Genomic DNA, 57671 nt, shown 5'->3' on the forward strand with positions numbered 1-57671 from the left:
GCGCCCAGATCGCATCCTCCGCCGCCGCCTCCCGAAAGTACACCTCGAGCGCAGCCAGCTTCTCGCCGGTCCGCGTCGTCCGATCCAGCCGCTGATACAACTCGGCCAGCCGAATCACGACACCACCTCATTCAAACCACCTTCGCCCTTGGCTTCGATCTCATCCCCGCCCTCCCCGACATACCGAGTATCGATCGAAAAAGCCTCCTTCCCGATCCCCCGAAGATAGCGCTCCAGCGAGCCTGTCGATCCATGCGTGAGACCGATCCGCCGCGCACCGGTCTCCTCGAAAGTCCTGAGCAAACCCGGCCAGTCAGCGTGATCCGAGATCACAAACCCGCGGTCCAGCCCCTCTCGACGCCGACGACCACGCACCCGCATCCACCCCGAAGCAGCCGCCGCCGAAACAGGTGCCAACCGCTTGACCCAAGCCGTGCCCAGAGCCGAAGGCGGGGCTAGCACCAACCCACACCCCTTGAGTTGCTTCGCACTGTCCGGACTCACCTTCACCCACTCAGGCAGCTTCACGCCAGCTTCCCGATACACACGACACAACGGATCAACCGCCCCATGCACACCAATCGGACCGATGCACGCGTCCACCGACGCCAGCACCCGCTGCGCCTTACCCAGCGAGTAAACCGACAACACCGCCGTCCGCCCCATCTCTCGACAGGCTCGCCACCACGCATTGACCTCATCAAACTCAAGCCGAGCATCAGGCCACCGGTAGATCGGCAACCCAAAGGTGCACTCGGAGATCAACACGTCACAAGTCACGACCTCAAACGGCGCGCACGTCGGATCAGGATCACGCTTGTAATCTCCCGTCACCACCCACACCTCATCACGATGCTCGACCCGCACCTGGGCTGACCCCAGCAAATGCCCCGCCGGATGCAGCGAAACCCGTACAGGCCCAAAATCAATCGGCTCGCCATAGTCCACCGTTCGTAGCCTGATCTCGCGCCCGAGTCGGTGCCGCAGGATCGGCGCTGACGCCTCGGTCGCGATATATAGCCCCGACCCGCGACGAGCGTGATCGCTGTGCCCGTGCGTGATAACCGCTGTCTCCACCCCGCGCCACGGATCTATCGTGAGACCACCCGCAGCGCACGTCAGCCCGCTCCCGTCCCGCACGACCAGATCATCTCGCTTCACACCAGGCACATGAGGATGCTACGCGAACAAACCCTGTCAGCGGTAAAGTCACACCAAACCCAGCGAGACCATCCCCATGACCGTACTAGCCACCGGACTACTCCACGCCCAGACCCTCGACGGACGAGGCGGGCTCTGCGAAGTCACCGCCCCCGCCCTCGACGCATGGACACCCGCCAACGGGCCACTCTGGGCCCACTTCGACCGCAGAGCCGAAGACGCCGTGACGTGGATGAGCCACAGCAGCGGGCTCGACCCCATCATCGTCGAAGCCCTCCTCGCCGAAGACACCCGACCACGCGTCATCAGCACACCCACGGGAGCCGCCGTCATCCTCCGAGGCGTCAACCTCAACCCCGGTGCCCAACCCGATGACATGATCTCACTCCGTATGTGGATCGACCCCGACCGCATCCTCACCATGCGTTTCCCCAAACTCGCCGCCGTCAACGATGTCCGCAATCGACTCCTCGAAGGGATCGGCCCAACCTCCAACGCCGGTGTCCTCGCCGCTCTTGCGATCGGCCTCGCCCAACGCATGGGACCGGTCGTCAGCAACGTCCGTGACCTCCTCGATGACTTCGAGGAACGCGCCCTCGATGGCGAGATCGAGAGCGTCCTCAAAGACCTCGGACCCGTGCGACGCCAGACCATCACCCTCAAACGCTACCTGGCGCCCCAACAAGAATCGCTCGAAACACTGATCGAAGCCCCCTACCCCTGGCTCAACGACGACATCCGCCTCCGCCTCAATGAGGCCCTCGACCTCACCACCCGATTCCTCGAGGACCTCGAAACACTCCGTGAACGCTGCATCTACATCCAGGAAGAGGCCATGGCCCTCCAAGCCCAGCGGCTCAACGCCACCATGTACCTTCTCTCCATCGTCTCTGCCGTCTTCCTGCCCCTGAGCTTCCTCACAGGCATCCTCGGCATGAACGTCGCCGGCATGCCCGGCACCGTCACCGAATGGGCCTTCCTGGCCGTCGTCGGCCTCATGGTCGCCCTCGCCGTCGCCGAACTCCTGCTGCTCCGACTCTGGGGCGTCATCGCATTTCGTCCCAAGACATAACCCGCAGACTAAGCCAGGTGTTTATGTTGTCTATCCAGCACATGCCGACCTAAAGTAAGCGACCAACCAGAGGAGTCATCCATGTCATCCACAAGTCAGTGCCCGGTAATGAGCATAATTCACCAACACACCGCCGCTGGAGCGTTCTCAAACGCTGATTGGTGGCCCAATCAGCTCAACCTCCAGATCCTCCACCAGCACTCCCCGCTGTCCAACCCCATGGACAAGGACTTCGACTACGCTAAGGAGTTCCAGAGCCTTGACCTTGATGCCCTCAAGAAGGACATCATGACACTGATGACCACGTCCCAGGACTGGTGGCCCGCCGACTACGGCCACTACGGCCCCTTCTTCATCCGCATGGCCTGGCACAGCGCTGGCACCTACCGCGTCGCCGACGGCCGTGGCGGAGCCGGCTCCGGTACCCTCCGATTCGCCCCCCTCAACAGTTGGCCTGACAACGTCAACCTCGATAAAGCCCGACGCCTGCTCTGGCCCATCAAGCAGAAGTACGGCCGCAAAATCTCCTGGGCCGACCTCATGATCCTCACCGGCAACTGTGCCATCGAGTCCATGGGACTCAAGACGTTCGGCTTCGCCGGCGGGCGCGAGGACCTCTGGGAACCCGAAGGCGACACCTACTGGGGCCCCGAGAGCGAGTGGCTTGGCGATGAACGCTACACCGGCGAACGAGACCTCCAGAATCCCCTCGGTGCCGTCCAGATGGGCCTGATCTACGTCAACCCCGAAGGCCCCAACGGCACCCCCGACCCGCTCGCCTCCGCCAAAGACATCCGCGAAACCTTTGCTCGCATGGCGATGAACGATGAGGAAACCGTCGCCCTCATCGCCGGCGGACACACCTTCGGCAAAGCCCACGGAGCAGCCGACCCGGGCCAATATATCGGGGCAGAACCCGAAGCCGCCGGACTCGAAGAGCAAGGTCTCGGCTGGAAAAACTCCTTCGGCACCGGCAACGCCGCAGACACGATCACCAGCGGACTCGAAGGTGCATGGACCACCAACCCCGCCCAATGGGACAACAACTACTTCGACAACCTCTTCGGCTACGAATGGGAGCAAGTCAAAAGCCCCGCAGGCGCAACCCAATGGGCGCCCAAAAGCGGGGCCGGAGCCAACACCGTCCCCGATGCCCACGACCCCGCCAAAAAACACGCCCCCATGATGTTCACCACCGACATCGCACTCAAAGTGGACCCGATCTACGCACCCATCTCCAAACGCTTCCACGAGCAACCGGACCAGTTCGCACAAGCCTTCGCCAAGGCCTGGTACAAGCTCACCCACCGCGACATGGGCCCGCCTTCACGATGCCTCGGCCCTTGGGTTCCATCCCCGCAGCTCTGGCAGGACCCCATCCCCGAACTCGATCACGACCTGATCAACCAACAGGACATCGAAGACCTCAAAACTAAACTCATGGCTTCTGGCTTGTCGATCGCTCAGCTGATCACAACCGCATGGGCATCCGCAGCCACCTTCCGCCACACCGACAAGCGAGGCGGGGCCAATGGCGCACGAATCCGCCTGGCCCCACAAAAAGACTGGGAAGTCAACCAGCCAGATGAGTTGGCCAAGGCGCTCCAGAAGATCGAGGAAATCCAAAAGAGCTTCAACGCCGCCCAATCCGGCAACAAGAAAGTCTCGATAGCCGATCTGATCGTCCTGGGCGGATGTGCCGCCATCGAAGCCGCCGCCAAGGCCGCAGGTCACGAAGCTAAGGTTCCCTTCTCGCCCGGACGAACCGACGCAACCCAGGACCAAACCGATGTCGACTCCTTCGCTGTCTTGGAGCCGACCACCGATGGCTTCCGCAACCACCTCGGCAAAGACAACAGCACCCCCGCAGAACAACACCTGCTGGATCGTGCCCACCTGCTGTCACTGACTGCCCCGGAAATGACCGTTCTCGTCGGCGGGTTGCGCGCCCTCAACGCCAACGCCGCTCAATCCAAGCTCGGCGTCTTCACCAACCGACCCGAAACCCTCACCAACGACTTCTTCATCAACCTGCTCGACAACGACACGAAGTGGGAAAAATCCACTAAATGCGATCACTTCTTCGAGGGAACCGATCGCAAGACCGGCGAGATGAAATGGATGGGAACCGCCGTCGATCTGGTGTTCGGCTCCAACTCACAGCTCCGAGCCATCGCCGAAGTCTACGGATGCCAGGATTCGCAGCAGCCCTTCATCCGCGACTTCATCGCCGCCTGGAACAAAGTCATGAATCTGGACCGCTTCGACCTTAAGTAGTCAATCCAGAGCCTGAACAAAAATAAGCCTCACAGTCATCAAAAAAAAGCCGCTGGAAATACCAGCGGCTTTTTTTGATGACAAGACTCTCACAGATCAATCTGAAAAAGCCTCGCCAAAATCAATGGAGCCGGGGGGATTCGAACCCCCGTGCCGAGACAGTCGACGAGTAGCCTCTACGCGTGTAGTCGGTTCTTTAAGTCTCGGTCCCTTGGCGGCAAGCGACAGCCTCCGCAGAACCCAGCCTCGAAAGATTTAACCCGCGTGCCCCGAGACATGACACGCAAGCGATCCAGCTGATCATTCACCCTAAACCAGCCACTGGCGAGCTGGCATCAGGATGTTGCTGCGATTAGGCAGCGAGACGGGCCGGCGCGAAGCCGATCCGACCGACGATGTTATCGTTGGCATTTATGGTTTTGTACGTGGTTTAACGAGGCCAACGTACACCTCGACGCGCCACCACAAGTCTTCCCTGTCCGGTCGATACCGGTCGGCCCCGTTGTCAAAGAACAACTCAACAGTCTACCTGTCGGCATATCCACCGTCAAGCTTAATGGCAGGGATTTGTTCGGATTCACAGGCTCAAGCGTGACCTGCCCGCTGATCTTGCCTAGGCTCTATGCGATCAACATACTCACGGATTATCAGGAGCAACCGACATGGCTCTCCCACCAGAAGTCGATATCGAAGCCTTGGATATTCACGATAGCGACCGCTCAACCAGAGGCGGACCACCTCCCTGGATCGTTATGGCGATCATCGCTGGCGTATTTCTGGTAGCAGCCAGTCTGCTCGCCATTCTCTGGCTCGGAGGGGCCTTCACCGCAGCATGAGCCCAAAAAACAACCCACCTCGTAGGTGGGTTGCAACGGAAATCAAGTTACACAACTCAGCTCAACGCCGACGCAGCACGCCCAGCCCGAGCAAGGCCAGCCCACCAGCCAGAGCACCGGGAGCTGGAGCAATCGGTGCCGCGCTCGGAAGATCCGCAGCGACCACCACATCATCCAGGAGGAAGTTCATCCGGGGAGCACCCTGAGGATTCGGGTTGTAGCCCGCAATCAACAAGATCCGGTCAAATGCCATATCCGACTGGAAGCCCCAGAACGCGCCACCAGCCGTAGGCGTAATCGTGCCCACCATCGTGGTCTTGTTCATCAAAACGGCGACGCCAAGGTTGCCGCTACCACCAGCCTCGCTCCAGTCCGCACCGAAGCCATAAGCCGACGATTCCAGCACGATCAAGGTCTGAAGCCGACCTTCACCACCCGCGTATGCGGTCGGGAGGTCCATAAACGTCGAAACTCGGTCGCTCACAGCCACATCACCCGAGCCTGTATCCACGAAGGACAGCCCCGAATAGCTCGACTGATACGAAGCAATCACGCTCGACGTAAACGACGTCACAAGGTCACCAGGCGTAGCACTGTCGAAAGTCTCGGTCTGAACCAACAGATTCCCGAGACTCGCAGCCGCTTCCCAGCCAGCCTTGTCGTCGTTGTACTGCGTGACATTCGCCGCATGAACCGCCGTGGCGGTCAGCAGCGTAGCCGTCACACAGATTAATCCCTTCCAATCGTTCATCTGATCTCCACTCCCGTGGTTGTTGCCTGCGCACCACCCATAATGAAGTCCCCGCAGGCGAGAGGACTTGTATAAGTATGGCCGATGATGACGATAATGCAAGTAATCTCGTCTGAAACTCTACCCTTTTTAACATTAATGAAAAAACAATCGTGGCCGCTAAGCCACGATTGTTCATAAACTCAATATAAAAAACGACTTATATCAGATCGCGGCCGCTTCGGCCTTCAGCGTGCGCCCCACCGCCTTCAAATCCTCACACGCCTCCTTCACACGATTGGCCATCGCCACCTCACCGGCCTTGAGATAGCTCCGGGGGTCGTAGAACTTCTTGTTCCCAACCTCGCCGTCGATCTTCAGCACCGCGTCGTAGTTCTTGATGATGTGATCAGCCACCGCTCGTGTGAAGGCGTACTGGCAATCCGTATCCACGTTCATCTTGACCACGCCATAGTTCAGCGTCTCATGGATCTCACTCTTCGCCGAACCCGACCCGCCGTGGAACACCAGCCAGAACTTCGCATCAGCTCCAAACTTCGCCTTGATCGCGTCCTGACCCTTCTTGAGGAGGTCCGGCCGCAGCTTCACCGCACCCGGCTTGTACGCGCCATGCACGTTCCCGAACGTCGCCGCAAACATGTACTTGCCATCGACCTCGCCCATCTTCTCATAGACGTAGCACATGTCCTCAGGCGTCGTGTACAGCTTGTCCGCAGGCGTATCCTCACTACCCGATGCGCCATCCTCCTCACCACCCACAACCCCAGCCTCCACCTCAATCATCTGTCCGATCTTCGCCATCCGCTTGAAGATCGGCACCGACAACGCCATGTTCTCCTCAAGCGGCAAACCCGACGCATCCAGCATGTGGCTCTGATAAAGCGGCAACCTGCCCTCCGCCACACGCCGCTCGCTCTCCTCAATCAACGGGATCATGAAATCGTCCACGTTCTTAGGCGGGCAGTGGTCCGTGTGGATCGCCACATTGATATCCAGCTTCGCCGCGGCTCGATGAATATGTTCCGCGATCGAAATCGCCCCCAGAACCATGTCACCAATCGCCGTACCCGATGCAAACTTACCGCCACCGGTCGAGACCTGGATGATCCCATCCGACTTCAGGTCAGCAAACGCTCGCAGCGCCGCGTTCGCCGTGATCTCACTCGTCACATTGATCGCCGGATAGGCGAAGTGGTTGTCGTAGGCATTCTCGAGCATCTTGCAATAGGTCGCGTAATCAGCCACGGGCATGGTCAGGTCTCCTCAAGGAAGGAACGTCAATCTCAGGCGGTCTCGACACCCTCAAACCATCCGAGGGCTCGGATCAGCGATCAAAGGATCGCCATGTCTTATATCTTAGCAGGCCAGCATCATCGTAGCAAAGCCGCACCATCGGTAAGCTACGCGCCATGCCCAAGCACTCCAGCCCATCACGACCCGCCCATATCCCCAAGCCAAGCCTCTCGGTCCCCCGGGGCTTCCGCTTCGCTGGCGTCACCGCCGGCATCAAACCCTCCGGCAAGCCCGACCTCGCCCTCATCGTCTCCGACCGCCCCGCCGCGGCCGCCGGCGTCTTCACCAAAAACCGCTTCTGCGGTGCCCCCGTCACCGTCACCAAAAAACACATTCGCTCCGGCTCAGCCCGAGCCATCATTATCAACTCGGGCAACGCCAACGTCGCCACCGGCGATCAGGGACTTGCCGATGCCAAGGCCATGGCTGCACGAGTCGCCCAACAACTCGACTGCAGACAAACCGATGTACTGGTTGCCTCCACAGGTGTGATCGGCCACCCACTCCCCATGGACAAAATCACCGCTGGCATAGACCACGCCTGTTCCAAACTCCTCGCAGGGAGCGCCGCCGCCAAACGCGCTGCCGAAGGCATCCTCACCACCGACACCCGCATCAAAACCGCTGCCACCTCCGCCGACGCGATCAACCGAAAACTCGGACTGACCATCGACAGCGACCGCTTCACCCTCGCAGGAATCGTCAAAGGCTCCGCCATGGTCGCCCCCAACATGGCCACGATGCTGGGTTTCCTGATGACTGACGCCGCCATCGATCCCAAGCTCCTACAGGCTCTGCTGACCGAAGCCATCGACCAGACCTTCAATCGCATCTCCGTCGATTCCGACACCTCCACCTCCGACATGGTCCTGATCCTCGCCAACGGTGCCTCAGGTATGGACACCATCCGCAACAGAGCCTCCACCGGCTACACCGAGTTCCGCGAGGCCCTCATCAGCACCTGCAACTCACTCTGCCATCAGATGCTCTGGGATGCCGAAGGCGTCACCCGCGTCTTCCAAGTCATCATCGAAGGAGCCAAGTCCACCGCAGAAGCCGACCTCATTGGCCGCACCATCGTTGATTCACCCCTTGTCAAAGCCGCTGTCCATGGCGGAGACGCCAACTGGGGGCGGCTCGCCATGGCCATCGGCAAGTCCGGCGCAGCCATCAAACAAGAGCAGGTTTCCATCACCATCGTCGCGCCCAGTGGGCCCATCAATCTTCTCACCAACGGTCAGCCCAACGAACTCAATGCAGCCCAACGCAAACGCATCGACAAGCTCATGCTCAAGCCCGAAATCACGTTCCACATCAGCCTCACGCGCGGAAAAGCCTCCGCCACCTGGCGCGGGACCGACCTCTCCGCTGAATACGTGCGCCTCAACGCCGACTACACCACATGACCACTCCACCCAAGCCCCCCTTCCGCATCGGCGTCGACACGGGCGGGACCTTCACCGACCTCATCCTCACCGACCAACACGGCACCATCCGTGCCACCCACAAACTCCTCTCCACACCCGATGACCCCGCCCGCGCCGTCCTCGAAGGCATCCGCGCCCTGCTCGCCAGCCTCGAACAATCGGTTGAGGCGCTGAGTGGCGTCGTACACGGCTCCACTGTCGCGACCAACGCCCTGCTCGAAGGCAACACCGCCCGCGCCACCCTGGTCACCACCCAAGGCTTCGAAGACCTCCTGCTCATCGCCCGCCAGAACCGCCCCGCCCTCTACGACCTGGTCCCGCAAAAACCAAGCCCTGTCATCACCCGCGACCTCACCCTTGGCGTATCCCAGCGCACCGCCTGCGACGGCCAGACCATCACACCCCTCAAACCCGAAGCCGCTGCCGAACTGATCGACCAACTCCGCCAGCTCAAACCCGAAGCCATCGCCATCAGCCTCCTGCACAGCTATGCCAACCCGGATGACGAACGCTCCCTCGCCGACGCCATCAACACCGCTTTCAACCACACCATCCACCTCACCGTCTCCCACCAACTGCTACCCGAACTCCGCGAGTACGAGCGCACCGCCACCTGCGCCATCAACGCCGCCGTCGCCCCGCGCATGAACGGCTACGTCAAACGACTCGCCGAAACCCTTGGCGACGACCGCCTCACCATCATGGCCTCTCACGCCGGAACCCTCTCAGTTGACGAAGTCGCCGACCAGCCCGTCCGCACCATCCTCTCCGGCCCCGCAGGCGGAGCCCTCGGTGCCCTCGCCGTTGCCAAGGCCCTCGACCATCCGCGCATCATCACCTTCGACATGGGCGGAACCTCCACCGACGTCGCCCTCCTCGACACCGCCGTCACCCTCACCACCGAAGGCACCGCCGCCGACATGCCCGTCCGACTCCCCATGGTCGACCTCCACACCGTCGGCGCGGGAGGCGGGTCCATCGCATGGATCGACCCCGGCGGAGCCCTCCGCGTCGGACCCAAATCCTGCGGCGCCGACCCCGGCCCCGCCTGCTACGGCCGCCAGCCCCGCGACAACCCCCAACCCTCCGTCACCGACGCCCACGCCGTCCTCGGCAACCTCCACCCCGACACCCGACTCGCAGGCTCCATGCCCCTCGACCTCGATGCCGCCAACCACGCCGTCGATCACCTCGCAAAGCAACTCAAACTCACACGCCAGCAAACCGCCGAAGGCATCCTCACCATCGCCGAGTCCACCATGGCCCGCGCCATCCGCAAGGTCTCCCTCGAACGCGGACACGACCCCCGCGAGTACGCCATGGTCAGCTTCGGCGGCGCAGGCGGACTCCACGCCTGCCGACTCGCCCAGGCCCTCGGCATCACCACCATCATCGCCCCCGCCCACGCCGGACTGCTCTCCGCCGTCGGCATGCTCACCGCACCCCGGAGCCTCACCTTCTCAACTTCGATCATCCACCGCCTCAGCAACCACGAAACATCCACCGCCCGCCAACCCAACCAATGGCCAGCCTCACTCTTCCCCCAAGCCTTCGATCACCTCAACACCCTCGCCTCCGCGTGGTTCAGCAAACACCGAATCCCCGAGAACCAGCAGCAGACCCGCATCCAGGTCGACCTCCGCTACACCGGTCAATCCTTCGAAATCACCACCGACATCCACCAGGACGACCCCGTCGCCATCTTCGAGCGCGAACACACCCGACTCTACGGCTACACCCCCGATGACCGCCCCATCGAAGTCGTCACCCTCCGCCTCCTCGCCACCACCGAGGATCACCCCCTGATCTTCCCGCCTTCGGACCCACACACGCCAAACACCGAACTCATCGGGCCAGCCACCCTCCGCGATCGCTCCTCAACCCTGCTGATCCGCCAAGGATGGAAAGCCACCACCACCCCCGAGGGCCACACCCTCCTCCAACCCGCAGGAGCCCTCGCATGACCACCGACTTCGGACCCATCGAGATCGAGGTCTACAAACACCTCCTCGCCTCCGTCGCAGAAGAAATGGGCGTCCGCCTCATGCGCTCCGCCTACTCACCCAACATCAAAGAGCGCCGCGACTACTCCTGCGCCCTCTTCGACAGCGACGCCAATCTCATCGCTCAGGCCGCCCACATCCCCGTTCACCTCGGATCCGCCGCCGCCTCAGTACAGGCTGTGATCAACACCTTCCCGCCCAACAACATGAAGCCCGATGACCGCTTCATCCTTAACGACCCTTACGCTGGCGGGACCCACCTCCCCGACATCACCGCTGTCGCCCCGGTCATCCTCCCCGGCGACACCCAACCCTCCTTTTACGTCGCCAACCGCGCCCACCACGCCGACGTAGGCGGAACACGCCCCGGCTCCCTCCCGCTCTCCCGATCCATCGACGAGGAAGGCGTCCGCTTCGGACCCGCACGCTTCGACAACGATTTCATCAACAGTTTCTCCGCCCAGACCCGCACCCCCGACGAACGCCGCGGCGACCTGTTCGCCCAAGCCGCCGCCCTCCAACTCGGCATCGAACGCATGGCAAGCCTCTGCAACACCCATGGCCGCGACCGCATCACCCAGGCTGGCGCAGCCCTTATCAACTACACCGATCGCGTCATCCGCACCGTCATCGCCAACCTCCCCGATGGCACCTACACCTTCGAGGACGCCCTCGATGACGATGTCGTCTCAGGCACTAACTCGCCCGTCTGGATCCGCCTGACCCTCACGATCTCCGGCGAAACAGCAACACTCGACTTCACCCAAACCGACGACCAGATGGCTGGCCCGCTCAACGCTGTGCGCGCGATCACCCTCGCCGCATGCCAGTACGCCTTGAGATGCCTCGGCCCTGCCGACCTCCCCGACAACGCCGGCGTCCTCGAACCCCTCAACATCCTCACACGACCCGGCTCAGTGGTCGATGCCCAGCACCCCGCCGCCGTAGCGGGCGGAAACGTCGAAACCTCGCAGCGCATCGTCGACACCCTCTTCGGCGCACTCGCCCAGGCCACCCCCGACAGCATCCCCGCCGCCTCCGCTGGCTCGATGACCAACCTCACCATGGGTGGACACGACCCCCGCCGCGGCGGTCAAGCCTTCACCTACTACGAAACCATCGCAGGCGGAGCCGGTGCCGGAAAGGGACGAAACGGCGCTGATTGCGTCCAGACCCACATGACCAACACCCTTAACACCCCCGCAGAAGCCTTCGAACACGCCTACTTCGTGCGCACCGACGCCGTGGCCATCCGCAACAACTCCGGCGGGTCCGGACAGTTCACAGGCGGCAACGGGATGATCCGCCGCTACCACTTCCTCGCACCCACCGAAGTCACCCTCCTCGCCGAACGCCACCGCCGTCCACCCTACGGGTTAGCCGGCGGTCAACCGGGGGCCGCAGGAGCCGCACACCTCATCCACACGGACGGCCGGATCGAACACCTAGGCGGGCGATTCGAACGAACCTTCACCGCCGGGGAAACCCTCGAAATCCAAACCCCTGGTGGCGGAGGATGGGGCCCCGCTCCGGCTTAGGTAAGCTAGAGACAACTTGGCTCCGTAGCCCAACTGGCAGAGGCAATCGACTTAAAATCGATCCAGTGCGGGTTCGAATCCCGCCGGAGCTATTCGCCTCACCGCACCCCAAAACTGCCGGGTATTCCCCTAACCCCCATCGAGGGCGTGATTTCCATTCCTGCGAGCCAGATTACCCACCTTCTCATCCCTGCTCCATGCGTGTAATTCCTGATGGCGCAAGCAGTTTGAAAGACCATAATACCTTGACAGAGGGTATTTCACAGGTATCTTATGTAAGTATTAGGGCTTGGCACAAGCCTGATTGCGATTCACAGGCTAGTCGCCACGACATCACTGCTGGAGTCTGAAGAAGAAGATTACACCACTGTATACGAGCCATCCCACTGTCCGGAATGACTCCGTTTCACGAGTTTCTTGGTTATCCCAGTTCCAACCCACTAAGGAGGTTTGAGAGATGAAGACACGTAACTTGGTTCTTGCCGCTATTGGCATGACGGTCGCCGGTGCGACCACCGCACAGGCCATCGATTTCGTTGAAATTGGTCGCCTTAACGTCGCTGCCCTGCAGGACGTCACCGGTCGCCCGATCGCCCAGCCCTCATCCGTCGGCTACTCCGGCGGGATCCTCTACATCGGTGAGTTCGGCACAGGCGGTCAGGTCGTCCGCATCGACAATCCCCTCGGCGCTGCCGCCGTCACCAACATCTTCGGCACCCCCGCCGTCCACGCTGGCGGCTACGACAGTATCGATGCCAACTTCGATTACGTCGCCGCCGTCTCCGGCACCGACGACAACGCTGGCACCGATGACCTCCTCGAGGTTCACACCATCGGTGGCGTCCCCACCCTCCAGCTCAACTCGGATGCTGGCCTCGCTGTCCCCAGCAACTACGGCGCTGCTGGCCGTGGCTTCACCGGCGTTGCCCTCGATCCCGGCTTCAACGGCCAGGGCCCTGCCGCGGTCTCCAGCGTGGTCTTCGCGCAGCGTCAGCGCATCGCCAACGATGTCAACGGCGGAGCCCTGCTCTCCGGTGACCCCGGCGTCGCCGAATACCGCAACGAAGCCGCCACCACCGGCGGTCGCGATGTCGCCTACGACGACCTCACGGGCGATCACTACTTGCTCACCATCGAGGGCCTCGCCAAGATGACCCGCGATGGTGCCCAGTCCTTCGTCCAGTACCCCAACCCTCCCTTCAACACGCAGGGCTGGTACACCCAGGCAACCTTGCCCGTGACCTTCTTCGGTAGCGCCGACTTCTTCGGCCCGCAGAACCTCGAGTTCGTCAACGGTGCCGGCAGCGAGGGCGTTCCGCTCGATCTGCTCCTCGTCAATAACCCCCGTATCGCCGCGACGGCGGGCGTCGCTCTGGTCGACATCGTCCAGGCCTACCTCGCCGACACCCAGCTCGACCCAGGGACCAACAAGACAACGGGCGCCAACGGCGCGAACCTGACCTCGGTCAACTGGCTTGCTCCTGACGGCACCTCGCCATTCGCTCAGGCCGCCCAGACCTTCGTTGATTTCAACGTCAACCCCTTCGATGCCATCGTCTACGACTTTGCGTATGACATCGAAACCGACATCCTGGCCGTATCCGACCTCGGCTCGGGCTATGTCTACTTCTTCGCGGTTCCCGAGCCCGCCTCGGCCGCCCTGCTCGGCCTCGGTGGCCTGGCCGCTCTCCGTCGTCGTGCGTAATCCGACGACCTGATTCAGCCCCTACACGACGCCCGGCTTTACCGCCGGGCGTCGTCTTTTATATGGCCCGTCCGCCATCCATGCGTAGACTTTAGAGCACGTCATGGTGCCGCCTGGGAGGACCTGTCCGTGAGTCGTTGCCGTCAAATCCCCATCGGGATCGCCTGCCTTCTCAGCCCTCTACTGATGGGCTCTGCCGCGCTCGCATCCGGCTTCACCGATGTCACATTCAACACCGGCATCTTCTACCTGCAGCGCAACGTCCTAGCCTTCCCCGATACCTCCGATGAGATCCGCCGACAGACCGGCGGGGCGGCCGCAGGCGATATCAACGCCGACGGCTACCCCGATGTCGTCGTCTCTCGCTACGGCGACACCCCTCTGATCTACCTCAACGATCGAGACGGCACCTTCACCAATGCCACCGCTTCAGTCTTCGGCGGAGCCACTCTGCCGACAAAGCTCAACGGCCTGGCCTTCGGCGATATCGACCACGATGGCGACCTCGACCTCTACGCCACCGCCGTCGAAGACACGCGCTACTACCTCTACCTCAACGATGGCGCAGGCCACTTCACCGAAGCCGCCGTCGCACGCGGGGCCGCCGTCGAAAAGCCCGACCTCCACTACGGCACCTCTGTCGCTTTCGGCGACTACGACCGCGACGGCTGGCTCGACCTTCACACCAACGAGTGGCGATGGGGGTTCCTCAACACCTCCAACGCCGATCACAACAGCCGACTCTTGCGCAACACCGGCGGCGGATTCTTTCAGGACACCACCGTGGCAGCAGGTGTTGAACACAACCCCAACACCCCACAGGCCACCGGCTGGGCCTCACGCTTGACCGACCTCGACGCCGACGGCTACCCCGACCTCGTCCAGGCCAACGACTTCAGCTCCAGCAAGACCTTCTGGAACAACGCCGACGGAACCTTCACCGACGGAACCAACGACGCCGGCTTCAACAAGGGCTTTTCCGAGATGGGCATGGCCGTCGGCGACTACGATAACGATGGCGACCTCGATGTCTACATCACCAACATCGACACCGCAGGGACCGTCGGCGTCGGCAACATGCTCTATCGCAACGATGGCAACCGAGTTTTCACCGAAGTCCGCATCCCCGCTGGCGTCAAAGCCGGCGGATGGGGCTGGGGCACCGCTTTCCTCGACCACGACCACGATGGCGACCTCGACCTCATCGCCACCAACGGCCAATCAGGTCGACCGATCGATACGACCAAGTTCTTCGACAACGATGGTGATGGCACCTTCACCGAAGTCGGCGCGTCCGTAGGCGTCACCGACAACGGCTCGGGCAAGGGCATGCTCACGTTCGACTACGACCGTGATGGCGATCTCGACGTTCTCATCGTCAACAACGCCGGCGCGCCGACGATCTATCAGAACAACGCCGAGAGTGACCCCACGGCGGGTCACTACCTCCAGTTCGACCTCCGGGGCGTGATCTCTAACCGCTTCGGCGTCGGGGCCTGGGTCACCGTCACCCCCGATCTCAACGACCCCGACACTGCCTACCTCCGCGAGATCGATGGCGGGAGCAACTTCCTCGCTCAGTCCGAGATGCTCGCACACTTCGGCGTCGGCGACTTGACCCAGGTCGATCGTGTCGAGGTCCGCTGGCCCAGCGGGCTCATCCAGACCTTCGACAACCTCCCCACCAACCAGCGCCTCGTCGTCGAAGAGAACTGGCTCATCGGTGACGTGAACCTCGACGGCCTCGTCGATGCCTCTGACATCGACGACCTCGCCGCCGCGTTGGACCTCGGCGACCCCGCTCTCCGTTACGGCATGGTGGACGGCAACCCCGCCGCTGATTCCTCGGACCTCACGCACCTGATCGAATCGATCCTCGGCACCGTCGCCGGCGACGCCAACCTCGACCAGCGTGTCGATCTGATCGACCTCTCTGCCCTCGCCGGGAACTTCGGTCTGGCAGGCGGCTGGGCCGAAGGTGATTTCAACACCGACGGCACCATCGACCTCATCGACCTCTCCCTCCTCGCCGGAAGCTTCGGCTTCGACGCAACCGCGGTTCCCGAGCCGGGAACCGTTTTGATTCTCGTCGGAAGCGGGCTGTGCGCATTATCGCGGCGACGCCGACAGTTTTAGTTCCATCAGCTCGATTTGATCGTATTATGTTAGGGTATGGATCAGGCGTACTGTCGGTATCTGTATCTGGATATCAATGGCTACTTCGCTTCGGTGGAGCAGCAGTTGCGGCCGGAGCTGCGCGGGAAGCCGGTGGCGGTGGTTCCGGTGGATACGGACTCAACGTGTTGTATTGCGAGCAGTTACGAGGCTAAGGCGTTTGGGGTGAAGACGGGGACGCCGGTGCCTGAGGCTCGGCGGCTGTGTCCGGGGGTCCGGTTCGTGCTGGCACGGCATGAGCGGTATGTGCGGATGCATCATCAGATCATCGCGGCGATGGAGCGTTGCGTGCATGTGGATGAGGTGTGTTCGATTGATGAGATGTGCGCTCGGCTGATGAGCAACGAGCGGTCGGCGGAGCGGGCGCTGGAGATTGCGCGAGCTGTTAAGGGCGCAATTGCTGTTGATGCAGGTCTTTATGTGAAGTGTTCGGTGGGGGTGGGTCCGAACCAGTGGCTGGCGAAGGTGGCGACGGACCTGCAGAAGCCGGACGGGCTGGTGGTGCTGACGCCTGAGGATGTTCCTAAGCGTTTGTTTTGTCTGGCGTTAGATGATTTACCGGGTATTGGTCGTCGGATGCATGCGCGGCTGGGTCGGGTGGGGGTGACGACGGTGGAGCAGTTGTGCGGGCTGAGTGAGTCGGCGCTGCAGACGATCTGGGGGAGTCGTGTTCTGGGGTCGCAGTGGTATCTGCAACTCCGGGGTGAGCAGGTGGATATGACGCCTACGCGGCGTCGGACGGTGGGTCATTCGCACGTGTTGTCGCCTGAGTACCGGACGCGGGAGGGGGCGTTGCGGGTGATGGTGCACATGATTCATAAAGCGGGTCGGCGGATGCGTCGTCTGGGGTATCACGCGGGGCGGATGCACCTGGGGATGCGGTATGTGGATGGGTCGCGGTGGGTTCGAGATATGCGGCTACCGGATGTGTCGGACACGGTGACGCTGGTGCGGATGTGCTCGGCGGCGTGGCCGGGGGTGGTGTCAGCGGTGCCGTTGAAGGTGTCGGTGACGCTGATGGATCTCACGCTGGATCAAGGGGTTAGCGGTGCGTTGTTCGGTGAGCAGCGGGCGATGGGCCGGATCGCGGAGGCGATGGACCGGATCGAGCGGCGGTTCGGGAACAACGCGGTTTTTCCGGGTGCGATGCTGGGGGCGTTGGACAGTGCGCCGACGCGGATCTCGTTTACGCAGATCCCGGAACTCATCGACTGCGACCCCCCCACCCCCCCACCCCGCACTCCCCCGCGGCGGGGCCTTCCGGGCGTCTGAGGAAGGGGTGATTTCGTGTCGAAACCGGCGGGAAAGCGGTCGTCCTCGTCAATCAAACGTGACCGATGGGGGTTGAATGTCAATGGTTTGTGCGCACGGCCCTGCTTCGCCAAGGCTTCGCAGGGTTATTCTTATGTTGCGCTCTGTAGGCAGCCTACGGCTGACCACAGGCACCCGACGGAATCATCCGGGTTGTCCAGGTTCTCGATTCATGCTGGGCGATGGCTCGGGTGGCCCGGGCTGATGGTGGGGGTGCGGGGGCTCGTTTGGGAGCATGAAAAAAACCCGCCTTGGGGGCGGGTTTTTGTGGGGAGTGGAGCAGAGGGGGCTCGAACCCCTGACCTTCGCCATGCCATGGCGACGCTCTCCCAACTGAGCTACTGCCCCGAGTTGTGGTCCGGCGTGGGCCGGGTGGATGAGTATATCGACCGGGGTGTCATCGGCAAGAGAGCGGGTGGGGGTGAAGGGGCGGGTTCTCGGTCGGTGGGTTGGGGGTGGGGTCAGAGGAAGGGTGGAGGGATGGGGAGAGGTGAAAGCAGGGGTGGGGCGAGGGATACTGGCTGCTGGGGGGTGGGTTGTGTCGGTTGTTGTGCTAGGATTAGGGATCACACGACTGGAGGATCAAGGTTTGTCGCTACAGGACCGTATACGAGACTTTTTTTACGCGGATCAGACGGTGCGCACGATCAGTGAGCGGTTGGGAGGGGCCCAGCGGCGGCGGGATGCTCAGAAGAAGAAGCTGGAGCGTCTGGCGGTGCAGGAGTCGGAGTTGGGGGATCAGTCGCGGAAGCAGCAGGCGACGGTGACGGGTCTGGAGAAGGAGGTGGCGGAGATTGATGAGCGGGTGGAGAAGCATCGTGCTGCGATGAACACGGTGACGAACAACAAAGAGTATTCGGCGTTGTTGGTGGAGATGAACACGCTGAAGATTGAGAAGAACAAGCTCGAAGAGCAGATCATCAAGGATATGGAGCAGGCTGAGGAGTTGAAGACTCAGCACGCGACGCTGGCGGAGCAGCTTGAGAATCAGAAGAAGCTGGTGGAGCGAGCGGAGGAAGATGTGGTTGAGGCGCGAGCGGAGGTGGGTGACAAGCTGGATGAGGCGCAGGCAGAGCGTGACAAGGCGGCGGCGGATGTTCCGCCTGATGTGATCACGGCTTTTGAGCGGCTTAGTGAGGCATACGACGGTGAGGCGGTGTGTGCGGTTGAGGAGCAGGATCGTCGTCGTAAGGAGTACACGTGTGGGGGTTGTTACATGTCGCTGCCGGTTGAGATGGTGAACTCGTTGATCATGCGTCGTGACGAGGTGCTTACGTGTCCGAGCTGCCGTCGGATTTTGTATATCAAGGAGACGTTGAAGGAGGCGATCGGCGGCGCGAAGAGCGGCTGATCCTTTCTGATGCGAGCGACGTTGCAGACGGATGGCGGGTCGCGGGGCAATCCCGGGCTTGCGGGCGCGGGCGTGGTGCTGATGGATGATGACGGGACGGCGTTGGGGGAGGCGGGTTATTTTCTGGGGCGGTGCACGAATAATGTGGCGGAGTATCGGGGTCTGATTCGCGGTCTGGAGCTGGCGCGGTCGGTGGGTGTGACGGACTTGCTGATCCGGTTGGACTCGGAGTTGATCGTCAAGCAGTTGCGGGGTGAGTATCGGGTGAAGTCGGCTGATCTCAAGCCGTTGTTCGCTGAGGCTAAGGGTGTGCTTGGGGGGTTTTCGGCGTGGCGGGTTGAGCATGTGCGGCGGGAGGGGAATCGTCGGGCGGATGAGTTGGCGAATCTGGCGATGGATGCTGGGCGGGATGTGGTGGCGTATTCGCCTTTGGCGGGTGGGAAGCCGGAGGGGATGGTGTTGGAGCGGAAGGACGAATCAGAGAGGGAGGAACGGGGTCGGTTAGTGGAGGGAGCATCGTGTCGGCATGGGCAGGCGGGTGGGGTGTGGTTTGGTGTGGGGCCGAGGGTTGAGGCAGGGTGGTGTGTGGAGGGGTTGGCGGCGTTGTTGGCGGCGCGGGGGCGGGGTGAGCGGGAAGGGGTTTGTGGGCGGTGTGGTGGGCGAGTTTGTCGGGAGGGGTAATGGTTTAGTGGGCACGGCTTCGGCTTGACCCCAGGCACCCGTCGTGGGCACACTTTGTCTGCGCTGCGCGGTGACAAAGTGTGGCACCCGGCATCGTCATGACATATCGGGTGATGTGCCTGGGGTGGTGATTGGTGATGGCACGGTTTAGAAGGGGATGGGCCCGTGAGGCTTGCGCCTCAGGCTCGTATCGTGCTTGGGTTGTTTACTGGGTGGCGGGGGGTGTTGATTCTTCGTGGGTGGGGTCGTTGCTGGCGAGTTTCCAGGCGCGGCGGATGGGGATCATGCAGGGGAGGCCGATGAGGATGGTGAGGGTGGTTTCGATGGCGCGGTCGATGAGAGCGGCGGCGGCGATCTGGTTGGCGTCGAAGCCTGAGAGCCATGAGGCGGAGAGGGCCATGGCGGCTTCGGTGAGGCCGAGGCCGTTGGGGGTGATGGCGGCGAGGCGGGTGGTGAGTCCGACGATGCTGAGGGCGAGGGCGGTTTCGAGGGAGAGGTCGAGTCCGATGAGACGGGCGGCGACGAGGAGGCGGAGTGCCTGGGCCATGATCTCGGCGCTGCGGAGGAAGAGGCAGGCGAGGACAGCGGGGAAGGTGGCGGTGTGGACGTAGTGGTGGACGAGGATGGCGGAGGGCCATGCGACGAGGGGCAGGGCTATAAGCCAGAGGGTGTAGCCGGTGGTGGGGTCGACGAGGAGGGGGATGGCGGCGAGCGGGAAGATGACCGTGGTCATCAGCAGGAGCCAGCCGATGGCGAGGGAGGAGTCTTTGAGGAGGATGCCGTGGATTCGTTTGAGGAAAATGGAGCGGCCAAGGAGTCCGAGGCGGGGGCCTGGAACAAGGTTCAGCAATGAGCTGGCGACCATGAGGCCGGTCATGGTGGGGATGGAGACGGGTTTGGAGGCGGGTAGGGGGTGGTGGACGATCCACCAGAGGATGCCTGTGAGGGCGAAGTTGGTGAGGACGAGGAGTCCGCCAATGAACCAGAGGTGGGGGGCGGGTTGGGCGTGCTGGAGGGCTTGTGCGAGGGTGGGCCATGCGAGGACGATGACCCATGCGGTGAGGGCGAGGGTGAGTCCCCAGACGAGGGTGGTGCGGAGGTGCTGTCGGAGGCGTTGCATACGCCGAGTGTAGCTGCGGTTAAACTGGGGGTGGCTCTGACTGCCCGGCGGTGCTCGTTGTGTTGCGTCGGATCGGTGTGTTGGGCGGAGCTGTTTGTTCATCATCTCCAGGCATAAGAGGATTGGTTGCATGGCTGAAGCGACTGCCCCAGAGGGAACGGCTGGTGAGCGTAAGGCTCGTCGTGGGACGGCACCGGCGGTGATGCTGCTGGTGGGACTGTTGTGCATGGTGGTGTCGGTGATCCTGGCGGCGGTGGCGCGGACGAGTTTTGATCCTGAGGAGATCATGGGGGAGCGGAATCGTGTGTTTTTGAGTTATCTGGCTTATCTGCCGTCGGTGCTGGCGGGTTTGCTGAGTGTTTCGATGATGGTGGCGGGATCGGTGCGGTGGGCGTTGCATGGGTTGATGGGGAAGGGGTTGCGGCAGCCGGCGAGTTCGGCGGAGACGCTGGGCTTGCTTAAGACGATGAATGATCGTTTGCTGATCAGCGAGACGGCGAAGCGGGTGGCGTATCGTGATGCGGACATTCAGTTGCTGAGGGACACGATCAAGGCGGACATCAGCTCGGGTGAGTATGGGGCTGCGGTGGTGTTGGTGGAGGATCTTGGCGAGGTCTACGGGTATCGGGAGGAGGCTGAGGAGTTTCGGGATCAGATTCATGCGGCGCGGAACGCGGAGACGGAGGCGAAGATCACGCGGTCGATCGCGAAGTTTGATGAGACGGTGGCGCGGCATGATTTTGACATGGCGCAGAAGGAGATCGCGAAGTTCCAGCGTTTGTATCCGGAGTCGCAGCGGATCAAGAGTCTGCCGAGGAAGCTGCAGCAGGCGCGTGAGCAGTTCAAGCACGATCTGGAGCGGCGTTTTCTTGAGGCGGCGAGTCATGACGATGTGGATCAGTCGATGGAGCTGCTCAAGGAGATGGACAAGTATCTGACGGAGCAGGAGGCGGAGCCTTATCGAGAGACGGCGCGGGGTGTGATCGGCAAGAAGCGGGACAATCTGGGGGTGCAGTTCAAGATGGCGGTTCAGGACAAGGAATGGGTGCGGGCGGTGCAGGTGGGCGAGCAGATCATTGCGGAGTTCCCGAACAGCCGGATGGCGGATGAGGTTCGGGGGATGCTGGATGTGCTGCGGGAGCGGTCGCGGGCGCAGCTGGCGGCGGCGGCGCGGTCGATTTGAGGCTGTGGGCCTTGGATTCCGGGGGCCAGCTGCGCTGGACCCCGGCCACCCATATTTTCTGATGGGTTGTGACCTATTTAGCTTTACGAGGTTAGTTGGAGGGGAGTGCGATGGGGGCTCGGTAGCTGACTTCGGGCATGGCGAGTTCGGTGGCCATGTCGCGGAGTCGTTGGGTGGTTAGGAGGGTGTTGAGGTCGGGTGTTGAGGAGGAGATGATGCCGAGGGGGTTGAAGGTTTCTTTTTTGCGGATGATGGTGACGGTGGGTTTGATATCGGCGGGGATGCCGGCGAGTTCGATGGCTTTGTCGATGGCGTCGTCGATGTATCCGATGCCGTCGATGAGTTTGGCGTCGAGTGCTTCCTGAGCCATGAAGATTTCGCCGGTGGCGACCGAGCGGACTTCTTCTTCGGTGAGGACGCCGGCGCGTCCCTGGGCGACGACGTCGACGAAGCGTTTGTATCCGGAGTCGAGGAGTCCGCGGATGACCTGGCGGTCGTGGTCGGTCCAGGGGCGGTACATGGATCCGGTGTCTTTGTTGGTGGAGTCGGTGGAAACGATGACTTCGGGGGTTACGCCTATTTTGTCGAGCATGTCTTCGATGGTGAAGCCGGTGGCAATGACGCCGATGCTGCCGGTGATGGAGGTGGTTTCGGCCATGATGAAGTCGGCGGGGGCTGCGACGTAGTATCCGCCTGAGGCGGCGACGGATCCGAAGGAGGCGACGATGGGGACGTCGGGGTGTTTGGTTTTGAACTGGGTGATCCGGTTCCAGATCTGGTCGGAGGCGGTGATTCCGCCGCCGGGCGAGGTGATGCGGAGGACGATGGCCTTGGGCGGGTTGGCGGAGAGGGACTTGAGGGATTCGCGGAGCGATGAGGCGGTGGTGTCGTTGATGGCGCCGTCGATGGGGAGGATGACGATGCGTTGTTCGGGGTCGCCGGAGGCGTAGGGTGTTTCGGTGGGTCCGGCGTAGAGGGAGTAGACGATGGCGCCGAGGTAGGCGTTGAGGATGAGTGAGGTGATGAGGAGGGTGGCGGCGAGTGAGGTGGCGATCTTGGAGAAGATCCCGCCTGAGCGTCGCGGCGGCTCTGGGTAGGCGTACTGGGGTGGTGTGGCGGGGCGTGTGTGTGGGAGGGGCGGGCGTTGTTCTGGGCCGGACGTTGCCGGGTGATCGGTCATGGTTTGGACTCCGTGTTTGGCTGGCGTCACATCCTATGCCGCCTGTCGGTCTATGATCGGGGATATGGCGCGACACCTCCACTTCGACCCGTTCAGCGGCATCGCCGGGGATATGGCCCTGGGAGCGCTGGTTCATCTTGGCGTAGACCTCAAGGCGGTGGATGAGCCGCTGCAGGCCCTGGGGTTTGAGCCGGGTTTTCACCTGCACGCGACGGCCGTGAGCCGGCACGGGATCGGGGCGATCGACCTGAAGGTCCACACCCCCGCCACCCCCCTGCACCAGGAGCAGGCTGGTGAGAAGAGTGTTCATCAGGGTGAGCACGCGCACGAGCACAGTCATTCTCATTCGCACTCTCATGCGCATGGTGAGCACTCGCATTCGCATGAGCACAGCCATGAGCATGGTCATTCTCATACGCATGGGCACTCACAGGACCATTCGCATGGACATGAGCATCATCACCGGACGGCGAAGGACATTCTGCATCTGATTGGTCATCTGGATGCGTCGGAGCGGGTGAAGGAGCGGGCGCGGGCGGTTACGCGGAAGTTGGCGGAGGCGGAGGGGAGGGTGCATGGGATGCCTGCGGAGGAGGTGCACTTTCATGAGGTGGGTGCGGTGGATTCGATCGTGGACATGTTGGGGGTGGCGTTGGCGTTGGAGGCGTTGGGGGTGGAGACGATGTCGTGCGGTCCGCTGCCGTTGTCGCGGGGTTATGTGCGTTGTGCGCATGGGTTGATGCCGGTGCCGGCGCCGGCGACGGCTTATCTGATGGAGGGTTTGCCGACGGTGGGGGTTGATCGGACGGGTGAGTTGGTGACGCCTACGGGCGCTGCGATCGTGGCGGCGTTGTGTTCGTCGTTTGGGCCGACGCCAGCGATGACGGTGGTGGGTGTGGGGTATGGGGCTGGCGATCGTGAGGACCCGAAGGTTCCGAATCTGCTGCGGGCTTATCTGGGTGAGACGGCGTAGCCGGGAGGGAGCTTCTGGACGATGCCGTTGTATGCGCTGGCGCTGTTTGTTGTGCTGATGGGGTATGACAGTCTGGGGGTGGGGGGTGGTGCGCCTGAGGCGTGGGCTTGGGGTGTGTCGATCGGGTTGAAGGTGTTGGTGGGGTTGGCGTGGTGGCGGGTGTGTCGCGGGGTTTGTCTGCGGTGGAGCCAGCCGGGGTTGCAGGGGGCACTGAAGCGGATGTTCAGGTTTGCGGATGTTTACGGGGGGCTGGCGGTGGTGTTGTTTGCGGGGGATTTGTGGATGGGGTTGCTGTCGGGGTTGCGTGGATGGCTGGGGGACCTGGTGTTGGTGGATGAGTTGTTGGTGTTGATGCCTACGTTGGCGTTGCTAGCGTGGCGTTGGGTGCCTTATCACGCGGTGGACGGGTGGTTGCGGGAGGCGGCGCTGGGTCGGCGGCTGATGGAGGGGAAGCCGGTGTATCCGACGCCTTCGATCGAGCGTTATGTGTTGGATCAGGTGCGGCATCAGTTGGGGCCGGTGTTGCTGCCGGTGTTGCTGATTCTGGGTTGGCTGGAGGTGTTGAATCTGATGCGGGTGGAGTCGGTGGAGGGGATGGCGCTGTTGGTGGGCGGGGTGGTGGTGATTATGGCGCTGGCGGCGCCGATGATTGTGATGATGTGGCGGACGCGGCGGGTGCCGGAGGGTGAGTTGCGGGAGGACCTGGTGGCGCTGTGTCGTGATGCGCGGGTGCGGGCGGGGTCGTTTCGGTTGTGGATCACGGAGGGGTCGATGGCGAATGCGGCGGTGCTGGGGATTGTGTGGCCGTTTCGTTATCTGCTGATCTCGGACACGATTCTGGATCATCTGCGGAAGGAGGAGGTGGTGGGTGTGTTGGCGCACGAGGTGGCGCATGTTCGGGAGCGTCATGCGGTGTGGTTGGGGGCGGGGACGCTGGTTATTGCCGTGGTGGGTGAGACGCTGGTGCGGGTGTCGCCTTGGGGGGAGCGGTTGAATGCGATCGCGGGGATGGCCGAGTTGGGGGCGTGGGAGGTGGGGGTGCTGTTTGGTGCGACGGCGGCGGTGATGGTGTTGTGGTGGCTGGGGACGGGTTATCTGTCGCGGCGTTTTGAGCGTCAGGCGGATGCGGCGGGGGCGAAGGCGTTGTCGCGGCGGCTGGACCCGGGTGCGGTGGTGGTGAACGGGGAGGCGAGTGTGGTGATGGCGGCGGCGCTGGATCAGGTGGCGGCGCTCAATGGGATGAGCACGACGCGGTTCATGTGGCGGCACGGGTCGATCCGGGAGCGGCAGGTGCATCTGCGGTCGCTGGCGGGTCAGCCGATGGATGGGTTGGCGATTGACCGGACGGTGAACTGGTTGCGGGTGGCGATTGTGGTGGTGGGGGTTGGGTTGGGGGTGGTGTGGTGGGGGATGGGTGTGTGATGTGATGGATGGGGTAGTTTGTGGTTTGATTGATGGGTGGGGAGCGTCGGCACACGTTGCTGCGCAAAGTGTGGCACCCGGCGAGGCACAATGTGGCACCCGAGTTCGGACTGCAGGAGATGGCGATGCGGTTTATCAAGATGCACGGGCTGGGGAATGATTACGTGTACGTGAACGGGTTCGTGGAGGCGGGGGTGGAGGGGCTGGACCTGCCAGCGTTGGCGCGGGCGATCAGCGATCGGCATCGGGGGGTGGGGTCGGATGGACTCATTGTGGCGCTCCCTCCTACCGCTGCGGGGGTTGCGGGGGGGGCGGTCGCGCGGATGCGGATGTTCAACATTGATGGGAGTGAGGGGGACATGTGCGGGAACGGGCTGCGGTGCCTGGTGAAGCTGGTGTTTGATGAGGGGGTGTGTCGTGAGCGGGCGATGAAGATCGAGACGGGCAACGGGGTGCTGGATGTTGAGGTTGAGGTGGGCATGGACGGGAAGGCGGCGCGCGTGAGGGTCGACATGGCCCCCCCCACCTTTTTGGCGGGAGAGGTGCCGCTTGATCCCGAGAGGCTGGAGCGGGTGGATGAGGTGACGTGGAAGTTTCCAGCAACCGAGCCTGCGGGTGTGGCGGGGGTGGAGTTTGTGGGGGTGAACACGGGGAACCCGCACGCGGTGGTTTTTGTTGAGGGCGTGGCGGCTTTAGAAGCGGTCGATGTGGCGGGGCTGGGGCGGGTGATGGAGCATCATGCGGCGTTTCCGCGGCGGGCGAACGTGCACTGGGCGGCGGTGTGTGGGGGGGGTCGGGTGGTGGTGCGTCACTGGGAGCGGGGCTCGGGGGTGACGCAGGCGTGCGGGACGGGGGCGACGGCGGTGGTGGTGGCGGGGGTCGTCACGGGGCGGCTGGGTCGCGCGGTGACGGCGGTGCTGCCGGGGGGGGAGTTGGAGGTTGCGTGGGAGGGGGCGGGGCGGAGTGCTTGGATGATGGGGGAGGCGGTGGAGGTGTTTCGGGGGGCGTGGGGGTGAATGAATGAGGCGCTCATCTCAGCAACTATCTGTATCCTCCTAACGTGCGTAACTTGTTTGATCAGTATCGACAGCCAGAGAATCAACTAACGCATGCGTTGGCCTCGACATTGAATGCTGACCGGACGCTTATTCGACCGTTTCTGGCCTGGGTGGGTATCGCGAGTGTTCCGCCTGTCTCACGGCTGCGGATCACGGAGCAACAGATTCCGGGCAGCGCTGTGTCGGGTGAGGAGACGGAGGCCAAGGGTCTGCCTGACGCCTGCATATATGATGGAGACGGTTGGGCGCTATTGATCGAGGCAAAGGTTCAGGCTGCGGTCTCAGTTGATCAACTCAGACGGCATCGGCGGACCGCTGAGCGGCATGGGTATCCGGACGCTCCTCTGCTCCTGCTCACTGACCAGCCGACAAAGAAGAAGCTTCCCAAAGGCTGTCACTCTCTTCTGTGGCGTGATGTATATGGCTGGTTTCGGAATAAGAACAGTGGCTCTTGTTGGGCTCGGACGTTTACCGAGTTTGTAGAGATTTTCGAGACAAAGATGCTCGACGAGGCATACGGGATACTAGGGACCCTGACCATGTTTGACGGCCTGCGATTCGATAAGGAGCGCCCCTACCACTATCGAGAGGCAAAGCGGCTGATCCGTTTACTCGGTGATGAGTTGCAGGCAAACAAGACAGTTCAGAAGCTTGGTGCAGACCCTGAGGGCGAGCGTAGGGCTGCAATTACCCGCGGAGAGAGTGATTCTGTTTGGGATTACCTGCCGCTTAAAGCTGCACGCGGCTCTTCTAACTTTACGGCCTATCCCCACCTAACTTTGTCGTTGAAGGCTCATCAAGCAGTAGCGTCGATCACCATCCCGAATGGTGTCAGAGGAGGCTTCCGGACCCGGCTCAAGTATGATGGCCCAGAGCGATTTTTCAAGCTGGTCGAAGAGCTTGAAGCCAAGATGAGACCTGTCGTTGAACGGACTAAATCCGGGCAACCGATGATCTATGTGCTTCAGCGGCATTACCGGAGTCAGCGATCAGTTGCGACAGTCGATGCGCGTCTTGAAGCGGATCTGAGGACACTTGTGCGTGGTAGCAAGGGTGGGGTGAAGTACCAGCCCGAGTGGCTGGATGCTGTTTATTCGTTGCTAACGAAGAAGCAATCGAATATCCAACTCGGAATCGATCTGAGGATGTCGTATGCGTGCGGGGTCGTTCAGAGTCCCAAGGTTGTCGATCTGATCGCGTCTACTTGGGATGCTATGTCGCCGATGCTTGAGTACGTCATTCAGACGGAGTGAGTATCACTCGGGTTTGTTGTCATGGATTGGCTTGATGTGGGAGGGTGATCGGCACATGGCAGAACCTGACCTGCGGTCAGAACCTTGCCATGTGGCACCCGAGCGGGGTTTATGGTTCCGGGGTCACGCTGCGCGATGACCCCGGCCACCCGGTGTGTGTGGTTGCGGTGTCATAAGCCCAGCAACCGTTCGACGAAGTTGATGTCGACGTCGGATTTGCGGAAGTTGCCGTTTTTCATGAGTCGTGCGTGGAGGGGGATGGTGGTGGCGATGGGGCCGAGTTGGAACTCGGCGAGGGCACGGGAGAGTCGGGTGATGGCGGCGTTTCGGTCTTCGGCGTGGACGATGAGTTTGGCGATCATGGAGTCGTAGTTGGGAGGGACGCGGTAGCCGGCGTGGGCGTGGGTGTCGATTCGGACGCCGGGGCCGCCTGGGAGGTAGAGGTGGTCGATGGGTCCGGCGCAGGGGGCGAAGTTTCGGTCGGGGTCTTCGGCGTTGATGCGTGCTTCGATGGCGTGGCCGTTGATTTTGATGTCTTTTTGGGAGAAGCCGAGTTTTTCGCCGGCGGCGACGCGGATCTGGGTTTTGACGATGTCGACGCCGGTGATCATTTCGGTGACGGGGTGTTCGACCTGGACGCGGGTGTTGACTTCCATGAGGTAGAAGTCGCCTTTTGAGTCCATGAGGAACTCGACGGTGGCGGCGGAGTAGTAACCGGCGGCCTGGATGAGTTTGGCGGCGGCTTTGCAGAGTTTGTCGGCGGCGGATCGTGAGAGGACGGGGCAGGGTGCTTCTTCGATGAGTTTTTGTTTGCGGCGCTGCATGGTGCAGTCGCGTTCCCAGAGGTGGACGACGTTGCCGTGGGTGTCGCCGATGACCTGGACTTCGACGTGCCTGGCGCGGTCGATGAACTTTTCGACGTAGACGGTTCCGTCGCCGAAGGCGGCTTCGGCCTCGGCCTTGGCGGCTTTGAGTCCTGAGCGGAGGGAGATGTCGTTGTTGGCGACGCGCATGCCTCGTCCGCCTCCGCCTGCGGCGGCCTTGATCATGACGGGGTAGCCGATGTCGTGGGCGATTTTGAGGGCGTCGTCTTCGTTTTCGATTTTGCCTTTGGAGCCGGGTGAGGTGGGGACCTTGTTTTTGATGGCGAGTTGTTTGCAGAGGACTTTGTCGCCGAGGGTCTGCATGGCGTCGACCGGAGGGCCGATGAACTCGATGTTGCAGGAGCGGCAGACTTCGGCGAAGTGTGCGTTTTCGGCGAGGAAGCCGTAGCCGGGGTGGATGGCGTCGACGTTGGCGATTTCGGCGGAGGCAATGATTCTGGGGATGTTGAGGTAGGACTCGGCGGGTGAGGGCGGTCCGATGCAGATGGCGCGGTCGGCCATTTTGACGTGCATGGAGTCTTTGTCCGCGGTGGAGTAGACGGCGACGGACTCGACGCCGAGTTCACGGGCGGCGCGGATGATGCGGACGGCGATCTCGCCGCGGTTGGCGATGAGGATCCTCGAGAACATAGGGTGTTATCTCTCGTCGGGGCGTTTGTTGGCGCCGCGCGGCTTGCTTGGTCTTTGGGGTGTCATCAGGCGGGTCGGATTTTGATGAGGGGTTGGCCGAACTCGACGGCGTCGCCATTGGACACGAGGATTTCGGTGACGGTACCGGCGGCTTCGGCCTTGATTTCGTTGAAGACTTTCATGGCTTCGAGGAGGCAGACGACGGTGTCGGGTGAGACCTTGTCGCCGGCGCGGACGAAGGCGGGCGCGTCGGGGCTGGAGGAGGCGTAGAAGGTTCCGACCATGGGTGAGTTGATGGTGATGAGTCCGGCTTCTTCGGCGGGAGGGGCTGGCGCTGCTGGTGCTCCGGAAGCCGAGGCTGCGGCGGGCGCGGGAGCGGTTTGAGCGGGCGGGGGCGCGGCGTACTGGACGGTTGGGGCGTCGCCGGGGCCGCGTTTGAGTTTGATTTTTCCGTCTTCGCCCTGGAGGTCGACTTCGGTCAGGTCGTTTTCGACCATCATCCGGATCAACTGTCTGAGTGTTTTGAGGTCAGTCATGGGTTTGGGGGTTCCGAGAGCCGGGTTCCGGGCCCTGGCTCGGGGGTGCTGAAGTGATGCTAAAGGGTCGCGGAAGCGAGGTCTTTGGGCAAGTCGGAGAGGACCTGGTGGCCGTTATCGGACACGAGGACGTCGTCTTCGATGCGGACCCCGCCTATGCCGGGGAGGTAGATGCCGGGTTCGACGGTGACGACGTGTCCGGGCTGGAGGACGCCTTGGGCTTTGGCGGAGAGTCGTGGTTCTTCGTGGATTTCGAGTCCGATGCCGTGGCCGGTGGAGTGGAGGAACTCTTTGGCGAAGCCGGCTTTGCGGATGACTTTGCGGGCGGCGGCATCGACCTGGGCGAGGGGGACGCCTGGGGCGATGGCGTCGATGGCGGCGAGCTGGGCGTCGAGGACGATCTGGTAGATGTTGGCGATCTTGCGTGTCATCTTGCCGAGGGCGACGACGCGGGTCATATCAGAGCAGTAGCCGTTGACTCTGGCCCCCCAGTCAAAAAGGATGCAACCGCCCTGTTTGAGCTTGCGGGTTGATGGGACGGCGTGGGGTAGGGAGGAGCGGTCGTCTGCGGCGACGATGGTGGAGAAGGAGACGCCTTGGCCGCCGTGGATGCGGATGCGGTATTCGAGGTAAGCGGCGACTTCGACCTCGGAGCGGCCGGGTTTGAGCCATTTGCAGGTGTCGCGGAAGGCTTTTTGCTGGACGGCGATGGCCTGGCGGATGTGGTCGACTTCGGAGGGTTCTTTGATGGCGCGCTGGTCCATCATGCCGAGTTGAGTGGGGAGGAGCTTGGCGGGTCGGGCGGCTTTGGCGAGTTGGTTGCGGTCGGCGACGGAGAGTTGTGAGGCTTCGAAGGCGATGTGTTGGAAGCGTTTTTTGGCGATGACTTTGGCGGTGGCGGCGGGGAGTGACTCGGTGCGCATGAAGGAGGCGGCGTCTGGTGCCTGGGTGGCGATGTCTTCCTCGAAGCGGCGGTCGGAGATGAGGGTGACCTTGCCGCGGCGGAGGGGGACGAGGGCCCAGGAGTCTTCGCCGGTGAAGCCGGTGAGGTAGTGGAGGTCGACGGGTTGGGTGAGGAGGATGGCGTCGGCTTTGGATTTGGCTAGGCGATCGCGGAGGATGGCGAGTCGCTGGTCGGCGGGGGCGGGTTGTTTGCGGAGGCGTGCGGCCATGGGGTTATTTCTTGTAGACGTTGTCGGGGTCGAAGACGGGTTTTTCAACGAAGGTGAGGCCCTCAGGTGAGACCGAGCGGTAGAAGCAGGTCTGGTATCCGACGTGGCAGGCGGGTCCGTGGGATTTGCAGCGGAGGAGGATGGTGTCCTGGTCGCAGTCGATGCGTGCCTCGACGACCTGCTGGGTGTGTCCGGAGGATTCGCCTTTGACCCAGGTTTTGTCGCGGGAGCGCGAGTAGAAGGTGGCTTTGCCGGATTCGAGGGTCTGGCGGAGGGCGTCTTGGTTCATCCAGGCCATCATCAGGACATCGCCGGTGTCGTGATCCTGGAGGATGGCGGGGATGAGGCCCTGGTCGTTGAGTTTGAGGTTGAGGGCGGAGCCTTTTTCGCGGTCGGAGTCGGCCATGGTTGGGTCCTGATGGTCTGGGGTATCGAGCCGAACAGTTTAGCGGATGGGGCTATACTCGGGCGGAGAACTTCTTGAAAGGAAGACGGCATGGCTGACGGTGAGGAAGCCCCGAAGATCATCATTGATAGTGACTGGAAGGCTCAGGCTCAGGCTGACAAACAGAAGCTGGCTGAGCAGGCGAAGGCTAAGGAGAGTGAGAAGGGAGCGGGTGCGGCGGGCGCTCCCGGGGGGCCAGAGGGGATCCCGCCTGCGAGTTTTGAGACGCTGCTATCGAGTATTGCGACACAGGCGTTGATGTCGCTGGGGGCGTTTATGGATCGTCGGACGGGTCAGCCGATTCCGGCTGATCTGGAGGTGGCGAAGTTTCATATTGATTTGCTTGGCGTGCTGGAGGAGAAGACGAAGGGGAACCTGAGCAAAGAGGAGTCGGAGATCCTGACGGGTACGTTGCATGAGTTGCGGTCGCACTTTGTGCAGCAGGCTACGGGCGGGGCTGGAGCGGGTGGTGGCGCTACGGGCGGAGCCGGTGGCGGGATTCCGAACGCGAACCTGGACGGTGGTTTGGGGATGCCGCCTGGTATGGGTGGGCTTGGGGGGCCGTGATTAGCCGAATAAGGGATTGCTGTGTATTCTTATGTGGCCCTAGCGGGCTGTGTGTGATGTCCCCCCTGCCGACGCCTGAGTGTGTCGGTACCTCCCCCGTTCCGAGGATCAGAGCCCGTGTCGACAGAGCCCGCCGCGATTGAGCGTGAGAGTTTTTTAGCCCGTCATCACTTTCTGCTGCGACGGCTGCATTCGCTGTCGGGGATCGTGCCGATCGGCATGTTCCTGATGTTTCATCTGTTTACGAACATGCAGATGGCGGTGAAGCCTTTGGGGCTGAGCGAGTGGTTTCTGCACGAGGACGCGTTCCAGCACGAGGTGGAGTGGATCCACGGGACGATCCCGGCGCTGGTGCTGGTCGAGATTTTTGGTCTGTGGCTGCCGATTGCGTTCCATGCCGGGCTTGGGATTGTGTACACGTTCACCGGGACGAATAACGTGAAGCACTACCGTTACTACGGGAATGTGCGTTATGTGATTCAGCGGGTGACGGGGATGGTGGCGTTGCTGTTTGTGTTTTTGCATGTGGCGACGCTTCGTTGGGGTTGGGACATTTTTGGGTGGTACACGCCGTTTTATGTTTCTGGTTACACGGCGGACGGGACGGAGGTCCCGCTGGCGTCGGCGAGCCTGGCGTTGGCGTTGCAGGGAGGGCTGGACCACAACATCGTGTTGGCGGTGCTGGTTTCGGCGCTCTACATCGTGGGTGCATATTCTGCGGTGTTCCACTGGGCGAATGGTTTGTGGACCTCGGCGATCACGTGGGGGGCGACGACGACGGAGTCGGCGATGCGTCGGTGGGGTTATGTGTGCGGGTTGGTTGGTGTGTCGCTGAGTGTGTTTACGGCGTTGGCGCTGATGGGGTCTTGGATGTACGAGTTGTCGCCTGACGAGCGTGAGGCGATGCAGATCCTGATTGACGGGACGGACCCGGCGTTGGTGGAGACGATGCCGGAGGTTCCATCTGCGACGGTTCCGGCGTCGAGTGCGGACGCTGTGAGTTATTGATGATTGAGGGTCGCCCGGCGGGTGACCGATGGATAGAATTAGGGGTATACCCCTAGCCGCAGATGAGGCCGGAACAGGCCATGAAGCGGCGGAAAGGAAGTCAGCCGTGGGCAAATCGCCTCGGGTCATCGTCGTTGGGGGTGGACTGGCTGGTTTGGCGGCCTCGGTGCGGGTCGCTGAGAGCGGGACGGAGGTTGATCTGTTCTCGTTGGTGCCGGTGAAGCGTTCGCACTCGGTGTGTGCTCAGGGCGGGATCAACGCCTGCAACAAGGTGGCCCGTCAGCAGGGTTACTCCGAGTGGCAGCACATGGACGAGACGCTTTATGGCGGGGACTTTCTGAATCACCAGCCGCCTGTGTATGAGATGGCTCACTGGGCGCCGAAGGTGATTGATCTGCTGGACCGGATGGGGGTTCCGTTTAACCGGACGTTTGAGGGGGAGCGGGACCTGCGGTTGTTTGGCGGGTCGCTGTTCAAGCGGACGCACTTCGCGGGGGCGTCGACGGGTCAGCAGTTGCTTTATGCACTGGATGAGCAGACGCGACGGTATGAGGCGGAGGGGAAGGTCAAGAAGTACGAGTTCTGGGAGTTTTTGCGTCCGGTGCTGGATGATTCGGGGGCGTGCAAGGGGATTATTGCGCAGGACGTGCGGACAATGGAGATCAAGGCATTTCCGGCGGACGCTGTGGTGCTGGCGACGGGCGGGAACGGGTTGTTGTTTGGCAAGTCGACGATGTCGGTGATCTGCACGGGAGCGGCGGCGGCGCGGGCTTATCGTCATGGGGCGTGGCTGGGGAATCCTGAGTTTATTCAGGTGCACCCGACGGCGATTCCGGGTGAGGACAAGTGTCGGCTGATGTCGGAGTCGGCGCGGGGCGAGGGTGGTCGGGTGTGGGTTCCGCGGAAGAAGGGTGACAATCGTCACCCGCTGGAGATCCCGGAGCCGGAGCGGATGTATTTCCTTGAGGAGAAGTACCCGGCCTACGGTAACCTGGTACCACGGGATATCGCGACGCGAGAGATTTTCTGGAAGTGCCAGGAGGGTTTTGGTGTCGGCGGCGGGCGGATGGTGTATCTGGATGTGTCACACCTCCCGCAGGAGACCAAGAACAAGCTCAAGTCGATTTTGGAGATCTACGAGAAGTTCACGGGCGATGATCCGACTGAGGTTCCGATGAAGATCTTCCCGTCGGTTCATTACACGATGGGCGGGTTGTGGACGACTTATCAGGATGAGTGGCGTGATTCGGACCCGGCGGCTGATCCTCATGATCGTGAGAAGGTCTGCGGGATGAAGGCGGGTGATCCGAAGAACATGATGACGAACCTCAACGGGCTGTATGCCTTTGGTGAGGTGAACTATCAGTATCACGGCGGGACGCGGCTGGGGGCGAATGCGCTGCTGTCGTGTATTTTTGATGGTTTGTTCTGCGGGCTGAGTGTAGCGAACCACGCGAAGAATCCGGGTTCGACGCCAGCGGCGGAGCAGCCGGAGAGCCTGTTTGCCAAACATGTTCAGGAGGAGAAGGACCTGGCCGGTCAGCTCGAATCGAATCAGGGCGAGAACAACCCTTATGAGATTCATCGGATTCTGGGCGAGGAGCTGACGGACAGCTGCACGGTGATCCGTGAGGAGAGCCGGATGCTGGAGGCGCGTGAGAAACTGGCGGGGCTGCGCGAGCAGTACAAGTCGATCAAGCTGTCGGACACGGGACACTGGACGAACCAGAACCTGATGTTTGCCCGGGCGTTGGGTGACATGCTGATCTATGGGGATGCAGTCTTGGAGGCGGCGATCCTGCGGAAGGAGTCGCGGGGGTCGCATTACCGGCCGGACTACCCGGATCGGAATGATGAGAAGTTCCTGAAGACGACGGTCGCGAAGTATGACGCGTCGGCGGATCAGAGTGAGATCTGGTACGAGGATGTGCCTCAGCCGATGGTGGAGCCGCGAGCGCGGAACTACGGGAGCGTTGAGGCTAAGAAGGAAGAGAAGAAGCAGCCGGCGGCGAAGTGATCGCTGGTGTGGTTGTGATGGACGGACTGCTAGCTGAATAATCAACCTTGCGAGGTGTGTTTTCGATGATTGCCCAGAACAAGCCAGAGAAGTATCGGGTGAAGATCAAGCGTCAGGATGGCCCGAGTCAGCCTGCGTATTTCCAGACGTTTGAGGTGCCGTACCGGCCGGGTCAGAACATTATTTCGGTGCTGCAGTACATCGCGGCGAACCCGACGACGGTGGAGGGCGAGGGGACGACGACGCCTGTGTGGGACTCGGGTTGTCTTGAGGAGGTTTGCGGGTCGTGCACGATGGTGATCAATGGGGTGGCGAAGCAGTCGTGTTCGACGCTGGTGGACGAGCTGCTGCCGGAGGGGCACACGATTCTGATCGAGCCGATGACGAAGTTCCCGGTGGTGCGTGATCTGTTTGTGGATCGTGATCGGATGTTTGAGAACCTCAAGAAGGTCAAGGGCTGGGTGCCGATTGACGGGACGCATGATCTTGGTGAGGGCCCGCAGGAGTCGCAGGAGAGTCAGGAGTTTCGGTACGCGTTGTCACGGTGCATGACGTGCGGTTGCTGCCTGGAGGCGTGCCCGCAGTTTGAGAAGGACAATGATTTCATCGGCCCGCAGGCGATGGCGCAGGCGCTGTATTTCAACGAGCACGAGACGGGCAAGCAGCTCAAGGGTGAGCGTCTCGAGGCGCTGATGGGTCCGGGCGGGGTGAATGACTGCGGGAACGCGCAGAACTGTGTGAAGGTCTGCCCGAAGCACGTCCCGCTGACGGAGGCGATCGCGCGGATCGGTCGGCAGGTGACGTTTCATGCGGTGAAGAAGTTTTTTATGGGGAAGAAGTAACCCCCCCCACTTCCGGCAGGCTCTCAGATTGACTTATGTTCGATCGTACGGCCTGTGCTGTGTGGATTCTTGAGTGCACCACACAGCAGCTGCGCGGTTGTCTATCACGCGGTGATCACGATGAAGCTGGGGGATCGGGTATAAGTTTCGGGCATGAACCGATTCCAAAGACGGTGTTACACGCTGGTGAAGAAGCATGTGGAGCCGGGAGGGCGTGTGCTTGAGGTGAGTTGTGGTGAGGGGGAGATCCTCGTGGCGCTCAAGACGGATGGGTATGGGGTGGTGGCGACGAACTACACGGCTTACGAGTTGGGGGACCCGGCGATCGAGCGGCATGATGGGGTGGATTTGCTGGCGGGGCTGCCTTTTGAGGATGGAGAGTTTGATGGCGTGGTGTTGTCGGATGTGATCGAGCACATCTCGGATCATCCGAGGGCGTTGTCGGAGATTTCGCGGGTGCTGAGGCCTGGGGGTGTGGCGGTGATTCTTACGCCTAACACGAACCGGATCAGTTCGCGGGTGCATTATCTGTTCTCGGGGTTTCAGAAGGTGAAGCGGTCGTTCCCGGGGTTTGATGTTCCGGCAGGTGAGGCGTTTGCGTTTCACAACTACCCGCCTCATCTGCCGGTGTTTTTGTATCAGGCGCATAGCTACGGGCTGGGGCTGCGGGAGTTTGATGCGGAGTGGTACAAGCCCAAGAGTCTGTTGATGGGGGTTCCGCTTTATCCGGTGATCTGGCTGACGACGTGGTACATGACGCGTCGGCGGGAGCGGCACTTGCGTGGGCGCGATGAGGGGGCGCTGCTGCTTCGGGCGATGACGGGGTTCAAGGGGTTGTTTGGTGAGACGGCGGCGCTGGTGTTTGAGCGTACGGCTGATGGTGGTGATGAGCGTCGGGAGACGGCGATGCCGGCGTGGTATCACGGGCGGGGGGAGGTGGGGGTAAGGTCTTCGTGATTCGCGTCATGGGTCGCTCTTGAATAGTGATCGCAGTCACCTGCCTGGGTGGGTTGTTCGGCGAATAGTCTGGTGATGCAGCAAAGGTGTCTTGCCGGTGCTTGGATTAACCCGGGGATGTTGTTGCGGGGTTCAGGTCTTGTTTTCTGAGAGAGATGGAGCGAATGAGAATCGGTTGGATTATCTGCTCTGCGGCCTGCGTGGGACGATGCGCTAGGTCTGTACGCCTGCATGCCTAGCCGGTAGGATGGCAGCAGCCCAGTGGGACTAGCCAGTCGGTCATGCTTGCTATCTGCGGAGTAATAGGATCACGGTGGCCAAACCACGTCTTGACCATCTCAAGCGTCACGCGTATCTAGCCGGGTGCTTTGCGCGTCTGCTGCTGTTGGATCCATGGTCGTCGAGTGGTCGAGAGCGGCTGCGTGATACGGCCTCAGATCTGAAGTGGGGGGAGTTAAGCCCCGGTGGGCGGCCTGCTTCGATCGAAGATCTGACGCCTGGGAGTGATGATGTTCGTTTGATCTCGTTGGACTACGCGCTGTTCAACACGAGCTTTTTCGAGTTGTTTGTGCTCACGCGGCTGGTTCGTCACGCGTGTCCTCAAAGCGTGTTTGAGATCGGGACGTTTGATGGTCGCAGCACGTTGAACATGGCCTTGAACACGCCTGATACGACTGAGTTGCTGACGTTTGATCTCCCGCCCGGGCACGGGACATTTGGTGATCGCACGGAGGTCGGTGTTCGGTTTCGAGGCCATCCGCTTTCGTCACGGATCACTCAGTTGTATGGGAACACACGGTATTTTGATTTTACGCCTTATTTTGGGCGATGTGATTTTGTTTTTGTTGATGCGGATCACAGCTATGAGAGTGCGAACTTCGATACGGATACGGCGTTGAAGTTGCTCAAGCCGGAGGGAGGGATTCTTCTGTGGCACGATTACAGCAACTTCGCCGGGGTTCAGCGGGCTCTGGATGAGCGGATGGTTGAGGATCCACGGTTTGCCGGACTTACCTGGATTCAAGGCACGACGATGGCACTTCTAGAAGTAGGTGAAGTTGGCGTTCTGGGCAGGGCGAGATAGAGCGAGATATCGCAGCCTGCGGCTGATGGTGGTGATGAGCGTCGGAAGACGGCGATGCCGGTGTGGTATCACGGGCGGGGGGAGGTGGGGGGTTGATGCTGTGACCGGAGCAGGGAAGGCTGATGGTTCTAGAAGTTGCGATGGGATGGTGAGGGCTGGGCTGTTGAGTGAGTCTGGGCGACTCATCGGGTCCGATAAGGGTTATCAAATCTGCTGATGGTGCTGGACATCTGTGTGGTGGGCGGTATTACTTGGGGTGGTCTGTTGGTTGGATTTTTCCCTTTAAGGGAGTCGTGCCATGAGTAGCAAGATTCGGCTTGGATCGGTTCGTCCGCTGGTTCGTTATGTGGATGAGTGTCAGGCGGTGGTTGATGCTCAGTTCACGGTGCTTCCGCCTGTGCCGGGTGATGGGTATGCGGAGGCGGTGCCGGCGGCGGTTGATGTGATGGTGGAGATCGACAGCACGGATGGTTTTCACGATGAGGGTCAGACGCGGGCCCCGCTGGATGATGATCTGGTGGGCCGGGTTCGTTTTGATCTGGTCGAGCCGGATCGTTGGTGGCCTGCGGGGATGGGCGGCCAGAGTTTGTATGAGTTGACGATAAGTCTGATGGATGGCGAAGAGATGGTGGACCGTCAGTCGGTGACGATTGGGCTGGCGTCGGTGCGGCGGGAGGCTGGTGAGAATGTTGCGGGCCCGCCGCTGTTTCGGGTCAATGGGAAGTCTTGCCAGCTCGAGACGGTGCTGATGATTGACCGTATTGATGAGCGGCAGTTGCTGCCTGCGACGGGTCACTCGCTGCTGTTTGTGCGGGATCATTTTGGGACGGAGCTGCTTTATCAGGCGGCGGATCGGGCGGGGATTCTGTTGTTGCAGTCGATCCCGATTGACCCGGAGGGTCGTGTGGAGGCATCGGTGCTGCATCAGATTGATCGTCTGGCGGGGCATCCTTGTCTGGCGGGCTGGTACGTCGGTCATCTGGGTGACGTGTCGGACGCGGTGGCGGAGCATCTCTCTGCGTTGGACCCGACGCATCAGGTGCTGCGGGCGTTGCCGGACGGTTGGGCGGCGTAGGCGGGAACTCTCCGGCGCGAGTCGGCGTATAACAAGGGCATGAAATCAAGCCTCTGGATTGCTGTGGTGTTGGCCAGCCTTGCGGGCTGTGCGGCTGTGTCTGCTCAGGATCAGTCGATCGGGTCTGATAACCCGGGTGAGGCTGCGGTGGTGTCAGCGGAGGCGGAGCGGCTGCTAGAGCGTGTTGAGGGGGCGGCGGATGCGTTGGAGTCGTTGCGGGCACGGCTGCGGTATGACCGGATTCAGGGGTTGCTGGGCGATGAGCAGCGGCGGTTTGGGGAGCTGCGGTATGCGGCGGGCCCGCCGGCGAAGTTCGTGGTGCACTTTGAGTATCTGATTGTGGATGAGCGGCGGGATCGGCAGAACCGTTGGTATATTTTTGACGGGCGGTATCTGGCGGAGCGGCTGGAGGATGAGAAGCTGTTTATCCGGCGCGAGGTCGTCGGTGAGGATCAGGATGCGGCGGAGGTGGACCCGCTTCGGTTTGGTTCGGGGCCGTTTAGTTTGCCGCTGAACCTGAAGAAGGATGAGGTGCTGGCGCGGTTTGAGGTGCGGGTGATACCGGGTCGGTCGGATGATCCTGAGGGGACGTTTCATCTGAGGCTGACGCCTAAGGAGCATGTCGAGATTGATCAGACGGTGATTGATTTGTGGTACGACGAGGCGACGGCGTTGCCGCGGCGGGTGCGGACGCTGGACCGTAGTGAGAACGAGTCGATTATTGATCTGTTGCGGGTGCAGACGGGGGTTGGTGTGCGTGAGGCGGACTTCCGGACGGATGCGCCAGGGCGCGGGTACCGGGTGGAGGAGATTGAGTTGGAGGGTGGGGAGGGGTGATCAGGCGTTCTTGAGGGCTTCGAGGGCCTGGTCGATCTGGTCGTCGGTGTTGTAGGCGTGGGGGCTGAGGCGGAGTCTTCCGGAGCGGAGGGCGATGTGGATGTTCTGATCGGCGAGTTGACGGACAACGGCGGCGGGGTCCTGGCCTACGCGGGGCTCGATGACGATGATCCCGCTGCGTTCTTCGGCGTGGCGTCGTGGGGTGAAGAGTCGGTAGCCGAGATCGGGGAGGGCCTGGGCGAGTCGGTTGGTGTGGTGTTCGACGCGTTGCCAGAGGGTATCGGTGCCGATGCCGACGAGGAGTTCGAGGGCGGCGTGGAGGCCAAGGAGTCCGGGGATGTTGTATGAGCCGGGCTCGAAGCGTCGGCTGTCGGGGTGGAAGTTGAAGTCGTAGTTGCCGTAGTCGTCAGCGTTGACCATGTTGAGCCAGCCGACGATGGGCGGGTGGAGGAGTTGGCAGAGGTCCTGATGGACGTAGAGGATGCCTGCGCCTTCGGGGGCGAGCATCCACTTGTGTCCGTCAGCGGCGAGGAAGTCGATGCCCATGGCCTGAATATCGACGGGGAGAACGCCTACGGACTGGATGGCATCGACGCAGAGGTACCCCCCTACTTTGTGGGTGGTGTTGCTGATGGGTTTGAGGTCGATGCGGAAGCCGGAGGCATATTGGACGTGGGAGATGGCAACGAGTCGGGTTCGGTCGGTGATGGCGTCACAGACATCCTCGACGTCGATTCGGCCATCAGGTTGCTGGGGGACTTCGGTGAGGGTGACGCCCAGGCGTTGGAGGTCCTGCCAGGGGTAGCGGTTGGCGGGGTATTCGACGTTGGTGATGACGATGTTGTCGCCTGAGCGCCAGGGGAGTCCGCGGGCGATGGTGGCGAGACCGGTGGAGGTATTGGGGATGACGGCGATTTCGTGGGGGTTGCGGGCGTTGATGAGTTTTGCTGCGAGGGCGCGTAGGTCGTTGATTTTTCTGTACCAGCCGGTGTTGGTGTAGGGCTGGGTGGTGGCTTGCTGGGCGTAATGGTGGATGGCGTTGGCGGCGGGGCCACAGATGGGGGCGACGCCAGCGTGGTTGAGGTGGATCATGGCCTGAGCGGCTGGAAAGAGGGCCAGATCGTGGACTGATTGAGGGGAGATTGCGGTGGAGATCATGGGGGAAAGGGTAGCGGTCAACGGTGATGGTTGCAGCAAGTCGTGTGTGGTTCGGGGGATGAGAAGGTTGCTGTGACTTGAGGACCGATAATCGATTTCTTTCAAACAGGTTATGCGAGTGTTATTCGAGGCCGATACCAGAAACGCACATTGTTCATTCATGGGTGCTATCGCGATGGAGCGAGCACCCCCAACGCCCGCGACGGGCACCCTAGGAAATGGAGCAGAATCATGCCGACTCGTAAGACCACCACTCGCTCGAAGAGCACGACCAAACGCACAACGCGTGCGAAGGCCGGCGCTCGCAAGACCACGGCGAAGGCTTCGACCCGTAAGACCGCGGCTCGCAAGACCACCACGAAGGCCAAGGCTGGTACTCGGAAGACCGCGACCAAGGCCAGCAGCCGTAAGACGACCGCGAAGAAGACCACGACTCGGGCGAAGGCTACTGGTCGCAAGACCACCGCTCGCAAGCCGGTTGCCCGTAAGACCACGGCACGCAAGACCACCGCTCGCAAACCGGTCGCCCGTAAGACCACGGCACGCAAGACCACCGCTCGCAAGCCGGTCGCCCGTAAGACCACGGCACGCAAGACCACCGCTCGCAAGCCGGTCGCCCGTAAGACCACAGCGCGGAAGACCACCGCTCGCAAGCCGGTCGCTCGTAAGACCACAGCGCGGAAGACCACCGCTCGCAAGCCGGTCGCCCGTAAGACCACGGCACGCAAGACCATTGCTCGCAAGCCTGCCGCTCGCAAGAGCACGGCCATCAAGAGTAAGGCTCGCAAGACGACAACTCGGGCCAAGGCTGCTGGTCGGAAGACCACGGCGCGTAAGACTGCTGCTCGTAAGCCTGCCGCTCGCAAGAGCACGGCTATCAAGCGCAAGGCTCGTAAGACCACGACTCGGGCTAAGGCCCGGAAGACCTCGGCGAAGTCTGGCGTTCTGCGTCGGATTGGCCGGAGCACCTCGCGGAGCACCCGTAAGGCTGCGTAAGCGAAGTTACCTTTGTGATTGACGGCGGCGTCCCCTTGACGGGGGACGCCGTTTTTCGTTTTACTGACTTTGATAACGATGACGAAGGATGGCGAGGGCGAGTTGGTCGTCGCCAGCACGGGTGATCTTAAGGTTGCCGGGGTCGCCTTCGATGCCGATGACGGTTTCGCCCAGTCGTTCGATGAGGGAGGCGTCATCGGTGACGTGAGCTTTGCCGGCTTTGAGGTCGTCGAGGGTATTGTCGAAGGCTCGTTTGAGCATGTCGAGCCGGAAGCACTGGGGGGTCTGGACTTCGACAAGACCGGAGCGGTCGATGGTGTTGCTGATGTGGGTAGGGTTGTCGGCGTGGGTCTGCTTAAGGGTGCTGGAGACGGGAAGGACGGGGATGACGGCGTGGTGGTGATCGAGGGCTGAGAGGAGGCGATGGATGGAAGCGGGGTCTGTACAGGGGCGGGCAGCGTCGTGGATGGCGACGTGGGTGGTGTCGGGGTGGAGGGTCTGAAGGGCGTTGTGGACGGATTCCCAGCGGTCGCGGAGTCCGCCTGGGCAGAGGGTGGTGTCGGCCTGGGCGAGGAGAGCGGCCCAGCGTTTGGCGAATCCGTCGCGTTCATCTGGGTGGACGACGAGGAGCCGCTGGGTGATGTGGGGCGCTTGTGCGAAGCGATCGAGGGCGTGGGCGAAGACTGGGCGGCCGTCGAGTTCGAGTTCGGTCTTGGTTCGACCGGCGGACAGACCGAAGCGGCTTCCTCGGCCGGCGGCGAGGAGGATGAGGGCGATGTTCTTGGAGGGCGGCTGGGTCAAGCGAGCATTATGGCGTGATGCGGAGGTCGATGGCGACCGGCATCAGGAGAAGGGCGGGCTCTCGCTGGAGGAGCATGGCACCCTGGATGATGGGGCCGACGTTGGACCAGCGGTCGCCGAGGAGGTTTCTGGCGAGGGCCGGGAGGGTGAGTTGGGTGGCGGGCGAGCTGACGCCGAAGGCTTGCTGCATGAAGTCTTGGAAGGAGAGCGGCTCGGGCAGGTTGATGACGTCGTACTCGCCTTCGGTGAGGTTGAGGTCTGAAGCGAGGTCGCTTAGAGCGATTTCGAGCCCGCCAAGGCGGTCGGCGAGGCCGTTCTCGGTGGCCTGCCGTCCGGTGAAGAGGCGGCCTTCGGCGACCTGGTCGATGCGGATAAGTCGCTCGCCGCGGCCGGTGCGGATGCGGTCAACGAACTGGTCGTAGATTCGTTCCATGAAAGCGAGCATGGTGTGGCGTTCGGCGGGGGTGAAGGGCCGATCGGAGGCGAACATGTCGGCCATGGGTCCGCGGGAGCGTACGGTGACGCCTAGGTCGAGTTTTTCGTAGAGGCCGGCGAGGTGGATCTTGCCGGAGACGACGCCGATAGACCCGACGATCGAGGGTGCTTCGACATAGATCTCGTCGCCAGCGCAGGCGATGTAGTAGCCGCCGGAGGCTGCGAGCCGTCCGACGCTGACGAAGACGGGCTTGGTCTCGCCGGTTTCACGGACGGCCTGCCAGATCACGTCGCTGGCGATGGCGGACCCGCCTGGTGAATCGATGCGGAGGACGACGCCTTTGATGTTGTCGTCTTCTTGGGCATCGCGGAAGGCGTCGATGAGGGTGTTGTGGCCGATGCTGTCATCGGAGAACTGGCCATCATCAACGGATGACTCACCCATGTGGATGGGCCCGCGGGCGTGGATGATGGCGAGGGTGGGGCCTTCGGTTTTGGTCTTCTGCTCGCGGAAGAGCATCTGGAAGAGAACGAAGGGGTTTTCGGGCATTTTCGCGGATGATGATCCGAGTTGATCGTCCCAGGTGATGTCGTTGCCGAAGGTCTTGACGATGACGGCTTCCATATCGCGGGAGGTGATCTCGTCGATGGCTCCGCGTCGGACGAGTTGGGTGTCGCTAAGCAGCCAACTGTCACGCATGAGGGCTTCGACCTGTTCGGCGGTAAGGTCGCGGCGGGTCGCGATGTGCTCGATGATCTGGTCGTAGAGATCGTCGAGGAGCCCATCCATGTTCTCGTCCCAGAAGGGCGTGGGGGCTTTGCGGGTGAGGGCTTCATCAGCCCCCTTGTAGCGGCCGACCTGCATAAAATCGGCTTCGATGCCCATGCGTTCGAGGAGTCCAGCAAGGTACATCTCCTCGGTGTGGAGGCCGTGGAGCATGAGCACGCCTTTGGACTGGAGCGCGATGATGTCGGCGTGGGAGGCGATGAGATAGGCGTTGGTGGAGTAGGTCTCGGAGAAGGTGATGATCTTCTTGCCGGTGTCGCGGATGCGGTCAAGGGCGCGGCCGAGGGCTTCGATCTGCTGAAGCGTGAGCCTGGGCTCGTTGAGATAGATCACCAGGCCGAGGTGGGTGTCGGATTCAGCGACGTGGTCGAGGCTCTTGATGACTGTGGTGAGGGATGGTTTTGCCTCGTCCTCGGGGACCCAGGCAAAGGGCAAGGGCCCATCGCGGAGGGTACCTGACAGTTCGATCCATCCGACGGTGCGGTCGCTCTGGGCGAAGGCGACCGCCGGGGTGAGGGTGATGAGGATGGTGATGGCGAGAAGTTTGGTGGTTAATAGGTTGAATGATCGCATGGTGTAGCCCTCCTTGGACTCTCTAAGGATATCGGCGTGAATCGTGAAAGGCTCGCTGGAATGTGATTATGCTTGGGTATGGCCCTGCAGCAGCTCAATCACCGGGGTGAGGAGGAGAAGCGGGCGTTGTACGGCTCGATCCTGCCTGAGCGGTGTTTTGAGCATCTGAGGCGGGTGGATCCCAAGCATTTTTCGGGTGTGGGGCTGGATGAGCGGAGTTTTCGGCTGGATGCGCGGGCGGGGTCATACGAGGCGCGGCTGCGCGTGCCTGCGGAGCGAGTTCACGGCGATTACGGGGTGAGTCTGGACCTGGCGGACGCGGGGGGTGGTCAGTTGGAGATCGGTTTTCTGGTGATTAACGACCTGAGCGCGCCGCGGTTTAATGTGGATGTGGACGAACTGGGGCGGATCACGTTGCTGGGGACGGCGGGCAGGAATATCGAGGAGGAGCGGCGAGCGATGCTGGCGGGGCTGGGTCCGTGTCAGGTGCGCAAAGGGCTTGGGCTGTTTGCGGAGTTGCTGCCGAGGCTGGAGTCGTTTGCCAAGCGACTGGGCTACTACGGGATCGTGCTGGAGCCGCTGACGTATCACAACGCGGTGTGGTACGAGAACCACGGGTTTGCGTACATTTCCGGGCGGCGGCGGATGCTGGAGATCGACCGAGCGTTTGCCCGGGGCGGGGCGTTGTATGAGGCGTTGGATGGATCAGATTTTCGTCAGCAGCGGTTCGCCCGGACGGCGCGGGGTCGGAGCTGGGCGATCCACGATGGCATCCTCGAAGCGATGGGTGGCGAGGCGCGAATGGAGCTTGAGATGGTGAAGGTGATCGGGCAGTCGTCGCATCAGGAGACGTTCCTGACGACGTGACCAGGGCCTTGAACTAAGTCGGTCGCCCCTTGAGTGTCAGGGATCAGCGTATGTAGGGCGGCGGCTCGGGGTGGACGCGGATGATGTCGTCGGAGACGGTCATCGTGTAGCCGGGTCGCTTCGTGCGGATGGTTGCGTAGAGAGCGTCGAGGGTGGGGTAGCCGTCCTGGCCGACGAACAGGCGGGCGTCGTCGATCAGGGCCACGTGCTCGAAGCGGGTGTCGGCGAGGACGGCGGCGAGTTCTTCGCTGATGGGTGTATCGGCGTCGCCTCGGGCGGTGAGGCCCTGGGAGTAGTGACCGTCGAGCCAGAAGAGCGTGGGGCGTTTGAGGGTCTGGATGAGATCGGGGAGGACTTTGCCGGAGTCGCCTTGGATCAGGCGGATGCGGGCGTCGCCGTCGAATCGCAGCGAGGCTTTGCGGTGGTAGTGATCGCTGAGTTCGATCGAGGTGAGTCGCTGGAACTGTTCTCGGACGGCGGCGAGGGTATCGCCCTCGTGGGTCCCGGTTTCGATCAGCTCGATGGTCTTGAATCGGTTGGCGTATTCGCGGATCGCCATCCACTTAACGACGGGGGGCGGCGGGTTGCGTTTGCCCTTCTGCATCCACCACCAGTAGGCGCGGAAGGTTTCGAGTCCTTCACCGACGGCAAAGCGTGCTGCGGCGACTCCTGTGGTCTTGACCATGCTGCGGATCATGTGCTTTCTCCCTTGGGTCTCCGACAGCAGGAGCATCGGCGATCCGCCCGTGCGGATTGACCGTTACAACCTCTTGAATCGTAAAAAAGCGCCAGGCTCAACGTCCGATATCAGCCTCGGCGTGAGGAGACGGTGCGCCAGGTGGCGAGGCCAGCGAGGAGGAGGATGCCTGCGGCGGAGGAAGATGGGAGCGGGATGAGGCGAGCATCGACGGCGAAGTCGGCTGAGGCAGCGATCGCGTCGGCGAGGGGGCCTTCGATCGCTTCGGCTGATTGCGAGGGGATGCCCATGTAGACGAAAGCACCGTCACCGAAGAATCCGCCGAAGACGCTGGACAGGTCGGTGTCGCCATAGAAGCTGATGAGTGACGGCGAGAAGGTTGACTTGAGGGTGAGGGCGTCCGCACTGGTGGTGATGCTCACGGGTGCGACATCGAAGGGAGCGCCCGTGAACTCAAGTGTGGTGCTGGTGGAGCCGGGGTCCAGTGCGTACTTCACGGCGGTGCCGAAGAAGAAGTTGATCGCCGAGAGTGCTTGCGAGGATCGTGTGCCTGCGATGAGGACGCCCCCGCCCTGGGCGACGTAGTTGCGGACATCCTCTCGCGCTGAGAAGGCCATGCCCGCCATCAGTGACCCGGTCGTGTACTGATCGAGGACCAGCAGATCGGTGGCGGCGAGGGTGAGGGCCAGGCTGGGTGGTGAGAAGTCGTCAAAGACCGTGAGGGTGTCGCCCTCGGCGGCGAGCCGCTGGGCGATGGGAGCGTCGAGGACCTGCTGCGAGGTCACCGAAGGGTTGGCGTAGAAAGAGACTGTCCGTGCATCAGCGGTGCTGGCAAGCAACAGGCTGGCGAGTAGGGCCAGGGACTTTCTCGTCGTTAAGTTTGTCACGCTGGTATCGCGGCGCGAGGACATACCATTCCACCCTTCCGGGGATCGCGCCGGTTAGGCGTTACCCGGAACTACCATCGTCCGGTATGGGGTGGGGCTTTATCGCCTTCTGGGCTGAGCGGCCCAGCGCATCTTGTAGGAGAGCATGGTCCAATAATTGTGATCGGGATTATGGATCAGGCGGACTCGTGAGGGGTGCCTCCTGACCAGGAGCTGCTGGCCGTCGGCGAGGGGCGAGAGTTTCTGGCCGTCAATGACCAGGGTGGTGCCCTCGTTCGCGCGGAGGACCTGGACCCAGACCTCGCAACTGGCATTGAAGACGATCGGGCGGAAGGCGAGAGACTGCGGGGCAAGGGCGGAGATGACCAGGCCGTCGATGCCGGGGGAGAGGATGGGCCCGCCTGCGGAGATGTTGTAGGCGGTGGACCCCGAGGGTGTGGCGATGATGAGACCATCTCCGCCAAACTGAACGGAGGAGTGAAGGGTGCGGCGGGGTTCGATGGCGAGATCGAGGTCGATCATCCGGTACGGGGGGCCAGCGGTGATGACCACATCGTTCATTGCGATCGAGCGGAAGACGGGTTCGGGCATCGCGGCCAAGCCGTCTTGCCCGCCCCACTTGGGCGCGTTGGCGGGGTAGACCAGCGCCTCGATCATCAGCCGCTGGGTAGCGCTGCAGCTACCGGCGATGAGGGCGTCCCAGTGCTGCTTGACGTCTTCGATGGTGAACTCGGCAAGAAACCCGAGCTTGCCGAAGTTGATGCCGAGTAGTGGAATGTCGATGTCGGCGAGGTTGCGGGACTGGGCGAGCATGGTGCCGTCCCCGCCCAGGACGATCGCCAGGTCGGCCTCGGGGAGGCTGGCGGCCTGATCTTGATTGAGGGAACAGATATCGGGCTCGGAGACGATGATCGCGCGCTCGCTGAGCCAGGGGCGGAACGATTCGAGGGCCTCGGCAACGTCGCTCTTTTCCAGGTTGGCCAAGATGATCACACGCGGCCGCTCGGGGAGCGGGCTGACGTCGCGGGGATCGGTCATGGGGTCCTGAGTTTGTGTCATGGCTGTAGTGTACGCGCTGCGGTCCCTGACTCAGATCGGCAGGAACGGCGATTAAGCCGATAGGAAACTCATGCAGGCACTCGTACTGGACCAGGATGGTGGCGTCAGGCTTAAGCAGGATCACGCCGAGCCGCGTGCCCGGACGGGTGAAGTCGTGATCCGCCCGCTGCTGATGGGCGTGTGTTCGACGGACCTGGAGTTGGCGAAGGGTTATATGGGCTTTGCGGGGGTTCTCGGTCACGAGTTCGTGGGCGAGGTGATCGAGGCGACGGACGAGAGCGGCAAGGCGTGGCTCGGCAAACGTGTGGTCGGTGAGATCAATGCCGTGTGCGGGGCGTGTGATCTGTGCCTCAAGGGTCTGCGTGAGCATTGTCGGTCGCGGACGGTGCTCGGTATTCAGGGGCGAGACGGCGTGTTCGCAGAGCGGTTTTCGCTTCCTGTCAAGAACCTTCACGAGGTGCCGGGGCATGTGAGTGACGAGCAGGCGGTGTTTGTGGAGCCCTTGGCGGCGGCGTATCAGGTCGTGCGGCAACTCACCGTCGAGGGTCGTCCCTATGTCACGGTGCTGGGTGATGGGCGGCTGGGTTTGCTTTGTGCGCAGGTGCTCGGCGAGTTGAACGCGACCGTGCGACTGATCGGTAAGCATCCTGAGAAGCTGGCGCTGGCGGAGAAATGGAAGGTGCGTCATCGCCTGCTTGGCGATGTCGGGCTGCGGCAGGATCAGGACATGGTGATCGACTGCACCGGCTCGGCGGAGGGGCTGACCACGGCGCTCGGGATGGTTCGCCCGCGTGGGACGATCGTGCTCAAGACAACGGTGGCGGTTAGCTCGTACCCGGAGCCGGTGGACTTGTCGCGGGTGGTGATCGATGAGATCACGGTGATCGGTAGTCGTTGCGGTCCGTTCGGGATGGCGTTGGATGCACTGGCGCGCGACGCCGTGGATGTCGTGAGTCTGATCAGTCGTCGCGCGAAGCTGTCGTCGGGCGGGGAGATTCTGGCCGCGGCGAAGCAGCCTGGTGTCATCAAGGTGCTGGTCACGCCCTGAGGCCTGAACCACGCGTGAGGGGTTATTGGACCGGTAAATCGGGTGGAATGCCTCTGGGCCAGCCTAACTCGGTGCGGGTAACTGTCGATAGCTCTGGTGGGTGGAATCACGGCGCGCGAGGTGCGACGTGCTGAGGCCGGTAGTCCCGCTGGCCTGGAACTGGAGTGACTCCCATGCGTGGGTGGTCGATTGGATTAACGCTGGGGATGCTGCTGGCGGCCGTGACGACGGCGGATGCGGCCACGCTGCGCTGGTCCGGGACGATCACGATGAGCAGCGGTCCGATCGGCGGGCTGGTTCCCGTGGGGAGCACCTGGGTACTGACTGCGCAGTACCCGGATAGTCCGGTGGATCAGGACGCGAGCGATCCGGACGTGGGGCGTTACCGCGCGACCTCGGCCACGCTGGTGGCGGGGACGTTTAATCTCACACAGTTTGTCAGCAGCACGCTGGACCTGACAATCCGCAATGATTTCGACACCGGCGCGGGGACGATCGATCGCGCGACGTTCTCTTCGACGTTTGCTGCGGGGTCGATGCTGGCGGACATCGGGACGTTGGCGAGTTTCTTCTCGAACGATGCGTTCCCCGCTCAAGGATTGAACATCGCGGACTTCCCGGACCCGATCCCCGGGGTGGTCTACGACACGCGGCAGTTCGACATCATCATCGGCGTCTCGCGGCTGATCGGGATGGTGGAAGAGCTCACGAACACGGGCCCGCCTGTGATGACGATTCCTGCACCGGGGACGGGGCTTCCGTTGTTGATGGTGCTGTTGTCACTGCGTCGGAGGGTCTGAGACTCAGGGCGTGATCCCCGTGTCATCCGAGAGGATGCCAGCGAGCACCAGGGCCGCGACGGTGATCCCGAGGGCTACGCGATACCAACCGAACACGGCGAGGCCATGCCGTTGGAGGTAACTGACCATCCATCGCACGGCGACAACGGCGGAGGCCCAGGCGGCGATGGTCCCGATGAGCATGGGCGTCCAGCCGTAGGCTTCGAGCATCACCGGCCCGGCGTCGATGGCTTTGTAGAGCGTCGCAGCGAGCAGGGTGACGACGCCGATGAGGAATGAGAACTCGACGGCGGCGACAAGACTCAGTCCAACGAGAACACCCGCGACAATCGTCATCAGCGAGCGACTGGTACCGGGCCACATCGCGACACACTGGAGCAAGCCGATGATCAGCGCCATGCGCCAGGTCATGTCGTCGATGCCCAGACCGGGTTTGACCTCGGCGACGGGTTCTTTGCGTTTGCGCCAGGCATCGACGATGAGGATGGCAAGACCGCCAATAATCCAGGCGGCGATGATTGGCCAGAGACCGAAGAGGTATTGCTCGATGGCGTCATCAAAGAGACGGCCGAGAATGGCAGCGGGGATGAAGGCGACGATGAGGTTGCGTGTGAGGCGAGCGCCAGCGGGGTCTTTGGCTTTGAGCAGTCCGACGGACCCGAGCGAGCCTAGGACGCCCTGTCGAACCCGCTGGGCGTATAGGCCGAGGACGGCGATGATCGCCCCGCCCTGGATGCAGATGGCGTAGGCGTTGGCGGCCTCGCCGGAGAGCCCCATGGCCCGCTGGGTGAGGATGAGGTGGCCGGTGGAACTCACGGGGAGGTACTCGGTGAGCCCTTCCACGATGCCGAGGATGATCGCCTGCCACCAATCCATGCACTAAACTCCTGATAGATCAAGTCTTAGCATCGGATCAGTGGCCACGGCACCATGATTCATCCTTTTATCCGGATGAATGGATAAATGAATCCATCCGATGTAGGATCAACATCGACCATTTGACCCCCCAGGGCCTTGGAACCAACACTTATGAGCCAGTTTGCAGACCAGATCGCTCGGCGTGTCCTCTTCTTTGACGGAGCTATGGGCACGTCGATTCACTCCATCGAAGACCTCGACCTTGAGCGTGATTACCTCGGTCGTGAGAACTGCACCGAGGCCCTGCTGCTGACGCGGCCGGAGCTGATTCAGGGCATCCACGAGACGTTCCTGGAAGCCGGTGCTGATGGCGTTGAGACCGACAGCTTCAACGCATCGCTCCACACCATGGAGGATCAGGACCTCACGGATCGTGTGTTCGAGTTGAACAAGACGGCTGCGGAAGTGGCGCGGGCGGCGTGTGAGAAGTACGCGACGCCCGAGCGCCCTCGGTTTGTGATCGGGTCGATGGGGCCGGGGACCAAGCTGATCACGCTGGGACAGATCGACTGGGACACGATGTTCGTGTCGTATCGTGAGCAGGTGCGCGGGCTGCTGGCGGGCGGAGCGCATGTGCTGCTGATCGAGACGGCCCAGGACATCCTGCAGGTCAAGTGTGTGATCAACGCGGCGGTCGCTGCGCTCGAAGAGAAGGGTCTGCGGCCAGACACCGGGACCAACGGCGGGGACGTGCCGATCATGGTGCAGGTCACCATCGAGCAGTTTGGCACGACGCTGATCGGAACGGACATCGCGGGCGTCGCTGCGGCGCTCAAGGACTACCCGATCTTCTCGCTGGGGATGAACTGTGCTACCGGGCCTGTCGAGATGGGTGAGCACCTGACTTATCTATCCAAGAACTGGCCCGGGCGGCTGAGTTTGTTGCCCAACGCCGGCTTGCCGATGCTGGTGGAGGGCAAGACGGTGTTCCCGCTTCAGCCAGAACCGTTTGCCGAGAAGGTGGCGGAGTACGTCGAGACCATGGGCCTCAACATCGTGGGCGGCTGCTGCGGAACGACGCCAGCGCACATCACCGGGCTGGTCGAGGCGATCGGTGTCGAGCATCCGCCATCGAGCGTCAGCAAGCAGTCTTGGAAACCAGCGGTGTCGTCGCTGATGGGCTCTGTCGAATACCGGCAGGACAACTCAATTCTGAACATCGGCGAGCGCACCAACGCGTCGGGCTCGCGTGCGTTCAAGCGTCTGCTTGAGGCCGAAGACTGGGACGAGATCATGTCGCTGGCCAAGGAAATGGTGCGCGAGGGCTCGCACGTCATCGACGTGAACGTGGACTACGCGGGGCGTGACAACGCCGCCGACATGAAGCTGATCGTCGGCAAGCTGGTGAACCAGGTCAACGCCCCATTGATGCTCGACTCGACCCAGCCGGCAACGATCGAGGCCGGGCTGAAGGTCGCGGGCGGCAAGTGCATTATCAACTCAGCCAACCTCGAAGACGGCGAAGAGAAGTTCGCTGAGATGTGTGAGCTCGCGAAGAAGTACGGAGCCGGGCTCGTGCTCGGCACGATCGACGAGGACCCGGAAGAGGCGATGGCGCGGACCCGCGAGCGGAAGCTGGCGATCGCTGAGCGGATGTACGACCTCGCGGTCAACAAGTACGGGCTGGACCCGGCGGACCTGATGTTCGACCCGCTGGTGCTGCCGGTCTCGACGGGCATGGACAAGGACAAGCGGTCGGGTCTGGAGACGATCGAGGGCACGCGGCTGATCAGCCAGCGCTTCCCCGAGTGCCAGATCACCTGCGGGTTATCGAACATCAGCTTCGGCCTCAACCCCGCGGCACGTCAGGTGCTTAACTCGGCTTTCCTTTACGAGCTGGTGCAGGCGGGGATGACCTCGGCGATCCTGCACGTCTCGAAGATCCTGCCGAAGAACCGCATCGATGACGCGCAGTGGCAGGCGGCCTTGGACCTGCTCTACGACCGCCCCGCTGAGACGCCTGTGAAGCTCAGCACCGGGGACGAGACCACCGACCCGCTGCAGATCTTTATCGACCTGTTTGCCGACGCGAGCGTGCAGTCGACCAAGGTGGACTTGTCCGAGTTGACCCTCGAAGAGCGGATGCGGCGGCACATCATCGACGGCGAGCAGAAGGGTCTGCCCGAGACGCTCGACGAGGCGATGCAGACCTACCCGCCGCTGGCCATCATCAACGATCACCTGCTTGACGGGATGAAGGTCGTCGGCGAGCTGTTCGGCTCGGGCCAGATGCAGTTGCCGTTCGTGCTGCAGTCGGCGCAGGTGATGAAGAAGGCGGTGGCGCACCTCGAACCGCACATGGAGCGCGTCGAGGGTCAGACCAAGGGCACCATGCTGCTGGCGACGGTGCGCGGCGACGTGCACGACATCGGTAAGAACCTTGTCGACATCATCCTGACCAACAACGGCTACACCGTGCACAACATCGGGATCAAGATCCCGGTCAATGAGATCATTGCGAAGTACCACGAGACCAAGCCGGACGCGATTGGGCTGTCGGGGCTGCTGGTGAAGTCCGTCAACGTGATGGAGGAGAACCTCAAGGAACTCAACGCGCAGGGCATCGACATCCCGATGATCCTCGGCGGGGCTGCGCTCTCGCGGCACTACTGCGAGAGCCACCTGCGCAGCATCTACAAAGGCCGGGTGTTCCACGGCACCGACGCTTTCGAGGGCCTGCGGCTGATGGATTGGATCGTCAATGACCGGATGGACGAGCTCGATAGCGAGATCGAGACCCGACTGAGCAAGCGAGCGCAGACCGATGAGAAGCTCGCCGTGATGGCCGAGAAGAAGAAGTCCGAGGCCGAAGCGGCAGGCGGGGGCACCGCGGTGGCTGCGCCGGCTCGCAGTGAGGTTGCAACGGACGTGCCGGTGCCGGCCGCGCCGTTCTTTGGCAGTCGGGTGGTCGAGGACATCCCGCTGGACCAAGTGCTGCCGTTTGTCAACAAGATCGCGCTCTATCGCGGGCAGTGGCAGTTCAAGAAGGGCAAACTCTCGGACGAGGATTACGAACGGCAGATCAAGGACGAGGTCGAGCCGATCTTTCAGGGCCTGCGCCAGCGGGCGAAGGATGAGGGCTTCCTGTCGCCTCAGGTGGTGTACGGCTACTACCCGTGCCAGAGCAGCGGGGACGACCTGATCCTGTTCGACCCCGAGGATCACGACCGGGAGATCGAGCGTTTCAGCTTCCCCCGTCAGCCAAGCCGTAAGCGGATGTGTATCGCGGATTTCTACCGGTCGGTGGAATCGGGCGAGAAGGACGTGATCGGCCTGAGCTGCGTGACGGTCGGTCACGAGGCGAGCCGGATCGCCAAGAAGCTGTTCGACGCCGACGACTACCAGCAGTACCTCTACGTTCACGGCTTTGGCGTCGAGACCGCCGAGGCGCTGGCGGAGCTGTGGCACAAGCGCATGCGCGCCGAACTGGGTATCGGCAACGATGACAGCTCGACCATCCGCGAGCTGTTCACCCAGCACTACCGCGGGTCGCGCTACAGCTTCGGCTACCCGGCGTGCCCGGAGATGTCCGACCAGGAAAAACTGTTCCGCCTTCTGGAGCCGGAGCGGATCGGCTGCACGCTGACCGAGAACTGGCAGATCGACCCCGAGCAATCGACCTCGGCGATCATCGTGCATCATCCGGAGGCGAAGTATTTTAATGTGTGAAACAGAGTATCAGTACCAATCCAGGACCCGCTCTGCTTGCTGCTGAAGCCTTATCGAGATACTTGCGATGACTCTCAGGCAATACAAACAAGCAAGCACTTCGAGTATCAGAATGACTCCTGACTGAAGCAGCAGCATGATGAATCCATAACTCACAAACCTGTTCATAAGACTATCCGGGTCAGACGCGATATTGCCAAGCATGTAAGCCATCGTGACGGTGAAGACGATCATGTAAAACACCGGTTGAAGAAGATCAAGTATCCACCACTTCACAGCATCAGCAAGTGTGTGCTCAACACTGTAAACACCATCTGCTTCGGGTGTGGATGCCCTGACCACTCGTCGAATCATCAGATATGGAACGAACCACCAGGCGATCGGAATCAGCCACCAGACCCAGGCCATGGTCGGTGAAGTACGGACTGAGTTGTCTCCAAGAGCGAGCAGGTTAGTGACGATCCTGTGACACCAGACCAGAAAAACAATGCCCGCGAAAAGGTAAGCGATCTGCGTGATCCAGTCTGTGATCTGCGTGGCGAGAGCCACCCCAATGGACAATGCGGACTCCGGCTGCGTGCCAGGCTCATGGGTGTAGGCGCTGTCTCCCAGAATAAGCGATGCAGCCAGCAGAGCCATGAGGTTTAGCAGCATCATGGCAATGTATAGCCAAGTAGTGATGGCCACCCAGCGGCTGAGTTCGCCGTGAGGAAGATAGTCTTCGGGGGTGTAGCTTCTCACCATCACAACCCCCGATACCGCCCGCCCCCCAGATTCGGCGGGAGGTTGACCTCGTCCGCTTTCTGTTGCTGCATCTGAGCAAAGACGACCTCGGCTTTCTCGTCCTGCATGCGCGAGTAGTCGCGGACCATACCGATGAGATAGACCGCCGACGTGATCCCGGCCACTACAGAAAACGCGCTGAAGATCATCGCCGCCTGCGCGTTGTTCTGATCGATCATGGTGCTGGCAATGCCGTCGCAGAGCCCGCCAAGCAGAACCATCGCCCACCAGATCGCGACGCGGCTGGGGGTCGGGTCGGAGAGGTGATCGATGTCGCCGGTGTCCTCCCTCGCCGCCAGAGCGATCTGCTTCATCACCCTGAAGGGCATCACGAGGTTGGCGAACGGGACCAGGTGCCAGAGCCAGGCACCGTGTGGGCTCGCCGCCACGCCACGGACACCCAGCGCGTGGCTGTTCTTGATCGCCCGGTACATCCAACGGAAGTAGAACACGATCGAGGCAATGGCCGCGACGAGAAAGAGCAGCCAGCAGAAACCCATCAGGGTTGCCAACAGGGCCTCCTGATCGGAGACGTACTCGACGTCGAGATCATCCCACGTCTGCGGGAACTGCTGCCTGCCGATGGCATCAAGCGCCGTCGCGGGGAGCAGCGTCACATAGGTGGCGATCGTTGTGACGACCACCCATCCCCCAAGGGCTTTGGGCGATCGGTACTCGTCGGCGTAGACCTGTGTTCTCATGCGGGACTCCCGGTTAGGCCCTGAAAGCATAAGGTTTTCGCCGACCGCCCGCGATGGCGGTTGCTGCCGATCGCGTTCCGGAATATAGTTGTTGGAACAAGGAATAAGCCGCCCCGCTGCGGTGTTAGCACGGGACGGCTAATGTTGATGGACACGATTGATACCACGAACCGGAGACCCGCCATGCTTCGCAACCTGATGATGGTCACGACCCTCGCCGTGATGGCCCTGACCGCGCCTGCCTGGGCTCAGGAGACCTACGAACTGGACACAGCTCACACCTCGATCGTCTTTAAGGTCGATCACGCGGGCCGGAGCTTCACGTGGGGTCGGTTCAACGACTTCAACGGCAGCTTCACGATCAACCGCGAGAACCCCGAGCAGTCGCGCTTCGGCTTCACGGTGCAGGCCGAGAGCCTCGACACCAACCACGACCGCCGCGATGGCCACCTGCGCTCCGGCGACTTCTTCAACGTCGCCCGTTACCCCGAGATCACGCTCACGAGCAAGACGATCGAGCCCATCGAGGACGGTCTGCGTGTCACCGCTGACCTGACGCTCCTGGGCGAAACCCGTGAAGTGACCTTCGACCTCGCCGAGATGGCCGAGGGTGAGGCCCGTGGCAACTACTACAAGGGCTATGACACCGAGCTGACCATCCAGCGCTCCGACTTCGGCATGGAGTACGGCCTGGGCGGGATCGGCGACGACGTGACCCTCTATGTCAGCTTCGAGGGCATCCGCCAATAATCCCCCCCGCATTAGGCTTCGAGTCCCCCGTCAAGCGAAGGGGGCACGAGGCTCAGACATTGGAGATTGGTGATGCAGCCGGACGACCCGCAGTGGATCTTGATGGGCGTGCTCCCGCAGGCCGTGGCGGTTGGGGTGGTGACGCTGATCCTGACGCTGCTCCTCGGCAAGCTGATGCCGAGAAAGGCCGCCGCTGCGATTGTGCTTGGCGTCTCGGCGGCGTTTGTCTGGAGTTGGCTGACGATCCTGGGGATGCCGGACTGGCCGCCTTCGACCGAGCGCGACTGGCTGCTGGTCGCGGTGCTGCCCGGAGCGATGGTGATCGGCCTGCTGTCGAGTCTGAGCAAGATTGAACCCGTCGTATGGATCGGGCGGGTGATGCTGTACGCCGTGATTCCGTATCTCGCGGTCGTGGACTCGCCTTATCTCGATGCTGAATCGTCACGCGGCTGGCGTGAAGCGGAGCGGGCTCTATGGCTAGGCGGACCCGCAGCAGCACTGCTGATGATCCGGGTGCTGATGGCGCTGCGTGGGCGTGGTGACACGGCTCGGCATCGCGGGTTAGCCGTTGGCGTCACCGGCATCGCAACCGGAGCCCTGTGCCTGATGTCCGAGGCGGCGGGGACCGGGCAGTTGGCGATCGCACTTGGCGCCGGGCTTGTTGCGGCTGGTGTTGGTTTGTTGATCACACGGTCGGGTCCGATACAAGCAAGACTTGAAGACGTGGCCCTCCCGGTACTCGGGATGCTGATGCTCAGCGGGATTCAGTTCGGCGGGGTGTCGGTGCGGCACGCATTGACTCTGACCGCGGGCCTGACCGCGTGGGCAGCGCTCGGCGTGATCCCGATTCTGTCGAGCCTCCCGCTGATCGGCTGGTTGGGCCGATGGGTCGTGATGCTCGGGCTCATCGCATGGCCG

50 protein-coding genes, 2 tRNA genes and 1 other RNA gene (2 of these 53 only partly in view) are annotated in these 57671 nt (G+C 62.1%); 32 read left to right on the forward strand and 21 right to left on the reverse strand.

The genetic code is table 11. The features are described 5' to 3' along the window. Both RIG82_04100 and RIG82_04105 read right to left on the reverse strand, forming a co-directional pair. Positions 1 to 118: the 5' portion of an ATP-dependent DNA ligase gene (locus RIG82_04100; GenBank protein ID MEQ9460116.1), read on the reverse strand. The gene continues 1487 nt to the left of window position 1, outside the view; only the first 118 of its 1605 coding nucleotides appear in the window; it begins with the start codon at positions 116 to 118; the stop codon falls past the left edge of the window. After that, positions 115 to 1170: a ligase-associated DNA damage response exonuclease gene (locus tag RIG82_04105; GenBank protein MEQ9460117.1), complete on the reverse strand. Its 1056-nt coding sequence runs from the start codon at positions 1168 to 1170 to the stop codon at positions 115 to 117. Before RIG82_04105 ends, RIG82_04100 begins: the two co-directional genes overlap by 4 nt. Before the next feature lie 67 nt (positions 1171 to 1237). On the opposite strand from RIG82_04105, the gene RIG82_04110 reads away from it, so the two are divergent. Both RIG82_04110 and katG read left to right on the forward strand, forming a co-directional pair. After that, positions 1238 to 2233, forward strand: coding sequence for a zinc transporter ZntB (locus tag RIG82_04110; GenBank protein ID MEQ9460118.1), 996 nt, complete (start codon positions 1238 to 1240; stop codon positions 2231 to 2233). 81 nt (positions 2234 to 2314) lie between these two features. Further along, positions 2315 to 4510 (forward strand): catalase/peroxidase HPI, encoded by a 2196-nt coding sequence (gene katG / locus RIG82_04115; GenBank protein ID MEQ9460119.1) that lies wholly within the window; start codon positions 2315 to 2317, stop codon positions 4508 to 4510. A gap of 122 nt (positions 4511 to 4632) precedes the next feature. Here the strand turns inward: katG and ssrA are convergent. Then, positions 4633 to 5011: a transfer-messenger RNA gene (gene ssrA, locus RIG82_04120) on the reverse strand. Positions 5012 to 5172: 161 nt separating this feature from the next. Between ssrA and RIG82_04125 the strand changes: the two genes are divergently transcribed. Then, entirely contained in the window at positions 5173 to 5346 is a 174-nt protein-coding gene (locus RIG82_04125) for a hypothetical protein (GenBank protein ID MEQ9460120.1), read from the forward strand. 61 nt (positions 5347 to 5407) lie between these two features. Here RIG82_04125 and RIG82_04130 read toward each other — a convergent pair whose 3' ends face one another. Together RIG82_04130 and fbaA are read right to left on the reverse strand one after the other, a co-directional pair. Beyond that, positions 5408 to 6097: a hypothetical protein gene (locus tag RIG82_04130; GenBank protein ID MEQ9460121.1), complete on the reverse strand. Its 690-nt coding sequence runs from the start codon at positions 6095 to 6097 to the stop codon at positions 5408 to 5410. A 204-nt stretch (positions 6098 to 6301) separates the two neighbouring features. Continuing rightward, a complete protein-coding gene (fbaA, locus tag RIG82_04135) occupies positions 6302 to 7348 on the reverse strand; it encodes a class II fructose-bisphosphate aldolase (GenBank protein ID MEQ9460122.1) in 1047 nt (348 codons plus the stop codon). 158 nt (positions 7349 to 7506) lie between these two features. Between fbaA and argJ the strand changes: the two genes are divergently transcribed. The 7 genes from argJ to RIG82_04170 all read left to right on the forward strand — a co-directional run bounded on the left by argJ (position 7507) and on the right by RIG82_04170 (position 17510). Beyond that, complete coding sequence (gene argJ, locus RIG82_04140; GenBank protein MEQ9460123.1) at positions 7507 to 8796, forward strand: bifunctional glutamate N-acetyltransferase/amino-acid acetyltransferase ArgJ; 1290 nt, start codon at positions 7507 to 7509, stop codon at positions 8794 to 8796. Beyond that, entirely contained in the window at positions 8793 to 10781 is a 1989-nt protein-coding gene (locus RIG82_04145; protein MEQ9460124.1) for a hydantoinase/oxoprolinase family protein, read from the forward strand. The genes argJ and RIG82_04145 overlap by 4 nt, the downstream gene beginning before the upstream one ends. After that, positions 10778 to 12358: a hydantoinase B/oxoprolinase family protein gene (locus RIG82_04150; protein MEQ9460125.1), complete on the forward strand. Its 1581-nt coding sequence runs from the start codon at positions 10778 to 10780 to the stop codon at positions 12356 to 12358. Before RIG82_04145 ends, RIG82_04150 begins: the two co-directional genes overlap by 4 nt. 18 nt (positions 12359 to 12376) lie before the next feature. Further along, positions 12377 to 12450 (forward strand) — tRNA-Leu (locus tag RIG82_04155). 365 nt (positions 12451 to 12815) lie between these two features. Next, positions 12816 to 14063 (forward strand): PEP-CTERM sorting domain-containing protein, encoded by a 1248-nt coding sequence (locus tag RIG82_04160; GenBank protein ID MEQ9460126.1) that lies wholly within the window; start codon positions 12816 to 12818, stop codon positions 14061 to 14063. A gap of 129 nt (positions 14064 to 14192) precedes the next feature. Beyond that, a complete protein-coding gene (locus tag RIG82_04165; GenBank protein MEQ9460127.1) occupies positions 14193 to 16199 on the forward strand; it encodes an FG-GAP-like repeat-containing protein in 2007 nt (668 codons plus the stop codon). A 36-nt stretch (positions 16200 to 16235) separates the two neighbouring features. Then, positions 16236 to 17510 (forward strand): hypothetical protein, encoded by a 1275-nt coding sequence (locus RIG82_04170; protein MEQ9460128.1) that lies wholly within the window; start codon positions 16236 to 16238, stop codon positions 17508 to 17510. A gap of 314 nt (positions 17511 to 17824) precedes the next feature. On the opposite strand, the gene RIG82_04175 is transcribed toward RIG82_04170, so the two are convergent. Continuing rightward, positions 17825 to 17897, reverse strand: a tRNA-Ala gene (locus RIG82_04175). 289 nt (positions 17898 to 18186) lie between these two features. On the opposite strand from RIG82_04175, the gene RIG82_04180 reads away from it, so the two are divergent. Both RIG82_04180 and RIG82_04185 read left to right on the forward strand, forming a co-directional pair. Next, positions 18187 to 18900 carry a C4-type zinc ribbon domain-containing protein gene (locus tag RIG82_04180; GenBank protein ID MEQ9460129.1) on the forward strand — a complete coding sequence of 238 codons (714 nt, stop codon included), beginning with the start codon at positions 18187 to 18189 and terminating at the stop codon, positions 18898 to 18900. A gap of 9 nt (positions 18901 to 18909) precedes the next feature. Beyond that, a complete protein-coding gene (locus RIG82_04185; protein MEQ9460130.1) occupies positions 18910 to 19581 on the forward strand; it encodes a ribonuclease HI family protein in 672 nt (223 codons plus the stop codon). A 205-nt stretch (positions 19582 to 19786) separates the two neighbouring features. Here the strand turns inward: RIG82_04185 and RIG82_04190 are convergent, their stop codons facing one another. Then, complete coding sequence (locus RIG82_04190) at positions 19787 to 20701, reverse strand: lysylphosphatidylglycerol synthase domain-containing protein (GenBank protein MEQ9460131.1); 915 nt, start codon at positions 20699 to 20701, stop codon at positions 19787 to 19789. Positions 20702 to 20831: 130 nt separating this feature from the next. Here RIG82_04190 and RIG82_04195 point away from each other — a divergent pair, with 130 nt between their 5' ends. Beyond that, positions 20832 to 21884 carry a hypothetical protein gene (locus RIG82_04195; GenBank protein ID MEQ9460132.1) on the forward strand — a complete coding sequence of 351 codons (1053 nt, stop codon included), beginning with the start codon at positions 20832 to 20834 and terminating at the stop codon, positions 21882 to 21884. Between the two features lie 91 nt (positions 21885 to 21975). On the opposite strand, the gene sppA (RIG82_04200) is transcribed toward RIG82_04195, so the two are convergent. Next, the gene (sppA, locus tag RIG82_04200; protein ID MEQ9460133.1) at positions 21976 to 23064 is read right to left on the reverse strand and encodes a signal peptide peptidase SppA; all 1089 of its coding nucleotides are present in this window, start codon (positions 23062 to 23064) and stop codon (positions 21976 to 21978) included. Between the two features lie 64 nt (positions 23065 to 23128). On the opposite strand from sppA (RIG82_04200), the gene RIG82_04205 reads away from it, so the two are divergent. From RIG82_04205 to RIG82_04220, 4 genes are all read left to right on the forward strand, one after another. Then, entirely contained in the window at positions 23129 to 24037 is a 909-nt protein-coding gene (locus tag RIG82_04205) for a LarC family nickel insertion protein (GenBank protein MEQ9460134.1), read from the forward strand. A 21-nt stretch (positions 24038 to 24058) separates the two neighbouring features. After that, positions 24059 to 25459 carry a M48 family metalloprotease gene (locus RIG82_04210; GenBank protein MEQ9460135.1) on the forward strand — a complete coding sequence of 467 codons (1401 nt, stop codon included), beginning with the start codon at positions 24059 to 24061 and terminating at the stop codon, positions 25457 to 25459. A 125-nt stretch (positions 25460 to 25584) separates the two neighbouring features. Further along, positions 25585 to 26475: a diaminopimelate epimerase gene (gene dapF, locus RIG82_04215; GenBank protein ID MEQ9460136.1), complete on the forward strand. Its 891-nt coding sequence runs from the start codon at positions 25585 to 25587 to the stop codon at positions 26473 to 26475. A 44-nt stretch (positions 26476 to 26519) separates the two neighbouring features. Beyond that, positions 26520 to 27770, forward strand: a complete 1251-nt coding sequence (locus RIG82_04220) for a hypothetical protein (GenBank protein MEQ9460137.1) — start codon at positions 26520 to 26522, stop codon at positions 27768 to 27770. Positions 27771 to 27940: 170 nt separating this feature from the next. On the opposite strand, the gene accC is transcribed toward RIG82_04220, so the two are convergent. The 4 genes from accC to hisI all read right to left on the reverse strand — a co-directional run bounded on the left by accC (position 27941) and on the right by hisI (position 31398). Beyond that, on the reverse strand, positions 27941 to 29284 hold the full coding sequence (gene accC / locus RIG82_04225; protein ID MEQ9460138.1) for an acetyl-CoA carboxylase biotin carboxylase subunit: 1344 nt from the start codon (positions 29282 to 29284) through the stop codon (positions 27941 to 27943). A 65-nt stretch (positions 29285 to 29349) separates the two neighbouring features. Next, positions 29350 to 29820 (reverse strand): acetyl-CoA carboxylase biotin carboxyl carrier protein, encoded by a 471-nt coding sequence (gene accB, locus RIG82_04230; protein ID MEQ9460139.1) that lies wholly within the window; start codon positions 29818 to 29820, stop codon positions 29350 to 29352. A 59-nt stretch (positions 29821 to 29879) separates the two neighbouring features. Further along, on the reverse strand, positions 29880 to 30992 hold the full coding sequence (locus RIG82_04235) for an aminopeptidase P family protein (GenBank protein MEQ9460140.1): 1113 nt from the start codon (positions 30990 to 30992) through the stop codon (positions 29880 to 29882). A gap of 4 nt (positions 30993 to 30996) precedes the next feature. Further along, positions 30997 to 31398 (reverse strand): phosphoribosyl-AMP cyclohydrolase, encoded by a 402-nt coding sequence (hisI, locus tag RIG82_04240; GenBank protein ID MEQ9460141.1) that lies wholly within the window; start codon positions 31396 to 31398, stop codon positions 30997 to 30999. A gap of 90 nt (positions 31399 to 31488) precedes the next feature. On the opposite strand from hisI, the gene RIG82_04245 reads away from it, so the two are divergent. The 8 genes from RIG82_04245 (at position 31489) to RIG82_04280 (ending at position 39824) form a co-directional block, all read left to right on the forward strand. Further along, a complete protein-coding gene (locus RIG82_04245) occupies positions 31489 to 32004 on the forward strand; it encodes a DUF1844 domain-containing protein (protein ID MEQ9460142.1) in 516 nt (171 codons plus the stop codon). A 117-nt stretch (positions 32005 to 32121) separates the two neighbouring features. Beyond that, positions 32122 to 33012, forward strand: a complete 891-nt coding sequence (locus RIG82_04250; protein ID MEQ9460143.1) for a hypothetical protein — start codon at positions 32122 to 32124, stop codon at positions 33010 to 33012. A gap of 106 nt (positions 33013 to 33118) precedes the next feature. Next, a complete protein-coding gene (gene sdhA, locus RIG82_04255) occupies positions 33119 to 35029 on the forward strand; it encodes a succinate dehydrogenase flavoprotein subunit (protein ID MEQ9460144.1) in 1911 nt (636 codons plus the stop codon). 65 nt (positions 35030 to 35094) lie between these two features. Next, entirely contained in the window at positions 35095 to 35871 is a 777-nt protein-coding gene (gene sdhB / locus RIG82_04260) for a succinate dehydrogenase iron-sulfur subunit (protein ID MEQ9460145.1), read from the forward strand. Positions 35872 to 36024: 153 nt separating this feature from the next. Beyond that, the gene (locus RIG82_04265) at positions 36025 to 36828 is read left to right on the forward strand and encodes a class I SAM-dependent methyltransferase (protein ID MEQ9460146.1); all 804 of its coding nucleotides are present in this window, start codon (positions 36025 to 36027) and stop codon (positions 36826 to 36828) included. Positions 36829 to 37141: 313 nt separating this feature from the next. Further along, positions 37142 to 37912 carry a class I SAM-dependent methyltransferase gene (locus RIG82_04270; GenBank protein MEQ9460147.1) on the forward strand — a complete coding sequence of 257 codons (771 nt, stop codon included), beginning with the start codon at positions 37142 to 37144 and terminating at the stop codon, positions 37910 to 37912. A gap of 298 nt (positions 37913 to 38210) precedes the next feature. Next, complete coding sequence (locus tag RIG82_04275) at positions 38211 to 38987, forward strand: hypothetical protein (GenBank protein ID MEQ9460148.1); 777 nt, start codon at positions 38211 to 38213, stop codon at positions 38985 to 38987. Between the two features lie 39 nt (positions 38988 to 39026). After that, the gene (locus RIG82_04280; protein MEQ9460149.1) at positions 39027 to 39824 is read left to right on the forward strand and encodes a hypothetical protein; all 798 of its coding nucleotides are present in this window, start codon (positions 39027 to 39029) and stop codon (positions 39822 to 39824) included. Here RIG82_04280 and RIG82_04285 read toward each other — a convergent pair whose 3' ends face one another. Further along, positions 39825 to 40982, reverse strand: coding sequence for an aminotransferase class V-fold PLP-dependent enzyme (locus tag RIG82_04285; protein ID MEQ9460150.1), 1158 nt, complete (start codon positions 40980 to 40982; stop codon positions 39825 to 39827). 231 nt (positions 40983 to 41213) lie between these two features. Between RIG82_04285 and RIG82_04290 the strand changes: the two genes are divergently transcribed. Further along, positions 41214 to 41978 (forward strand): histone H1-like repetitive region-containing protein, encoded by a 765-nt coding sequence (locus tag RIG82_04290; protein ID MEQ9460151.1) that lies wholly within the window; start codon positions 41214 to 41216, stop codon positions 41976 to 41978. Between the two features lie 60 nt (positions 41979 to 42038). On the opposite strand, the gene ispD is transcribed toward RIG82_04290, so the two are convergent. Next, positions 42039 to 42779, reverse strand: coding sequence for a 2-C-methyl-D-erythritol 4-phosphate cytidylyltransferase (ispD, locus tag RIG82_04295; protein ID MEQ9460152.1), 741 nt, complete (start codon positions 42777 to 42779; stop codon positions 42039 to 42041). Positions 42780 to 42786: 7 nt separating this feature from the next. Further along, the gene (sppA, locus tag RIG82_04300; protein MEQ9460153.1) at positions 42787 to 44574 is read right to left on the reverse strand and encodes a signal peptide peptidase SppA; all 1788 of its coding nucleotides are present in this window, start codon (positions 44572 to 44574) and stop codon (positions 42787 to 42789) included. A gap of 78 nt (positions 44575 to 44652) precedes the next feature. On the opposite strand from sppA (RIG82_04300), the gene RIG82_04305 reads away from it, so the two are divergent. After that, the gene (locus RIG82_04305) at positions 44653 to 45441 is read left to right on the forward strand and encodes a hypothetical protein (GenBank protein MEQ9460154.1); all 789 of its coding nucleotides are present in this window, start codon (positions 44653 to 44655) and stop codon (positions 45439 to 45441) included. Between the two features lie 43 nt (positions 45442 to 45484). On the opposite strand, the gene RIG82_04310 is transcribed toward RIG82_04305, so the two are convergent. The 3 genes from RIG82_04310 to RIG82_04320 form a co-directional block, all read right to left on the reverse strand. Further along, positions 45485 to 46138, reverse strand: a complete 654-nt coding sequence (locus RIG82_04310) for a hypothetical protein (protein MEQ9460155.1) — start codon at positions 46136 to 46138, stop codon at positions 45485 to 45487. Between the two features lie 110 nt (positions 46139 to 46248). Further along, on the reverse strand, positions 46249 to 47049 hold the full coding sequence (locus RIG82_04315) for a hypothetical protein (protein ID MEQ9460156.1): 801 nt from the start codon (positions 47047 to 47049) through the stop codon (positions 46249 to 46251). A 75-nt stretch (positions 47050 to 47124) separates the two neighbouring features. Continuing rightward, on the reverse strand, positions 47125 to 48084 hold the full coding sequence (locus tag RIG82_04320) for an NAD(+)/NADH kinase (GenBank protein ID MEQ9460157.1): 960 nt from the start codon (positions 48082 to 48084) through the stop codon (positions 47125 to 47127). A gap of 70 nt (positions 48085 to 48154) precedes the next feature. On the opposite strand from RIG82_04320, the gene RIG82_04325 reads away from it, so the two are divergent. After that, the gene (locus RIG82_04325) at positions 48155 to 49132 is read left to right on the forward strand and encodes an alcohol dehydrogenase catalytic domain-containing protein (protein MEQ9460158.1); all 978 of its coding nucleotides are present in this window, start codon (positions 48155 to 48157) and stop codon (positions 49130 to 49132) included. Positions 49133 to 49305: 173 nt separating this feature from the next. Beyond that, positions 49306 to 49932 carry a hypothetical protein gene (locus RIG82_04330; GenBank protein MEQ9460159.1) on the forward strand — a complete coding sequence of 209 codons (627 nt, stop codon included), beginning with the start codon at positions 49306 to 49308 and terminating at the stop codon, positions 49930 to 49932. A gap of 3 nt (positions 49933 to 49935) precedes the next feature. Here the strand turns inward: RIG82_04330 and RIG82_04335 are convergent, their stop codons facing one another. After that, entirely contained in the window at positions 49936 to 50808 is an 873-nt protein-coding gene (locus RIG82_04335; protein MEQ9460160.1) for an undecaprenyl-diphosphate phosphatase, read from the reverse strand. A 153-nt stretch (positions 50809 to 50961) separates the two neighbouring features. Here RIG82_04335 and metH point away from each other — a divergent pair, with 153 nt between their 5' ends. Continuing rightward, entirely contained in the window at positions 50962 to 54519 is a 3558-nt protein-coding gene (gene metH, locus RIG82_04340; protein MEQ9460161.1) for a methionine synthase, read from the forward strand. 9 nt (positions 54520 to 54528) lie between these two features. On the opposite strand, the gene RIG82_04345 is transcribed toward metH, so the two are convergent. Together RIG82_04345 and RIG82_04350 are read right to left on the reverse strand one after the other, a co-directional pair. Next, positions 54529 to 55263 (reverse strand): DUF4328 domain-containing protein, encoded by a 735-nt coding sequence (locus tag RIG82_04345; protein MEQ9460162.1) that lies wholly within the window; start codon positions 55261 to 55263, stop codon positions 54529 to 54531. Then, positions 55263 to 56003 carry a DUF4328 domain-containing protein gene (locus tag RIG82_04350; protein MEQ9460163.1) on the reverse strand — a complete coding sequence of 247 codons (741 nt, stop codon included), beginning with the start codon at positions 56001 to 56003 and terminating at the stop codon, positions 55263 to 55265. The genes RIG82_04345 and RIG82_04350 overlap by 1 nt, the downstream gene beginning before the upstream one ends. Positions 56004 to 56186: 183 nt before the next feature. Here RIG82_04350 and RIG82_04355 point away from each other — a divergent pair, with 183 nt between their 5' ends. Both RIG82_04355 and RIG82_04360 read left to right on the forward strand, forming a co-directional pair. After that, entirely contained in the window at positions 56187 to 56753 is a 567-nt protein-coding gene (locus RIG82_04355) for a YceI family protein (protein ID MEQ9460164.1), read from the forward strand. A 72-nt stretch (positions 56754 to 56825) separates the two neighbouring features. Next, on the forward strand, positions 56826 to 57671 hold the 5' portion of the coding sequence (locus RIG82_04360) for a hypothetical protein (protein ID MEQ9460165.1). Its footprint extends 57 nt past the window's final position; the window shows 846 of its 903 coding nt (coding positions 1–846); its start codon is at positions 56826 to 56828; its stop codon lies off the right edge, out of view.

The organism is Phycisphaeraceae bacterium, from assembly GCA_040222855.1.
In the GTDB taxonomy this organism is placed as follows: Bacteria; Planctomycetota; Phycisphaerae; order Phycisphaerales; family Phycisphaeraceae; genus Mucisphaera.

Excerpts from the sequence above, each read along its gene's own strand:
- accC (MEQ9460138.1), bottom strand. The coding sequence starts at position 29,284 with ATGTTCTCGAGGATCCTCATCGCCAACCGCGGCGAGATCGCCGTCCGC.
- RIG82_04110 (MEQ9460118.1), top strand. The coding sequence starts at position 1,238 with ATGACCGTACTAGCCACCGGACTACTCCACGCCCAGACCCTCGACGGA.
- RIG82_04190 (MEQ9460131.1), bottom strand. The coding sequence starts at position 20,701 with ATGCAACGCCTCCGACAGCACCTCCGCACCACCCTCGTCTGGGGACTC.
- dapF (MEQ9460136.1), top strand. The coding sequence starts at position 25,585 with ATGCGGTTTATCAAGATGCACGGGCTGGGGAATGATTACGTGTACGTG.
- RIG82_04160 (MEQ9460126.1), top strand. The coding sequence starts at position 12,816 with ATGAAGACACGTAACTTGGTTCTTGCCGCTATTGGCATGACGGTCGCC.
- RIG82_04315 (MEQ9460156.1), bottom strand. The coding sequence starts at position 47,049 with ATGTCCTCGCGCCGCGATACCAGCGTGACAAACTTAACGACGAGAAAG.
- RIG82_04210 (MEQ9460135.1), top strand. The coding sequence starts at position 24,059 with ATGCCGTTGTATGCGCTGGCGCTGTTTGTTGTGCTGATGGGGTATGAC.
- accB (MEQ9460139.1), bottom strand. The coding sequence starts at position 29,820 with ATGACTGACCTCAAAACACTCAGACAGTTGATCCGGATGATGGTCGAA.
- RIG82_04280 (MEQ9460149.1), top strand. The coding sequence starts at position 39,027 with ATGAAATCAAGCCTCTGGATTGCTGTGGTGTTGGCCAGCCTTGCGGGC.
- sppA (MEQ9460133.1), bottom strand. The coding sequence starts at position 23,064 with ATGACCGATCACCCGGCAACGTCCGGCCCAGAACAACGCCCGCCCCTC.
- RIG82_04125 (MEQ9460120.1), top strand. The coding sequence starts at position 5,173 with ATGGCTCTCCCACCAGAAGTCGATATCGAAGCCTTGGATATTCACGAT.
- RIG82_04170 (MEQ9460128.1), top strand. The coding sequence starts at position 16,236 with ATGGATCAGGCGTACTGTCGGTATCTGTATCTGGATATCAATGGCTAC.
- RIG82_04245 (MEQ9460142.1), top strand. The coding sequence starts at position 31,489 with ATGGCTGACGGTGAGGAAGCCCCGAAGATCATCATTGATAGTGACTGG.
- RIG82_04185 (MEQ9460130.1), top strand. The coding sequence starts at position 18,910 with ATGCGAGCGACGTTGCAGACGGATGGCGGGTCGCGGGGCAATCCCGGG.
- RIG82_04350 (MEQ9460163.1), bottom strand. The coding sequence starts at position 56,003 with ATGAGAACACAGGTCTACGCCGACGAGTACCGATCGCCCAAAGCCCTT.
- sdhB (MEQ9460145.1), top strand. The coding sequence starts at position 35,095 with ATGATTGCCCAGAACAAGCCAGAGAAGTATCGGGTGAAGATCAAGCGT.
- RIG82_04265 (MEQ9460146.1), top strand. The coding sequence starts at position 36,025 with ATGAACCGATTCCAAAGACGGTGTTACACGCTGGTGAAGAAGCATGTG.
- RIG82_04330 (MEQ9460159.1), top strand. The coding sequence starts at position 49,306 with ATGCGTGGGTGGTCGATTGGATTAACGCTGGGGATGCTGCTGGCGGCC.
- metH (MEQ9460161.1), top strand. The coding sequence starts at position 50,962 with ATGAGCCAGTTTGCAGACCAGATCGCTCGGCGTGTCCTCTTCTTTGAC.
- RIG82_04305 (MEQ9460154.1), top strand. The coding sequence starts at position 44,653 with ATGGCCCTGCAGCAGCTCAATCACCGGGGTGAGGAGGAGAAGCGGGCG.
- RIG82_04275 (MEQ9460148.1), top strand. The coding sequence starts at position 38,211 with ATGAGTAGCAAGATTCGGCTTGGATCGGTTCGTCCGCTGGTTCGTTAT.
- katG (MEQ9460119.1), top strand. The coding sequence starts at position 2,315 with ATGTCATCCACAAGTCAGTGCCCGGTAATGAGCATAATTCACCAACAC.
- sppA (MEQ9460153.1), bottom strand. The coding sequence starts at position 44,574 with ATGCGATCATTCAACCTATTAACCACCAAACTTCTCGCCATCACCATC.
- RIG82_04205 (MEQ9460134.1), top strand. The coding sequence starts at position 23,129 with ATGGCGCGACACCTCCACTTCGACCCGTTCAGCGGCATCGCCGGGGAT.
- RIG82_04310 (MEQ9460155.1), bottom strand. The coding sequence starts at position 46,138 with ATGATCCGCAGCATGGTCAAGACCACAGGAGTCGCCGCAGCACGCTTT.
- argJ (MEQ9460123.1), top strand. The coding sequence starts at position 7,507 with ATGCCCAAGCACTCCAGCCCATCACGACCCGCCCATATCCCCAAGCCA.
- RIG82_04355 (MEQ9460164.1), top strand. The coding sequence starts at position 56,187 with ATGCTTCGCAACCTGATGATGGTCACGACCCTCGCCGTGATGGCCCTG.
- RIG82_04145 (MEQ9460124.1), top strand. The coding sequence starts at position 8,793 with ATGACCACTCCACCCAAGCCCCCCTTCCGCATCGGCGTCGACACGGGC.
- RIG82_04320 (MEQ9460157.1), bottom strand. The coding sequence starts at position 48,084 with ATGACACAAACTCAGGACCCCATGACCGATCCCCGCGACGTCAGCCCG.
- RIG82_04325 (MEQ9460158.1), top strand. The coding sequence starts at position 48,155 with ATGCAGGCACTCGTACTGGACCAGGATGGTGGCGTCAGGCTTAAGCAG.
- RIG82_04335 (MEQ9460160.1), bottom strand. The coding sequence starts at position 50,808 with ATGGATTGGTGGCAGGCGATCATCCTCGGCATCGTGGAAGGGCTCACC.
- RIG82_04285 (MEQ9460150.1), bottom strand. The coding sequence starts at position 40,982 with ATGATCTCCACCGCAATCTCCCCTCAATCAGTCCACGATCTGGCCCTC.
- RIG82_04195 (MEQ9460132.1), top strand. The coding sequence starts at position 20,832 with ATGGCTGAAGCGACTGCCCCAGAGGGAACGGCTGGTGAGCGTAAGGCT.
- RIG82_04150 (MEQ9460125.1), top strand. The coding sequence starts at position 10,778 with ATGACCACCGACTTCGGACCCATCGAGATCGAGGTCTACAAACACCTC.
- RIG82_04235 (MEQ9460140.1), bottom strand. The coding sequence starts at position 30,992 with ATGGCCGCACGCCTCCGCAAACAACCCGCCCCCGCCGACCAGCGACTC.
- RIG82_04130 (MEQ9460121.1), bottom strand. The coding sequence starts at position 6,097 with ATGAACGATTGGAAGGGATTAATCTGTGTGACGGCTACGCTGCTGACC.
- fbaA (MEQ9460122.1), bottom strand. The coding sequence starts at position 7,348 with ATGCCCGTGGCTGATTACGCGACCTATTGCAAGATGCTCGAGAATGCC.
- RIG82_04290 (MEQ9460151.1), top strand. The coding sequence starts at position 41,214 with ATGCCGACTCGTAAGACCACCACTCGCTCGAAGAGCACGACCAAACGC.
- RIG82_04345 (MEQ9460162.1), bottom strand. The coding sequence starts at position 55,263 with ATGGTGAGAAGCTACACCCCCGAAGACTATCTTCCTCACGGCGAACTC.
- hisI (MEQ9460141.1), bottom strand. The coding sequence starts at position 31,398 with ATGGCCGACTCCGACCGCGAAAAAGGCTCCGCCCTCAACCTCAAACTC.